Source organism: Methanocalculus chunghsingensis, assembly GCF_018132105.1.
Taxonomy (GTDB): Archaea; Halobacteriota; Methanomicrobia; order Methanomicrobiales; family Methanocorpusculaceae; genus Methanocalculus; species Methanocalculus chunghsingensis.
Window position 1 is genome coordinate 170859 of record NZ_JWHL01000003.1, and the last position, 52265, is coordinate 223123.

Consider the following 52265-nt stretch of genomic DNA (forward strand, 5'->3'; position numbering starts at 1 on the left):
GGAGATTAAGGAATGGATCGATGTCGGTGAAGAGACAGGGGCAATAGAAGAAAATGAACGCGAGATGCTCTTCTCGGTCTTCCGATTCGGGGATACGACTGCACGTGTTGTGATGACCCCACGGTTGGATGTGGTCATGATTGATGACACTAAAAATCTTGAGGAGACGCTGGATATCTTTCATGAGACTGGATTTTCCCGGATTCCTGTCTATCATAAACAGAAAGAGAATATTATCGGTATTCTTAATGTGAAAGATGTATTCAGGGCAGTTCACTCCGGAGAATCCGATACAGAAATCCCTGATATCATTCATGAGGCGTACTTTGTCCCGGAATCCAAAAAGATCGATGATCTGCTCAGGGAGCTTCAGTTTAAACAGACCCATATTGCGATCATCCTTGATGAATATGGGAGCTTTGCAGGCGTTGTCACGATAGAGGATATCCTTGAGGAACTCGTCGGTGATATCCTTGATGAGTTCGATACCGAAGAAGAGGAGATTCAGAATCTTGGCGATGGCATCTATATGATCGATGCCCAGGCCTGGGTTGAGGATGTTAATGAGGTCCTTGAAGCTCCCCTTCCCCTTGAGCCTGACTCCTATGAGACGGTCGGGGGACTTGTCTTCACCCATCTCGGCCATATCCCCCATCTTGGCGAATCCTTTGAGATACCTGAAATATCTGCCCGTCTCATCGTTACACAGATGCGGGGACGGCAGATTCTGAAGGTGAAACTCATCTTTAAAAAGAAACCTGATGATAGCGAATCCTTAACGATATGAGCAACCCATACTACGGTATGAAACGCATCGTCATGCTTGCATCCGGAAGGGGATCCAACTTCCTGGCAGTCGCCTCTGCAATTGCAGAGGGGAAGATTGCCGGACGGTGTGTCGGGCTCATCGTCGATCGAACCGGAACACCTGCCGCTGTGAGGGCAGAGAGCCAGAAGATCCCGGTTACCACAATCAACTATCAGGATTTCCAGTCGAGGGATGAATATGAGGCTGCACTTTCTGCAGCTCTCAGATCAATGAATCCTGATCTGATCGTACTTGCGGGTTACATGAGGATTCTGGGCTTTTCCATCATCAGGGAGAACGCGGGAAGGATCATAAACATCCATCCCTCCCTCCTTCCTTCATTTGCCGGACTGAATGCACATCGTCAGGCAATTGAGTATGGTGTCCGGGTATCCGGCTGCACGGTGCATTTTGTGGATGAGGGTACGGATACCGGTCCGATCATCCTTCAGCGCTGTTGTGCTGTTAATGAAGATGATGACGAATCAACCCTCTCTGATCGAATCCTCGCGCTTGAGCATGAGGCTCTGCCCGAGGCTGTCTCCCTCTTCTGTGAGGGGCGCCTGAAGATCGATGGAAGGCGGGTCTTTATCTCTGAAGAAGCAGAATAAAAACGGCTTTTCCGGTGTGGATGGTATGGCAGAGAAAGTTCGTCCGGGAAATGGGAAACGGATCGCACGAGAACGTATAGATATTCTCTTTGCAGAGGCATCCAGATGGGTGCATGAGGATACTGGCCGTGCAGAACGGTGCATTGCTCTGGCACGACGCATTGCTATGAAACAGAGATTGAGAATGCCGAAACGATACAGGAGGCAGTTCTGTCGCACATGCTATGGATACCTGGTACCGGGCCGGACTGCCCGGATAAGGATTCAGCATGGAAAGGTGATTGTAACCTGCCTCCTCTGTCGTGATCAGAGACGCTATCCGGTGGTGAGGGAGTATAACGGAAAAGTATGATACATCAGCCATCCAGACGTTAAAACCGACAATCTGGGTGGGAAAACAGGGGATCACACCTGAGGTTACTCAGGAGATCCGCTCACAGCTTGAAGTCAGAAAGATCATTAAAGTGAAGTGGCTGAAGAATGCCTCAATCGATCCCGAGGCGATCGTTGAAGGGACTGGTGGGATTATTGTTGCCACCCGTGGCCGGATGATGGTAATTGCAAGGAAGAGAGGATAACTCCTTCTCATCCGGAACCTCGAAATTTATATCAATAGAGCCAGCTTATAAGTAAAGACTGTTAGTGAAACACAGCAGTGAGGAAAAGACCATGACTACAGTATTTGATGTCCCGGCCGATCTCCTCATCAGGAAGGTTGCTCTGGATCTTAAGGAGAAACCCGAGATCCAGGCACCTGAATGGGCGGAGTATGTGAAGACGGGAGTTCATAAAGAGATGCCCCCAGAGAACACCGACTGGTGGTATTTCCGCGCAGCAGCAGTTCTGCGCCGTGTATATGTCGACGGCCCTGTCGGCGTTGAGAGACTTCGGAGTGTCTATGGCGGAGCCCAGAACCGGGGTTCCAGACCCTCCCGCTTCAGAAAAGGGAGCGGATCAATCGCCCGGAAGATCTTCCAGCAGCTTGAGGCTGCAGGTCTTCTCGAGAAGGCAACCGGTGGCCGGAAGGTATCACCCGCAGGCCGCTCATTCCTTGACCGGGCTGCATACAGTCTTAAAACAGAGACTGTCGAGAAGGCCCCTGGCCTTGCAAAGTACTGAGGTGACGATTCCATGGGAGACGATGAGTTAGCCGAACTCCGGCAGCGCAGGCTTGCACAGCTTCAGCAACAACAGCAGAGTGAGGAGCATGAGGCCGAACGCCAGCGTCAGGTCGAACAGCAGGTTCAGATGGTGCTCATGCAGGTTCTTGAACCTGAAGCACGTGAGCGGCTTAATACCATCAAGCTGACAAAACCCGACTTTGCACGTGCTGTAGAGCAGCAGCTTGTCATGCTGGCCCAACAGGGTCGCCTCTCCAGTAAACAGAAGATCACTGATGCACAGCTTAAACAGCTCCTTGCACAACTGGTGCCGCAGAAGAAAGACTTCAAAATCCGAAGGGTAGGATGAAGGTTGGAATGCTCTACAGTGGTGGTAAGGATAGTAGCCTTGCCGCAATCCTGTTATCACGGGATTATTCAGTAGAGCTTGCGACGTTTGTCTTTGATCCGATGCGGGAGGTTTCACAGGTCGCGGCGGCGGCAGAGGCTCTGGGATTACCCTGGAGAAAAATGACCTTTGCGCCAGGTTTCATTGATGAGATCATCGGGATACTGAATCGGTGTGGGTATCCAAACGAGGCTATCAATGAGATCCACCGACGGTCCCTCTGTGTTCTTGCACAGGAATATGAGGTGGTCGCCGATGGTACCCGGTTTCTGGACCGGGTCCCTATGCTGACACCAGCGGAAGTGCAGAGCTTCGAAGACAGGACGGGGGTCTCATATATACGCCCCCTTCTTGGATTTGGCAGGCGTGAGATTGAACGACTGGTGAATCGTATGTTCGCCGTCGTCTATGGTGAGACGTCACAGATACAGAATGGTGATTACGAACGTGAGATCCGCGATGAGATGACCCTGCGTGGCATCGACTGGTCGGGGATCTTTCCGAAGAATCATCAGCAGTCTCTCGTCACCGGGAGAATAGAACTAACAGATCAGGTTGGTGAATACCAATGAGTAAGCTGACAAAAGGCCGAAAGATTCGAATGGCGAAAGCCGCCCAGCAGAACCGGAGAGTTCCGTCATGGGTCATGATCAAGACGAAGCGTGCGGTTGTATCACATCCAAAGCGACGCAACTGGAGACGCAGTACTCTGAAGGTGTAGGCAATGGTTGAGGCAGTAAAGGAACAGATATATAATATTCCGCTCAGGGATGCAAAGCGTGCCCCAAAGTGGAAGCGTTCAAAAGTTGCCATCAAGGATATCAGAACATTCCTTGAGAAGCATATGAAGGCAGAGGACGTCAAACTGGATCGGAATATCAACGAGAAGGTCTGGGAGCGCGGAAGCCAGAAACCCCCACGCATGATTCGCGTTCGTGCAATGAAGTTTTCTGACGGCCAGGTACAGGCAGAACTTGCCGGAGAGTAACATGAAATATACCCTGTCCCTCGATGGCGATCCAAATATCGGGGTCTATGCCCGCGCATTTGAAGAGTTTGTCATCCTCCCTGAGACCGTCCCTGACAGCTTTGCTGAAGCAGTAGCAGAAGCCCTTGATGTTGAGGTTGTCCGGATGTTTCTGCAAGGTACATCCATCATCGGATCTCTCATTACTGGAAACAGCCATGGAATGGTGGTCTCCGGGATGATCAGCCCGGAGGAGCGCAGTCGGCTCGAGGAGTACGGGGAGGTCATGCTTCTGGATGAGACGATGAATGCCGCGGGGAATGTCATCCTTGTCAATGATGAATTTGCCCTCGTTCACCCTGAGATGCCGGTAAAGCTGATGGATCGGATCAGTGAATTCCTCAAGGTTCCTGTTGAGCGAATGCAGATCGCCGGGATACCTACTGTAGGAATGGCATCGGTTGTGACGAACAAAGGTGTTCTCCTCTCTCCACGAGCGACACAACATGAGATTGACCGGGTCGAGGCACTCACCTCGCTTCCGGTCGGATGTGGATCTGTCAATATGGGTTCAATTCTTGTGGGCACCGGGGTGATTGCAAACTCAAAAGGTTTCATCGCCGGTGGTGCAACGACAGGATTTGAGCTTGGACGGATGGAAGATGTCTTAGGATTACTACGGTGAGATGAATGGAGTTAACAGAGTTTGAAGTGAGTGGTGCTGTTAAGATCGGTGATTCCTGGAAACCATATACCAAGGTCATCGGTGCACCAAACGAGGTACAGGCGAGAGAGCGCATTTATACGCTGATCGGTAGCAAACACCGCCTCGAGCGAAGATTAATCAAAATTGAAAGCATAAAGAGTGTCAATGCAGAGTAATACCCGTACTCCGACACCTGAGCAGGAGTTCCAGACACTCCAGATGTATCTCAGTGAGTTTAACCAGCAGATCGAGCTCTTTTCCCAGCAGCTCCAGATGGTTGAACAGGCACGGATGGAATCTGCTGCCGCCATTGAGAGCCTGAAGGGGCTGAAAGGGACGACTGATGCAATCACTCTCCTTCCAATAGGTTCCGGTGCAGCCATTCATGCCCGTGTCATCGATCCTGATGCTGTCATCGTCAGCATCGGGTCGGGGGTTTCCGTGAAAAAATCTAATGATGAAGCGGTCACCTACCTCTCTGATCGGATCAGTGAAATGGAGGCACAGGGGAGACGCCTTGCTGAGACAATAGGGAAACTTCAGAGTCAGGCAGCAGAGGTTGGAAGACGCCTTGACCAGCTGTATCAGGCAGGTCAGGTCCAGTCCCAGGGCCGGAGCTGATCGGGGAGTATGTTTGAAGGTCTCAGGAATAAACTGAGGGATGTCCGAAACAGGCTTGGTGCTTCCATCGAGGAGCATGCCCGGCCTCTTGACGATTCCCCGTCAGTAACCGCATCTGATGAAATAATCGCTCCTGCACCTGCGGAAGATTCTGCACCTGCTGATACCCTGTTGCATGAAGCGATATCTGATGATATTCCTCCTGCACCCGCTCCTGAAAAGGGTGGTGCATCTGCAAAGCAGCGATGGTCTGAAGAGACGGAACAACCCGTACAAAAGGCCGGCTTTTTTCAGAAGTTCAAAACCCTTGTTACCGAACGCGAGTTTATTCTGACCGAGAAGGATGTTGCTGACCCGCTCTTTGATCTTGAGATGGTTCTGCTCGAATCTGATGTTGCACTCCCGGTGACCGATGCGATTATCGCTCATATGAAGGCGTCTCTTGTCGGTACGAACCGGAAAATCCGCCAGGATCCCGGTAAGATTGTCAGCGATGCACTCAGAGACGCTCTCCGTGAGGTTCTCGGTGAAGGCCTTGATATCTCGGCATATATCCGGTCACATGAGCGGCCGGTGAAGATCCTCTTCACGGGTGTTAATGGAACCGGAAAGACGACCTCTATTGCAAAGGTTGCCGATCTCCTTAAAAGAGAGGGCTTTTCCGTCGTCATTGGAGCCGGAGATACCTATCGGGCCGGGGCAATCGAACAGATACAGGTTCATGCTGATCGCATTGGCGTGCGGCTCATCCACCATCAGGAGGGTGCCGATCCATCTGCCGTCCTCTTTGATACGGTTGAGTACGCACGGGCGCATCAGATGGATGTTGTCCTTGCCGATACCGCAGGCAGGTTTCATAACCGGGCAAACCTTATGAGTCAGCTTGAGAAGATCAGGCGGGTTATAAAACCGGATCTCATCCTGTATGTCGATGAGGCGACGGCAGGAAATGACGCTGTTGTGCGAGCGGCCGAATTTGACCGGACCGTCGGAGCTGATGGTGTGATACTGACAAAGGCAGATATGGATCCCAAGGGTGGAGCTGCCATATCCATCGCCTATACTATCGGAAAACCACTCGTCTTCCTCGGGGTTGGCCAGGAATACTCAGATATACAACCATTTACACCTGATCTCATCCTCAATGAGATCCTGGGGGACTGATTAACCGATGCTTGATTCTCTCTCCACATCTCTCAAAGATGCCGTTAAAAAGCTTGCAGGCAAGGCTGTTGTTGACAGGGCAGCTGTCGAAGAGCTGATACGTGATCTCCAGCGGGCGCTCATCCAGTCTGATGTCAATGTCAAACTTGTGATGCAGCTCTCCCAGTCAATCAAGAAGCGTGCCCTTGAAGAGGAGCTTCCAAAAGGGATGGGAGTGAAGGATCATGTCCTTCGAATCGTCTACCAGGAACTCGTCTCCCTGATGGGTCCTGAGACCGAGCTGGAGCTCAAGCCCCAGAAGATCCTGATGGCGGGTCTGCAGGGGTCCGGCAAGACGACAACGACAGGCAAACTATGCCGGTATCTTCAGCGGAAAGGGATGAAGGTTGGAGCAATCTGCTGTGACAACTTCCGGCCTGGTGCCTTTGTTCAGCTTCAGACACTCTGCAAAAAGATTAATGTCCCAATCTATGGTGATCCAAACGAGAAGGATGCCCTGACGATTGTCAGAAATGGTCTCTCAGCACTTCGTGATGTCGAGGTTATCATCGTCGATACTGCCGGCCGCCATGCCCTTGAAGATGATCTCATCGATGAAATCATGCAGATCAACGACGCGGTTAAGCCGACGCATCGGTGGCTTGTCATCGATGCGGCCCTTGGTCAGGGAGCGCGTGATCAGGCGAAGAGGTTCCATGAGGCCATTGGTATTGATGGGGTCATCATCACAAAGATGGATGGAACAGCCAAAGGTGGCGGCGCCCTCTCGGCTGTTGCTGAGACGGGATCGGGTATTGTCTTCATTGGTTCAGGCGAGACGATCGATGATCTCGAACGGTTCGATCCTGATGGATTCATCTCACGGCTGCTCGGGATGGGGGATCTCCGTGCTCTGGTTGAACGGGCTGAAGAAGTGATCGAGAGTGATGATCTCGATGTCAATGCAATGATGAAGGGGAAGTTTACCCTTCGTGATATGTACAAACAGCTTGAAGCCCTCAATAAGATGGGTCCTCTCAAACAGGTCCTCTCAATGCTGCCCCTTGGTAATATGAATCTCCCCGGGGAGGTCTATGATGTCACCTCGGTGAAGATGCAGCGGTACCGGGTGATGATGGACTCCATGACGGATGCAGAGCTTGATGATCCGTCTGTTCTTGGAACATCCCGTATTCACCGGATTGCCTATGGTTCCGGATCGTCAGTTGACCAGGTCCGGGAGCTGATAAAATATTATAAGATGATGCAGAAAGCGTTGAAAGGCTTCAAGGGAGGAGGGCGCTTCTCTATGAACCGGATGATGAAGCAGTTTGGCGGTGACAAGCTTGGATAGCCTCAGCACCGGCACAGTCTTTTAATATCCATAAAGGCTTCATCAGTCAGCCTTCCCTTCTTTGAGAGTATCTTTCGTATTGGTACCCATGTCTGATGTGTGGTGAGGATATAGCTCTCATCGAATAGGTCAAGACCCCCCTCCTTAAAATCATCGAGATCGATCCTGATCGACGGGATCCTGTCTGCAGGCCTGCTTGTACAGGGCACAAGGAGGAGCTGGTTATCGGCGGCCGAGAGGACGATCGCCGGCCTGTTTTTGCTTCCCCTCCCATCATGGAACGGAAATGGTGCTATGACGACATCACGTGGATTATAGGTTCCCATTGTCTCTCCTGTATGGATCTCTGCATCCATACCTCTCCATATCATTAAGCGCCTGTCCATCAATATAATTAGGCTATACATTCCTGTTTTGTGGCACAAACACCCTTCAGGAGTCCAGTGTGGAACAAATTATGCGACGGTTTGCAATTATCGGCCACCGTGCCGTCACGGATCCGGGCTTTTCGCTCAATGATATGCCCGGAAGTGCAGGGAGGATGGATGTCCTCTGCCGCTGTGTGAATGCCTCCTTCTTCCTCTCCCATGATCTGAGACGGGATGTTGAGTGTTACCTCATTCTCAAAGGCGGAGAGGAGATGACTGTCCGTTTCTCCGGAGAGAGGGTCAGATCACTTAATCCTGATGAACGGAGTAGTGGAGCCCTCATCAAAAAGGCCCTTGCAAAGCCTTGTGGCGAAGAGTTTACCGAATCATCTCCCGGTGTATCGATACGGCGTGGCGGCCTTCGAAAGCTCCTTACAGAATACTCCTTTGCCATACTCGATGAAGGGGGTGCCGATATCCGTTCTGCAGGTATGATTCCTGAAAACCTCCTCCTCTCTGATCATCAGAACTTCACCGAAGAGGAGGATATACTGGTTGCGGATCTTCCGCGCATCTCTGTCGGGCCAAAGGTCCTCCATGCCGATCATACGATCACCGTTGTCCTCAATGAAGTGGATCGGAGGGGATTGTAATGGATCTCCTCTCTTTAACCGGCCGTATTCTTGAGTATGGACCGATCTGTGATCACTGTCTCGGCCGCCTCTTTGCAAAGCGATCATTTGGCATCTCAAATGATGAACGGGGGCATGCCCTCAGGTTGAGCCATGCACTTGCAGAGAATCAACGTTTCTCACCCTATGAACGCGGCACCTGTAGCGTCTGTATGGATCTCTTCACTGAGATTGATGTATGGGCTGAGCGTGTTGCGGCTGCTCTTGCGGGTATCGATCATGAGACCTTCGTCATCGGGACGCGTGTCCCTCCCATGATCGCGGAATCCGAGGAGATGCTCTGGAGTGATTTCTCCTTACCTGATCCCGAACCTCTCAAATCGGAGATGAACCGGGAGGTCGGAAAAGCGGTTGCCAGGATAACCGGAAAGCGGGGAGAGACGAAGAATCCTGAGGTGACCATCATCCTCAATATCCCTGAAGAGATTGTTGAGGTTCAGATCGCTCCGGTCTTCTTTTATGGGAGATATAGAAAACTTGAGCGTGGTATCCCACAGACTCACTGGGACTGTCGCGCATGCCGTGGTTCCGGCTGTGATCTCTGCGGGGGCTCGGGGAAGCAGTATCCCGATTCCGTCGAAGAGCTCATCGGGAGGCCGGCTGTAGAACTCTTCAGGGCAGAGGGGGCTCTCCTGCATGGAGCTGGCCGGGAAGATATCGATGCGCTGATGGTCGGATCCGGGCGTCCTTTCATCATGGAGGTACTCTCTCCAACCCATCGCGGCGTTGATCTCAAGGCCCTTGAGTCAGCTATCAATCATTCAGCGAATGGCAGGGTTGAGGTATCGATTGAGCGATGGAGTGCACGGCGGGAGGTGGAAACTCTTAAATCGCACAAAGCGCATAAGACATACAGGATTCTGGTCGATATTGACGGCCATACATCTCTGGATGAGGTCAGAAAAGCCCTGGATGCCCTGAATGGGGCAGTTATCCATCAACGCACCCCCCGCCGTGTTGCACATCGGAGGGCGGACCTTGTCAGGGAGCGCATGGTCGTTCAGATCGAGTGTCTGGGTGTAGAGAATGGCCGGTACCTGATCGAAGTGGTCGGGGAGGCTGGTCTTTACATCAAAGAGCTCATATCAGGAGATGGCGGGAGGACAACCCCCAGCCTCTCAGAGATCCTCGGTATACCTGCACTGGTGGTGACACTTGATGTCACCTCGGTGGAGGGTATGCCTGAGAATGGAGACGAATAATCATGGCACTACATAACGGTCCACGGAAGAAGACGCGATATAAGTTCAAGAAAGCACTCAGAGCACGTGGTCTCCCACCGGTGACCTCTGTCATTCAGCAGTTTGACGAGGGGCAGAAGGTTCACATTGTTGTGGAACCAAGTATCCACAAAGGGATGCCTCACCGAAGGTTCCATGGTAAGACCGGAACGGTTATCGGTCAGCGGGGTCAGGCATGGGTCCTTGAGATCAAAGACGGAAACGCAACGAAGACCGTCATTGCACGACCACAACATCTAAAAGCTCAAAAATATTAATTAGACGTAATCTGGTGATTGTCATGAAAGTTAAGGCACTTATTAGCGAGGAGAGGGTTACCCTTCCGGAGATCCGTGAAGAACTTCTCAGGATTGAGGCTACACGCCTGGAGTCCGGTAAAGAGATGTCCTACGAGCTGAAGAAGAGCATCGAACATGTCAATCACCTCGCAAAAATCTCGTCGGAAGCTTCAAAAGAGCTTGTCTCTGAACTGCTGGGTCTTGAGAAGATGAAACCGGATATTGCATACCGGATCACAAATCTCATGCCCGTCAACAGAGATGAGCTCCGTGCTATTTATGCAAAGGAACGCTTTACGCTGACTACTGAAGAGCTTGATTCGATCCTTGATCTCGTTTCATCAAAACGGTGAGGTGATTTGAGCATGAGGGCAGAGAAGAAAGAGAGTCAAGCGTTAGCGATTGATGTACTGCAACACGGGTATGCTGATGATCCCCGTCCGATTATAAAGCGCGAACCTGTGGTAATTGCAGTTGGTGTTGATCAGTTCAAACTTCTTGAGATCATCCCAAAGACTGTTAATGTGGATATTCATGAGATACTCTACATCGGTGATGGTGAACGTCCGAAGGTTGAACGTGTGAAAAGAAGGCTGAAATATGAGGAGCTGACATCAACCGCACGTCTTGAACTTCCCTTTGCAATAGAGAAGATCGTCTCTCAGAATGAGGCACGTTTTGTTGAATTCTTTAACAAATCCGTTCCAATAAGTCTGAAGCTCCATATGCTCCACCTCCTTCCCGGAATTGGGAAGAAACTTCTCTCTGAGGTTCTCGAGGCACGCCAGAAGGCACCGTTCACAAGCTTTGATGATATCCGGAGCCGGATTAAGGCGATGCAACATCCTGAGAGGATGATCGCTGAGCGCATTCTTGAGGAGATAATGGATCCGAGCGTCAAACACCATCTCTTCACATCACGATGAGAGCCCGACTGGACCAGCACTTTCTTGCAGATCCTTCCGCAGTAGAGCGGATCGCAGGCGCAGTTCCGGTGAACGGTCGCCGGGTACTTGAGATCGGTCCCGGCGGCGGCATTCTGACACGCGCCCTCCTTGAACGGGGGGCGACCGTCATCGCAGTTGAGATCGATAGTTCTCTTGTATCCGATCTGAAGATACTTTTCAGAGAAGAGATTGCTGCCGGCCGCCTTATCCTTGTTCATGGAGATGCGACCCGATGTCCTCTCCCTGCATTTGATATCGTCGTTGCCAACCTTCCTTACTCAGCCTCTTCTCCTATCACATTCCGCCTTCTTTCGATCGGTTTTGAGGTTGCTGTCCTGATGTACCAGTGGGAGTTTGCGAGGCGCATGCTCACCCCGGCAGGTATGCCTGATACGAGCCGCCTTTCGGTGATGGTTCAGACCTATGCGAAGGTAAAACCTCTCCTTGAACTTCCTCCAGAGGCTTTCTCCCCGCCTCCCGAGGTCTGGTCCATGGTCGTCCGCATCACCCCGGCTGATCCCCCGATCCCTATCCAGGATAATACAGTCTATGCGGATCTTGTCCGGATGCTCTTTTCACACCGGAGAAAGACCGTCAGGAACTGCCTAAAATCTGCCCGGGGCATCTTTGGATCTGAGCGGATTGATCATCTCATTGGCAGCCTTGATGATACAACCCTTGCTTTGCGGCCGGAGAGGCTGCCTCTTCTGGCGTTTGCAGAGATGGCCAACATCCTTGCAGATGCAGAGTAATCATCTTCTATGTCTCTCTATCATTCCGAGGTTTATTTCCCTGCAGAGGATACGCATCTCCTCCTTGAAGCGGCACGCCGGGTTCTCCGCCCGGGAGATCAGGTGCTTGAGATAGGGACGGGAAGCGGCGAGATCGCTGCAGGTCTCCTTCAGATGGCTGATCGGATTGTGGCAACAGATATCAATCCTCATGCCGCAGAGATGGCTTTTTCACGTGGGGTACCGGTCATCAGGACTGATCTCTTCTCAGGCCTCTCGGGGCGGTTTGATCTCATTATCTTCAATCCCCCGTATCTCCCGACTGTTGAAGAGGAGCGGATAGATGACTGGCTGGAATATGCACTTGATGGGGGAGAGGATGGAAGAAGGACAATTCAACGCTTCCTTGAGGTCGCTCCTGATCACCTGACCCTGCAGGGCAGGATTCTTCTCCTTGTCTCTTCTCTTACAGGCATTTCAGAAGTCTCATCCCTCTTCAGCAAAGCGGGAATGATCGCCTTTACTGTTGCAGAAGAAGTATGTGAAGGTGAAAATCTCGTAGTTCTCCTTGGTATGCGGGATCTCTGCCGGGTATAAGTTCTTATCCCTGTTCCGCCGGGCAGAACCGGCAAAGTGCGTACACAACCTCGTCCGCCCGATCCCGGACAGGACAATAGATCACCCCCCCCTTCTTTTTCACCTGTAATCCTCCGGGAAAAGGGGTTCCGACCGGATGGACTGATTCATGAAGGACGAAGATTCGAAAGGCCGAGAGGAGGAAGTAGAGGAGTCTCCCCATCGGGGTCATATGTGCACCCCCCGCATGATCAGGTGAGAGGCATGCTTCTTGTATCATATGGCAGTATGTCAGAAAAAGCACCTTATTGTGGAGAGGATCCTGTAAAGCTTTGATCTTCCCTTCCCTCTTCATCAGAAGAATCCTGTGGTATGTCCCAAATATCTGTTCTGATGTATGATCAGAGAGTCTTTCCCGATATTCCGGGGGCAGATTTCTGATCTCCTGCTTCAGGGCAGCTGCAATCTGCATCAGGTCATAGGGTGTGTAATGATGCAGCTCCTCTGCGATCAAATCACCCAGGTCAGATTGCATCTCTGCCTTCATGAGGCGTGCTGTGACTGATTCGATCTCCTCTCTGACTCGCTCTCCTTTCAGTTTGAGTCTGCTACTACGCATGTGCACTATTCTTCACCGCCTGTTCCGGAGAAATCATCTCATCGATCAACACTTCCTGTATCCGGGAATTGATCTCTTATCATCCAAAGCATAGTATAGCTTGAAGGAGGATAAGTACACCGATGGCCAGAGGATTGACTGTTGCTGAGAAGATATTCTCACGAAGATGTCACAGGGAGAAGAAGGCTGGTGATGTCGTTATGGCGCCAATAGATGCCGCAATGATCCATGATATCACCGGACCCCTTGCTATCACCCAGTTTTGGGAGATGGGGGGAGAACGCGTCTTTGATCCCGAGAAGATCATTCTCCTTTTCGATCACCAGATCCCTGCCGATTCCATTCCGGCTGCAAAAAATCATGTGATGATGCGGGCATTTGCCGAGGAGCAGGGGATCGTCAATTATGATCTTCGGGAAGGTGTCTGCCACCAGGTTGCTCTTGAGAAGGGGAGGGTTGCACCTGGTGATATCGTTGTCGGGAGTGACTCACACACCTGCATGTATGGAGCTGTCGGGGCATTCGCAACCGGTATCGGCTCGACCGATATGGGATTTGCCCTGAAGTTCGGTGCCCTGTACTTCCGGGTTCCCGAGAGTATCAGGGTCGGAGCAGAAGGCCGGTTTGCATCCCGGGTCGGTCCCAAGGATCTTATCCTCAGGCTTACCGGTGATATCGGGGCAGATGGTGCCACCTATTGTGCGCTTGAGTTTGGTGGCTCAGCCTTTGAAGAGATGGATATGCCGGGCAGGATGACCTGCTGTAATATGGCAATTGAGATGGGTGGGAAGGCCGGGATAGTCCCCCCTGATGAGGTGACTCGAGCATATCTGAAGGAGCGGAGGTCATTTGATCCTGTCGAGCTCTCCCCTGATTCGGATGCAGTGTATCTTGATCAGCGGTCATATGATGTGTCTGATCTCTCACCACAGGTTGCCGTTCCCCATAATGTAGATAATGTCGTCTCCGTTGAGGAGGTTGCAGGGCGGAAGGTCGATCAGGTCTTCATCGGCTCCTGCACAAACGGAAGGTTTGAGGATATGCAGGAGGCTGCCGAGGTTCTTGGTAATGAGACCTTCTCTGATAAGGTGCGGGTGATCATCATCCCGGCATCCCGTGACGAGTATCTCAAGACCCTCCGTGCAGGGCTCATTGAACGGTTCGTCGAGGCAGGTGCCCTTGTCGAGGCACCCTGCTGTGGTCCGTGCATGGGTGGGGCATTCGGTCTCCTTGCACCGGGGGAGGTGTCCCTCTCGACATCCAACCGGAACTTCCGGGGACGGCAGGGAAGTACGGAGGCAGAAGTCTACCTCTCGTCCCCGGCGACGGCGGCGGCAAGTGCTCTGTATGGGGAGATAACCGATCCAAGGGGGGTGTAATGGCGATGCGTGTCTGGAAATTTGGCAACGATATCGATACGGATGCAATCATACCGGGTCGTTTTCTGACAATCTATGATGAAAAAGAGCTTGCATCATATGCGTTTGAGGGAACCCGCGATGAATTTTCAAAGGAGGCAGATGATGGGGATATCATCGTCGGCGGACGGAACTTTGGCTGCGGATCATCCCGCGAGCATGCCCCGCTTGCTATCCGTGGTGCCGGGGTCCGGGTGATCGTCGCAGAGTCGTTTGCAAGGATATTTTATCGAAACGCTATCAATACCGGACTTCTTCCTCTTGTTTGTGAAGATGCCGGGGCTATTAAAGATGGCGCAGAACTGATTGTACATACGGATGAAGGATACATTGAGTCGGCCGGGAAGCGATACCCGATCGATCCTGTTCCGGAATTCCTTCTTGAAATTATTCAGGCGGGGGGCCTCGTTGCCTATGCACGGGCGCACCCGGAGGTGAAGACATGCACAGAGTAGCACGTATAGATGGAGATGGAATCGGGCCTGAGATCATTGATGCAGGAGTAACAGTACTGGATGCCGCAGGGGAACGGTTCAACTTTGATATCGACTGGGTCAATTTTGATATTGGATCGGAGCGGTATCTCAGGACCGGGGAACTTCTGACTGAGGAAGATATCACCGGTCTTGAAACCTGTGATTCGATCTATTTTGGTGCATTAGGTGATGATCGTGTCAAACCTGGAATTATTGAGAAGGGTATCCTTCTTGCCCTCCGGTTCCATTTTGACCAGTATATCAACCTCCGTCCGATCAAGCTTCTGGATGGCGTCACAACACCTCTTGCCAACAAGAAGCCGGAGGATATTGATTTCCTTGTTGTCAGGGAGAATACTGAGGACTTCTATGTCGGCATCGGATCACGGTTTACGGGATCTGAGAAGACGAGCCTTGAGGTGATCCGCAACCTCTACTCGATCAAGTTCGGCATCGATGTTGAGAGTGATGCGACGGAGGTCGCCTATCAGATTGGCCTTATTACCCGGGAGGGTGCGGAACGGGTCATCAATTATGCCTTTGACCGGGCCCAGGAGAGGGATAAGAGCTGCACGTCGGTGGATAAGGCCAATGTCCTATCCGATATCTACGGTCTCTGGCGTGAGGTCTTCACCTCGGTTGCGGGCAGATATCCTGATGTCAAAACCGATTTCACCTTCGTTGATGCGGTGACGATGTGGTTTGTGAAGAATCCTGAATGGTTCGATGTTGTCGTCACGCCGAATATGTTTGGAGATATCATCACTGACCTTGGAGCGATGATCCAGGGCGGTCTTGGTCTCGCACCCGGTGGAAACATCAATCCTGATGGAATCTCAATGTTTGAACCGATTCATGGCTCTGCTCCGAAGTACAAAGGGATGAATATTGCCAATCCGCTTGCGACGATCTGGGCTGGCGCACTCCTGCTTGAGAATATCGGGGAGAAAGAAGCTGCTGATGCCGTCCTCAAAGGAATCGAATCATCGATTCTTGCCGGCCATGTCACAAAAGATATGGGTGGAAGCCAGTCGACGAGCAGTGTCGGCGACTGGATTGCAAAACAGATCAGAACCGGCGCATAAATCCTGCTGTCAGAGAGGCTGCGATGATCCCTGCGATGATGATCGCAGGGGTCGGCGCACTCTGCTCCGGTGGTGTCGGAAGAGGTGATACCCGCATATCAGGAGTCGGGACTGGTGCGGCAGGTACCGGAGTGGTGAGTGGTGTGAGTTCTATTACCACACCGGTCGTCTGCCCTGAGGTAACGATAGCGTACTCCTGATAACTGTAATATCCCTCTTTTTCTATCGTTATCAGGTGGAGGCCGAGGTCTGTCTGTGCAATAATGAGGCTTCCTTTTTCATCTGCCACTCCGGCATAGTTCTGATTCTGCAACACTACTGCTTCCGGGTGCGTGGTGATGACGATGTTCCCGGTATTTCGGAAAAGAGTTCCCATAGGTACAAGTGTTGGTTCAAGCCGGGCGGTTGAACCCGGTATTATGTAGGCGACCCCGTCCCAGTTCTGGTAATTTGGCTTTTTCAGGGAGATCCTGGTCAATCCAGGCCTGAGATCGCTGATCGTAATGGGTGTATAGCCACGAAACTGGTTCGTGATATAGACCTCGACGTTGTCAGGGTCTGAGATGATCTCAATCGATCCCGTATCTGCTGCATGGGCGGGTGAGATAAAGAGGAGGAGAGAGACCAGAACTGCCGCGATCAGGATGGACGTATTGATGTGCATACGTTCTGTAATGGTATTGATCTAAATAATGCTTCGTTGGGAAGGATAGGTGATGGTGATCCTGTCCTTCGTCTCTCTGATGCTGCCTCCTGTCAGTAAGAATGCCTGGATGAAGTACCGGATCGTCTGTTCATCGAGAACCGGGCGATCCGGTGTACAGGTTATGGTCACCTGGCTGCGATCAGGTGAGGTGATGGCGATCTCCATACCGTCGCACCCGGATGCCGCCGTCTCCTCAATGAGCCTCTGCATCGCCCTTCTGAACCGTCTTTTGTCCATCACGACATCAAGGGATGCTTCCTCCGATTGTATGGTGAGATAGCCCTGTTGTACAACACGGATCGTTCCCATCTCGCGGATCATCGCCGCCAGAAACTCCTCCCCCGATTCGGCTGCAAGGAGGTTTCCGGGATCTCTCTCTCCTGTGAAGGAACGCATCACTTCTGCGTAGATAGCGTTTGGATTGCATGTGGAGAGGGTAGCAACCGGCTGGTATCCACGAAAGACGGTCATGTAATCATTGATGAGGCTTGTCAGATGCTCAAGGAGAATGGGATCGATGATCGTTCCGAGGTTTCCCCGATCGACCATCCGGTTCAGCTTGCCTGCGATCTGAGCTGCTTTCTGGGCAAGCTGGATATCCCTGTGTTCGCCCTTTCTATATGCCTCCGAGAAGTCATGGTACCGGGTGAGGAGATCATCGATTGCTGATATCTCGATGATTCGATCGATCCTGTCTGCTTCATCCTCCTCCTCGAGCTCCTCAAGCATATGGGAGATGAAGGTGATCCGTCCTGAGATGATGGTCAGGGTTTTGTCCATCTCCGCCATCAGATCATTGCCGAAGGTTGCGGTGGTGCGTGCCCATTCAGGGGTGATCGTGGCGATATTATCGATTTTTTCGACATCATCCACGATCCTTGCGATACTGGTCATTGCTGAAGATGCAGGGATGGGATCTCCATGGCCGGAGAGGCAGGAGGTGATCCCTTCATTTTTTATCAGCCTCATCAAACCATGAAGTGACGAAATACAGTCATTTTTTGACCAGCCAACGGAACCTGCCACACCCGGCGCCCCGATGAAGAGCGTATCTCCGATGAAGAGGTTGTTGCCGAGACGGTAGCATATACTGTCAGGGCTATGTCCCGGGGTATGGTAGGCGAGGATCGACATCTCATCGGTAAACGAGATCTCCTCTTCCTTCAGGCCGCATCCTGCCGTATCTCCCTCTTCAAGGAAGAGGGGCATGCCGATGGTGCAGGGATGCATCTCCCGTCCCAGGAGTGCTGCCTGGCTGATGCCCGTGTCGCCGGTCCGGAGGACCTCGGCACCGGATATATGCGTACATACCCTGTCTGCATATCCCCTCAGCTCATCGTTATGGAGGAGGGAGAAGGAGTGATCAATATGGGTGTGTGTCAGAAGAATTCTCTCCAGCATACATCCCTCTTCCTTCTTCCCTCTGATGACGGAGAGGATCTCGTCTGTCTGGGTTGCCAGGCCACCAGGGTCAAGGAGGATACACTCTGTGTCTGATGCGAGTAGAAAAGAATTTGATGAGACTGTATCGATCTTCCGGATAATAGGATAGATGGATATATTGTCACATCCGGGAATCCTGTTCCAGCGGTGTGACTCCATACTATCCCCGGAGATGGGCTACAGCCGCATCGATGGAGGGGTGGATGGAAAAGATGGATGAAAAGCCGGTCAGCCTGAAGATCTTCTCCACATCCGGGCGGAGTGAGCAGAGGATGATATGTCGCCCCTCCTTTGCTATCTCTTTTTCGATTGTGAGCAGGACGCGAAGGCCACCGCTGCTGATGTACTTCAGTTCACTCCCATCGATGATAACCGGCCCCTCCTCACTCTGAGCATATCCCCGGAGTGTCTCTTCAGCATCCGGGGCGGTTGAAGAGTCGATTCTGCCCGATATTTTGATGATTTGGATATTTTCTATCTCTGTTGTAGTAATTTCCATCTCTGCTCTCCTGATAGTATCTCTTGTGCTCTGAAACTAAAAAAAAATATCATCGTCGGTGAGCATCTCCGGCATGCTGAGGCTGCCTGCTTTTCTCTTTCCCTCTCGTTTCTCCTCAAGTACTCTCTGCAAAAGACAGAGGAGATCACGGCCTCTGTATGGTTTTGGAAGGACCGCCGAGAATCCATACTCCTGATATGAGGACATAACAGGATCATCGGAATATCCTGAGGAGACAACTGCACAGATATCCGGAAATTCTTTTTTAAGTATCTCTATGGTCTCTTTCCCTCCCATTCCACCGGGAATCGTGAGATCCATGATCACTGCATCATATACCTGACCATTTCCGGTGGAATCCCGATACAGCTGTACCGCCTCATTACCGTCACGGGCGGTGATGACCGTATAGCCTTGTTTCGTCAGAATTGTTTCTGTAATATCAAGGATCGCTTCATCATCATCCATCACAAGAATCAATCCACCCGATGTATCTTCATCAATATATTCGCATGTATTTGAGGGCACAACTTTTTTAGAGGCAGGAAGGGAGATTGTGAAGGTTGTTCCGACGCCTACTTCAGAATCAACCGTTATTGTTCCTCCATGCCGTTGAATGATTGAGAGGCATGATGCCAGACCAAGACCGTTGCCAACCTTCTTTGTGGTGAAGTAGGGATCAAAGATCTTCGTAAGGTTCTCCTGGCTGATCCCTGTTCCCTGATCTGTTATGGTGATGAGTATGCTGTCACTCCCGTCCGAAGATGAGAAATCTTCAGAAAAGGTTTTATTCATTGCTCGAATGGTTATAACGCCTCCTTTCTCCATTGCCTGATTTGCATTGATAACAAGGTTACTGATCACCTGAGAGATCTGGCCGCAATCAACATCGACGGACCAGAGATCCTGATCGATCTGAATCTCCGGTCTGGCTCCTGTCCCCCTCAGCACAAAATCTGCTGTCTCTCTGATAAGCTCAGAGATATCTGCTGTTTCCTTCACCGGGGCGCCGCCTTTTGCGAATGTGATCAACTGCCGTGTCATATCACGTGCCCGGAGCGTCGCCTCCTCGGCACGCTCAATCCGCTCGGATGCAGGTGCATCATCCGGCAGCCCCATTCGGGCAATCATCAGGTTTCCGGTGATGGCGGTGAGGATATTATTAAAATCATGTGCGATTCCCCCAGCGAGAAGCCCGATCGACTCCAGCTTCTCCATCCGGATCGACTCCTCTTCATACCGCTTTCGATCGGTAATATCACTGATAACAATCACACTTCCGGTTGCTCTGCCATTCTGATTCCGAATTGGTGAAGCAGAGATCTCTATTGGCCTTCCAGGTGTACCGGACTCTTCCAGGTATACCCCTTTGGATACCTTGATTGGTTTATTCTCATCCATTGCTCTTCTGGCAAGGAGATCAGCTGATATAACCGCCGCATCCCCTGATAGAACAAAAACAGTACTGATGAAGGATCCGACAATCTCTTCTTCCGGTCGTCTGATGAGATCGGTAGCTGGCTTATTTACGAGGAGTATTGTTCCATTATTGTCAATTGTGATGACTGCATCGGTAATTGAGGATAATGTGACGGCGAGACGTTCTTTAAGGACTCCTTCAGCTTTCTCAGCTGTTCTGCGGAGATCTATTTCAGTGAGGAGGTGGTCATTCATTTTTGAAAGTTCCGCGGTCCGTTCTGTTACAAGCTCTTCAAGGTGGTTCTTATACCTCTGTAATTCCAGTTCAGCTCTCCTCTTCTCAGTGATATCGCGGGCAATTCCAAAGAGTCCGATTACCTTCCCTTCGATGAATCGAGGCTGGATATGGATGTCGATAACGCATTCCTCTCCATTGAGATTTACAATAGTTGTCTCAAAAGAATGGCTGTACTCCCCTTGCTGCATCCCGTATATTTCCCCGGATGAATGATTATCCCTGAGTGCATTTCCCCCTATGAGAGACTGAAGAGATAGGCCGATGATCTCTTCTTTGGAGTATCCGGTTAATATTTCTGTCATACGATTGGCACTTGTGATGATACCCTTCCTGTCTGTAGTGAAGAAGATATCATGAGCGTCATTAAAGAGTTGACGAAAGCGTTCTTCACTCTGTCGTAACATACTCTGTGACATCTCGAGAGAATCAAGCATTCTGTTGACCGATCCAGCAACCTGAGCAATTTCATCCTCTCCATCAAAGTCTATCCTCGTATTGAGAGAATCTTTCTCGTGTATTGAAGTAATCTTTGCATTCAGAAGGCTCAGGCGGGAGAGTACGGTCTTCTCCATAATTCCCATTGTGACTGCGCCGCAGAGTATCCCAAGGAGGATCAATGAGAGGAGTGAGTACTGGATAGCGGCCTGACCATTCTTGAATATATCCCGTGGCATTTCAGCCTTCAGCAGGAGTGCCGGGTTTCCGTTAATATCCGGAATGAGGGTATATCCGGCTACCACATCCTCACTCAACGGCCTGACCAGTCTCATACCTGTCTCCGAGAGATCCCTTTGGACTTCCCGAATATCCGATGGAATGTAGGGATCATGGTTTTCGTAGGCTGAGATTATGAGTTCTGTCTGTTGCGAGAGGGTATTCATCAGCCCGGTATCGAGGTACCGTCCAACAAGAATATGGCCATTGGCATCTTCTCCGGAATATCGTGTCGCCTTGCGTGATGCGATCAGCATCGGGCCTGATTCGAGGACGATAATGCCATTATATCCATTCAGATCCTGCTCCGTTATCTGGTTAAGGAGACTTCGTGGTGTTGGCATCACATGGCCATAGTCGAGATTGATATATTTATGATTTAATATGTCGCCTTCTGTATTAACAAAAAGGATAATATTAATATTCGATCCCGTAAATTTCTCATCGGGAAATGCTGATTGGAAATAGCCATAATCTCTTGTCTCCATGAATGTATTTGTCTCCTCAGCACTCGCCCAGGAGAAAGCGATAGCCTCCAGTTTCCTTACCTCTCCATGTATGGCGTTCTCTGCACGCTCAATATTTTGAATGGTGGCATCTGATTCAAGGGTGGTGAACCCTTCCATGACGATAATCTGTGAAGAGATGAAGAGGAGGACTGTCATCGCAAGAAAGGAGACTCCCGTGGATAGGAGCGTCCTCATCCGTAGTGAGGATGGCAGGAGTCGATTGAGACCATTCTGCATTTTGCCGAATTCTAAACTGAGGCTCTTTGAGAAAGGAGTTCTTTTACTATTAGCCGTCTGGTGAACCATTATCCATATTTCCGGTTAAAAATGCTTCAATTTTCGTTATAGGATGTATACATGCATACGAGATCTCTCTCCTCTCTATACTGCTCTATCTGCTATAGCTCCCTCTGATATGAGCGTATTCTCATGAGGGAGAAGATATGCTATCTTAATTGAATGGTATCTGTTGACCAGGAATCTGGTTACATGAGGGGGGATGATGTAATGGTCTTTCGGGGTGGCAATGGGGTATGGATAGTCATCATGGTTGCACTGCTGGCCGGTGCTTGTATAATTTTTGCAGGTTTTCTCCTCTGGTTGAATCAGGATGATGATATACCGTCATCATCTCTTCAGGATGGCAGGGGGAGATTGCCAATCGTCATTGCAGGATCGACGACCGTGCAACCTGTCTCCGAAATTCTTGCCTCAGTATACATGAGATCGCACCAGAATCATCAGATTATCGTTGAAGGGGGAGGATCAGGGGCAGGTATTCGAAGGGCAGGAACCGGAGAGATTGAGATCGGTGCGACATCACGCTCTGTTAAGGACGAAGAGTTTCTCCTCTATCCCGATCTCCGTGTTCATCAGATTGGAGGATCCGGCATTGTCGTCATTGCCAGCCTTGACTATCCGGGTTCTATGATCACCTTCGAAGACCTTCTCCTCCTCTATAACGATCAGGATGATCATATCTCGAATATGGGCAATATACGAAATATCAGGGTTGTTGTCCAGAGAAAGGATCATTCAGGAACAGAAGAGGTATTTGCAGAATGGCTCTTTCCAGGGTCCAAGGATGTGGACTCGGCCTTATATGCCCATGACACAAGCGCTTCCGGCCCTGTCATCCAGATGGCTATGGATGGAAACGCCGGGGTTCTGAGGGTTGTGAAAGAGCATATCGGAGCCATAGGTTTTGTTGACTTTGGCTATGCCGAACATGATCCCGGGGTGAAGATTCTCAGGATCGTTGATAAGGGAAGTCAGGAGGCAGTACCCCGTGATCTCTCTCTGGTTCGGAAGGCTATCCTCAATGAATTTCGCTCTGGCGAGATGAGAGATGAAACCCTGAGGTACGTCCCTGGGTTGACACGTCCTCTTGCATATGTGACTGAACAAAATCCTGACGATGAGGTCATGGCATTCATAGATTTTGCCAGATCCTCTGATGCCAGGCGGTATTTTAATGAAATAGGCTACTTCTCCATGAATGAGATTGATGAACTGGTGATGTAAATGACAGGTGACAAAACAAACATACTGGTCGTTGAAGATGATCCGCTGATCACAGAAGTGCTCAGTATCATGCTTGTGAAACATGGCTATTCAATCTGCGGCACTGCCCGAAGCGGAGAGGAGGCGATAATGCAGGTGGTTGAGAAGCATCCGGATCTCGTCCTGATGGATATCGGGCTTGATGGCGAGTGTGATGGTATCGCCGCTGCTATGTATATCTTCCAGTTCTTTTCGATACCTGTTATCTTCAGCACCGGTCATTCAGGGGGTGATTTCATTCAACGGGCCAAACATGCCCAGCCATTTGGGTACCTCACAAAGCCCTTCAGTGACTGTGAGCTTTATAGTACAATTGAGATTGCCCTGAACTCCTTTGAAATGCTCTCAGACCGTATTGGTCTGAAGAAGCGCCGTCTCAGGGAACTTCTTCATCTTGATGAAGGTATCATCTTCCTCGATACGAATGGTCGGTGCCTCTTCATCAATCCTTATACGGAACATTTAATTCATCTCTCTCACAGGGAGGTATTCTATCGGCATATTCATGACGTACTCGATTATGAACCGTCTGTTTCACGCGCCCGGATCCCGCCCCTCTGGGATCTCATCAGGGAGAGTATTGCTATTGGAACAAGCCACGATATTCTCGTATGCAGTTCTGGTGGGCGGAAGCGCCCGGTTCATCTCACCGTTAAGGCACGAAGAAATTCGCGGGGGGTTCATGTGGGGTATATCCTGAGGATGGAGGAGAGGATCAGGACCGGGTACCCGATAGCAAAGAAAGCAGTTACTCACGAATGATAATAAAATATATATGTTTTTATATCCTAACCGGAGGTTAACCACACCCTCTGTGTGGTATTGGAGGTAAACACTATGGTATGGCGTAGGCGAAGATATCCATTTGGCTCACTTGGCCATGAGATAGATGAGATGATGGGAGAGATGGAGACCCGTTTCCAGGATCTCTTCTCCGGAGGCAGGACGCTGCTCCCTGAGGGGGGAGCGGCAGATCGCCTTCTCCCGGCTGTCAAAGGCGAGTTCCGGGTTGATGTCTGCGAGCATGAGGGTGACGTTGTTGTCGTCGCCGATCTCCCGGGGATTGAGAAGGAGAACGTCAACGTCCGGCTGCATGATCCACGGACACTTGAGATCTCAACAGAACGACGTGAAGAGAAGAAGGAAGAAGAGGAGAACTACTTTATGAGGGAGCGTGTGTATGGGTCGATGCGCCGTCTCGTCCGCCTCCCAGGCGATGTTGATGAGGAGAGTGCACAGGCATCCTTTAAAAACGGGGTTCTCGAGATACGGTTACGTTTGACCGAGAAGGAGACAGGAAGGACAATCCCTGTCAACTGACACCTTTTTTGAAGACCGATGCTTTGATGGTGTTTTGTGGGAATATCAATAGTAATGGAGAAGAAGAAGGTCAGTGACTATATGACCTACGACGTCGTGACGGTCGAGGCGGCTGGGACGGTAAAGGATGTCATAGCCCATATCAGATCAACCCATCATGACGGCTTTCCTGTCGTCCGGGGGAAGAAGGTTGTCGGATATATCTCCGCACGGGATATCATCGGGGTCCATCCTTCAACCCGGATCGACCAGATCATGTCTCGCCACCTGATCGTTGCCGATCCCGAGATGTGCATCACCGATGCGGCACGGGTTATCTTCCGCTCAGGGATTCAGAAACTCCCGGTGATCGACGAGAACGACGAACTCGTCGGGATCATCTCAAATGCTGATGTTATCCGCTCCCAGATCGAGCACGTATCCCCGGAGAAGGTCTTCAACTTTATGAAGACCCTCACCAAGCTGTACGGGATCGAACCAACCCTTGATCGCGGGTTGATCCCTGTCGAAAAACTCCGTCCGACCCAGGCGAAGATCTATCAGGATGAGCTTGAGGGAAGGATGTACGAGATCAGAAAAGGTCTTGCCGAACCGGTCATTGTCGTCAGGCAGCCGGGGAAGCTGATTATGGTGGATGGTCACCACCGGGCAGTTGCTGCCAAGCGTCTCGGCATCAGACATCTGGAGGCATATATCATTGATATAACCGAGGATATCGAGCTTGGCCTGGAAAGGACCGCAAACAACATGAAGCTCCACTCACTCGATGATATCGCGGTTCTGGACTATGCCCGGCACCCACTCGTTGCTATCACGCACCGGCTCGTGCCACATAGCTGAACGCAGGGGTTTATGACCCCTCATGCCGGGTGTCATATGCATCATTTAATACGTACTCTTTTACCACTGTCCCTGGTTGAATTGTCACCTCCGGCCAGAGCCGGGTTCGTGAATGAATAACGACACCCTCCCCTATAACGGCACGGGGACCGATAACGGTGTCATTCTCAATCGAACAATCCTCTCCGATGACGACACTATTATCGATGATACTCCCGCTGATGGTTGACCCTGTCCCGATTGTCACTCCTGAGTATATTGATGAAGAGAAGATCTTCGAACCATTCGAGATCTCACAGTGATCCCCGATGGATGTATAGGGGCCGATGATGACATCCTCTCCAATCTTTGCTCCCTCCCCGATAGAGACGGGCCCTATGATGCGTGATCGTGCACCAAGAGAGATGGCATCGCCGAACCGGACCGGTCCTGTGATCTGTGCATCCCTGACAGAGAGGGTCCCCTTGATTGTTGTCACACCCACATCAGCCAGTTTCCAGCGTTCCGCCTGCCTGAGCATGGATGGAGATCCGACATCGGTCCAGTTTCCTCTGGCAAGCCAGCCTTTGATGGTCTTCCCATCATTCATCAGGGCAGGGAAGAGATCCCGTGCAAAATCAAACTTTCTGCCTGTGGGAATGTAATCAAAGACTTCAGAATTGCAGACATACATTCCTGTGCTTGCGAGGTTGGAGAAGATCTCGCCGGGCGCCGGTTTCTCTTTGAACCTGCGGATGGTGAAGGTTGCATCAAGCTCTGCAATCCCATATTCACTCGGATCATCGATGCTTATCAGCCCAATTGAGGTGATAGCTCCGTTTTTTTTGTGCTCACGATAAAACTCAAGGAGGTTAATGTCAGTAACATGATCTCCTCCGACGACAAGAAAGGGCGTTCCTTCAAGGTACTCCTGTGCATTTTTTACCGATCCGGCTGTTCCGAGTTTCGTCTCCTCCTCGACATAGGTGATCTCTGCAGAGTAGAGCGATCCATCACCCAGGGCCTCCCGGATCCGGTCCCCAAGATAACCAAGAGTGATGACGATATCAGTAAACCCAAGGTTGGCGAGATGAATGACCAGATGCTGGATAGAGGGAACGCCTCCGATAGGGATCGTCGGTTTAGGCCTCTCAAAGGTCAATGGGCGGAGACGGGTCCCCTCCCCCCCGCACATGATACAGACTTTCATGATAATGAGATAGTCATCATTTCCAGTTAATAGGTAGTGTTTTGACCTGCCATACTCTTATCTTGCCAGAGCCAGAGAGGAATGGTATGGAGTCGGAGTTTTCCTGCACCCTCTGCGGGCGATGCTGCAACGGATTTGGAAGATATATCAGAATCGATCAACAGACTGGCAATACCTACCGGTGCACGCTGACCCTGACGAAGGAGACATTCCGTGCCATTCCGGATCCCGGGAGATCTGATCTTCTGAAGGATCGGTCATATTTCAGAGATCATCCACATGCATGCCCTTTTTTGAGAAAGGAAGATGAAGAGAGGATTATTTGTACTATCCATGGATCACGCCCCCGGTTCTGCCGCGACTATGTCTGCTGTACCGGAAGAATCGGGCGTGATTCTGTCATATGTGGTGAGATGAAGGGGCGACGGGATATCAGAACTGATGATCCGGATCTGTTGAGACGGTGGTCAGAGCTCGTTGCCTTGTACGGGGGGTCTGATGACGCAGTCTGGAAGCAGCAGGTTCAGGAAGCATTACAAAAAGATGGGTATGAGGTCGTTTATTATGCATGATCTCCATGTGAGGGTTCTGGTCGTTGAGAACGGCCTGGTTGCCTGCCTGCCGGAGAAGTCTGTGACACTTGATCGATGCCGCTTCTGTGTTCACTCAACACATTTCGAGACAGGTGGGAAGAAGGTGGTTTCGCCCGCCCGTGCGTACTGTTCGAGGAGTGAGGCTTCAGATGAGGTTGACCTCAGATCTGTGACAAGGGTCTGGTGTGACGATACACAGGGAGAAGGCTTTCGGAGTATTATGTCGATCATCAGCTGACTGATCAAATACCTTTCCAGAACTCCCACCAGCGGCGGGTTTCCTTCTGAATAGGTCTGCTCTCCTTCTGATGCTTGAGATCAAGGATATGGTGAATAACCCTGATCTCTTTCTTCAGGTCGCTAACCGTCGCTGTCAGGTCATCAATGGAGCCTTTGATCACTTTCACCTCCTGAAAATCTCTCTCCTGCTGTATCGGAATGAATCCCTTCTCTTCGGAATATTTTATGATCCCTGCTTCAATAAGCCTGAGAATCGCTTCATTTCGATCGACCCTCATCTCCTGTGCAAACTGTTCGATCTGATCTGACAGTTTACTCTCCAGTGTAAATGACATCCGTGTTGTCATTGCATACCACCATCCCCGTTGTTCAGTGCGATGATCGCTTCCATATCGAGGTGCTTCTCAAAATGGCGGGCGAGCTGTTCGTAGGGATCGATGTGTATCTCTTCGGAATATGATAATCCCTTTCTCTCATACAGATATGTGAGAAGGGCGAGAACCGCACTCCTGTTCTGGAAGAGACCATGAAGATATGTCCCAAAGACCATTCCGTCATCACTGGATGCCCCTTCTCCAAAAAAGGCTTCATTTCCACCTTTTCGCCTGGTTTCACCCATATGGATCTCATACCCTCTCACTTCTCCGATGCCGGAGAGGATAGGGCCAATGGGTTCTGCCCGCCGGGTAACCTGAATCGTTGTCTTTTTGTATTCAGAAAATCTTGTCTCAACAGGTAGAAGGCCAATTCCATTATAAACTCTTGCATTGTCTGACTCTATTGCATCATCGATGATAAGCTCTCCAAGCATCTGGTATCCTCCACAGATTCCAATCACCGGAATGCCTCGTTCATGTGCTCTCTTTATCTCCTGAATAGTTCCCTTCTCTCTGAGGATCTCCAGATCCTCAACAGAATTTTTTGTACCCGGAATGATGACGCAGTCATATGGCTCAAGTGACTTCCCCGGCCTGACATATTCAACGGATGCGCCTCGCTCAAGTGACTCAAAGTCTGTGAAATTTGAAATTCTCGGAAGGTGGATGATTGCAATCCTTATCGGTGAAGATGACGCGCGTTTATCATTCAATGAGAGGGAATCCTCGCTTGGAAGCTGGAGATCTGTATACGGGACAAGACCAAGGACCGGAACTCCGCATATATCTTCAATCATCCCGATGCCGGATTCGAATATCCCGGGATCACCTCTGAATTTATTTATAATCACGCCAGCGACGAGTCTCCGGATATTCGGTGGCAGGAGTTCCATCGTTCCATAGAGCTGGGCAAAGACCCCTCCCCTCTCGATATCGGCAACGAGGATAATTGGGATTTTCAGACGATCTGCAAGCCGTATATTGGCGATATCCCTGTCATAGAGGTTCAGCTCTGCCGCACCCCCTGCCCCTTCACATATGACAGAGCCTGTCTCGTCATAGAGTCGCTCATACGCAGATACGGCTATCTCAAGGAGCGCATCGGTCTCCCGATAATATTCCCTGATGGGCAGATCCTTAAAGGGCTTTCCAAGGACAATCACCTGTGAAATGCTTTCGCCCTTGGGCTTAAGGAGGATCGGATTCATATCTGCCGAGGGCTCACGCCGTGCTGCGGTCGCCTGCATCGCCTGTGCGATTCCGATCTCTGCCCCATCTCCGGTGACGTATGAGTTTAGGCTCATATTCTGCGCTTTAAAGGGCGTGACTGTATATCCACGGTCAGAGAGCGCACGGCATATACCAGCAACCGTTATACTCTTTCCGACGTGGGAAGCGGTTCCAAGCACGAGAAGCGACATATTTCCATACGTACTCTTTCTATGAAGATAAAAAGAGGAGTCATTATTGAGGCCCGGGATCTCTGATTTACCGGATACACTAAATAGAGATGAACGTCCAGTAATGGTTAATGAACAGTGGCATATGCCCAAAATGTGGACTTCCAAAGGAACTGTGTATCTGTGAAGAGGTTGCGAAGGAACAGCAGAGGATCCTCGTCAAGATCAACCGGCGTCGGTACGGTAAGGAAGTAACCGTCGTTGATGGACTTGATCCATATGAGATTGATCTTGAAGATCTCTCCAAGTTCCTGAAAGGCAAACTTGCCTGTGGAGGAACTGTTAAAGGGAATACCATCGAGTTGCAGGGAAATCACCGTGACAGGGTGAAGGCTCTCCTCTCGCAGAAGGGGTATAAGATTGATAATATAAATTAACCTGCTACCGCTTTTTTTAACCTATTCCGGGTATTAACTCTCTAGATGAGAAACCGGAAGACCATCCAGCCGATAAAGACCATAACTGCGGAGAACTTTAATCCGGCAAGCGCTCTTCCTTCACCCATCTGCCCTGCGACAAGACCGGAGAAGAATCCCTGCAGGATGACGGCATGGGAGAATATACGTTTGTAAAAGTCGATATCAATCGCTGCCATGAAGCCTGCGCCTGCACCTGATGCCTGGGCTGACTCACCCGCTGCCGCCATCGTCTCAAGGAACGTACTTGTCAGGACGCCGATGACGAACATATAGACGAAGAATGAGATGATGATGATGACGATATAGATGAACATATTATTGAGCCGTTCTGTCTTGAGGCTGACAAACTCATAGGTGTCGATAGCCGCGGCACGAAGGACATTTGAGATGTCTCCCCCCGCCTTACTTGCTTTTGCGATGAGATCGACACTACGTGTTGCAAGCGGGGTTCGTATCTGCTCACCAAACCGGAATATTGCCTCGACGAATGGAACATTCCATGACATCTCCTGATCAAGCCTCCGTATATGCCTGGTCAGAGCCCCATATTCTGCCTGAGCGACGAGATTAACGGCACCAGGGAGCGTCATCCCTGATTCGTTCATTCCTGCAAGATCCCGGAAGAAGTTTGGAAGAGCTGCTTCGAGGTTTCTCTGACGTCTGTCTTCAAAGAAGTCAAGGATGGAGAGGGGCGTGATGATGAGGAGAAGTGCGACGATAAGAACGTCATCAATGATTGTGGTTCCAAATACTATCTCTGTTCCATATCGCTGGATACTGATCAGGACCCAGATGAAGGATAATGCCACTGCAACCGGGACAGTAAGGTAGAGACTGTGGAGCGGGTGTTCAATGAGTGAACGGAGAGGATGGCGGATGAATCCCGAAAATCCCTGTTCCCGTGCGCGTCTCTCTTCGATTCTCTTTCTGATCACGATATCGGGCGAATCTTCTGTCTGGTTCCTGTTCCTTCGAAGAAGATCCCTCATCTCAGACCTCCGGTGTCATCGAACTTATCATCACAAGGAACATCACACTGCCAAATGGCATGATCAGGTAGATGATCACATAGAGGAAAAGCGGGTTACTCGTCCCGGAGAGCATCGACATGACGGACTGGAGGATGACAAGGAAGAGCGTTCCGGCAACGAGGGCTGTTACATAGGACTCGGAGATGAGTCCGAGTGTCTCAAGAAATGCTTTCTGTTCATGGCGGTTTTCAATTGCATACTGATTCGCTTTCTGTTTAAAATAATCCGTCAGATTACTTCCGCTGGTTATTGCACCCATTGCACCCTGAAGGAACTCTTTTAACCGTTCACTCGGTGTTGTCGTCGAGACAACTCTGAGCGCATCGATGAGATCGCGGCCAAAGAGATCTATCTCACGTGCGATATGCCTGGCTTCGGTTGAACTCTCTCCATAGACCGGGGATTCTCCAAGGAGACGGAAGATTTCTGCCGGGGTAATTCCCGCCGTTGACATTGCAGTGATATAATTAATAGCATGCGGGAGGGTTGTATCGATCTTTCGCCTCCTCTCTCCTGCAATAATGGATGGATAGAGGAGGAAGAAGAGGTAGGTGAATCCCCCGATGATGATGAGAGAGAGGATCGTGATGATGATCGTGCCTGCGATTAAGCGATATTCTGCATACTCATAGAAGAATCCCGGAAGTGTTCCCTGGTACCTGATCAGGTCGGGCAGTCTGAAGAGATAGGTGCAGATACCTGCAATGATGGCGCCAGCAAGGCCGGCAAGAATAGAGGTGATGGTTGCGGTTGAGAGATACACCTCAAATGGCACCCTGTGCCGTGCTGATATAAGGCTTCCAAGGAGTTCGCCATGGCTTAAACGTTTCTCCTTCATCCTCGCGCCAAGGAGATTGAAACAGAATCTCTCATAGCTGTTCATAGAGATCTCTTCTCACTCGTCTGATAACGTCCTCCGGATTGCGGAAGTAATCCATAAGGATGGCAGAGACATCACGATAATGCCGGATCTTGCGCACCCGCATCCATTCAAGCACTTCCTGCCGCCTTTTCAGCTCCTCCTGCATCCTTTCATCGTTCCATCCACGCTCCTCCATGATATCCTCAAGGATGAAGGATTTTCCAAGATAGGTAATCTCATCGCTTGAGGGTTTCCATCTGAAGACCTCATTTGTAATCAGCTCATTTGTTCGTGGATCAATATCAAGAACTTCAATGATCTGTTTGTTTCTTCTGATCCTCTGACCTCCTACCCGTGCCTGCACCTGGACAGATACAAGGTTGAGTGCGGAGAGCATATTTCGTGGAACATTCATCGGTGGGTTCTCAAGGCGGTGGACGACACTGGCAACAGAATCGGCATGGACAGTTGAGTACGTGATATGCCCTGTACTCATCGCCTGAAAGAGGGTGAGTGCCTCCCGTCCCCGTACCTCTCCGACGAGGAGATACTCGGGCCTCTGCCTCAGTGCTGCTCTGAGAAGCTCATAGAGGTCGATCTCACCCCGTCCTCCGGTATCGAAGGAGTCCCGTGTAATACTTGGGATCCAGTTAGGGTGTGGTAGTTTCAGCTCCCGGGTATCTTCGAGGGTGATGATCTTGGCAAGCGGGGGCATGAAGAGTGATATTGCATTGAGCGAGGTTGTCTTCCCTGATGCAGTACCTCCGGCGAAGAGGCATGACTTCCCGCTCTCGACGGCAAGCCAGAGGAATGCAATGGAAAGAGATGAGAATGTCTTCCACTCGATGAGATCGGTCGGAGTGATCGGCTCTTCCCGGAACTTTCTGATGGTAAATGTGGATCCATGTGCAGTCACTTCTGTTCCAAGGGTCATCTGGATGCGTGATCCGTCGGACATCGTTGCATCCAGGATCGGCTCAGCGATGGAGATATACTTCCCTGCTCTCTGGGCAAGCTTTGTCACAAAAGAGTCGAGCTCTGTTGAATCCTTATATGTGAGGGTCGTCTTCATCGATTCGTAGCGTGTGTGATAGACAAATATCGGTGTCATTAACCCGTCACAGGAGATATCCTCGATGAACGGGTCATGCATGACCGGATCGATGAGGGCATCCCCGAGGAACTCACGATCCATTCTGTAGAGGATCTTCTCCTCCTCTGCAGGATCAAGACGGATCTCATAATCTGCAATGATCCCCCGACAGGCTTGTCGAAGGATATCCCTCGTCTCACTTCTTGAAAGACCCCGGGTACTGATATCAAGCGTCTCAAAGAGCCTGCTTTTTATCTCGTTATAAAAATCCTCTTCACCCTCTGTCAGGATTGGCTCAATAACCTGATAGGTGTACTCATGCGAGACGATATCGTACAGTATCCGTATGTAGGCATAGGGAGGCTGAACCGGGTATAGTTCCACCTCTTCAATTCCAGGAGATGGTTTATAGGATAAATCGACCAGTGGACCATGTTTCTCAGGGGAGTACTCCTCATGCTCAGAGTGGCGGATCGAGAAGAGATCAAGGAACTTTCTCTTTTTTTCATTCGTTTTTATCGCGGTTTCCTCTATCTTTTCTGGCGCCCGCTGCTCCGGAGATGCTGATGGAGTGTGAGGTGATGCATTCTCAATTATCACCTCTTCCAGAGGGAGTGGATGTGCGGTAAGGGTTTTTTTCTTCACCGGGAGATCTTTATTATTTGCAGTATCCTGAAATCCGGCTTCCGGATACCGATCAGAACCCGCTCTTTCGTCTATATTCTTTTCTTTCTCAATGTGGGTGGATGCAACAAGTTCGTCAAGAAGCCCTTCAAGTTCGTCCATTGTATCAAGGGGATCCTTGGAAACGACTGGATCTTTTGTTCTCTTTCTGAAAAGAGATCTCCATCCCCTCCCTTCATCACTCATTGCCCATCTCCCGGAATCAATACTATTGATTTGAGATCTCCACCCGGGAAGTCTATGATGGATCGGGAGATGAGCTTTATACCGTCACGTACCCGGCATTCATATCTTCCAGAAAGGAGTTTGAAGGTTGCTTCTCCTCTTTGATCTGTTGTGTCCGTTGCACAGATCCGGCTATTGTTCCAAAGTTCGATACGAAGATCCTGGGGGAGTGATCCCGTTGTCTTCATCTGTATCGTCAGTCTTCCGATACCGGCATTGGCCTCTGTCTTGATATCTGTCTCTAAATCAGTCTTTGTATGAACGGAGAGGCGTGCAGGGTTAAAGATTCTTGCTCTTCCGGAGCGTTCTTCTGCCTGCTGAAGAGTAAGGGGATTGCAGGTGAAGATGCCATCTGCCGGGAATCGCAGTATCGCAGTATCGCCAAATATTGTACCCGCTGCATCGGTATATTCTGCTCCACCCGGTTCTCCGGAGATGGTGATGACAGAGGCGCTCATCCCGCCCTCCTCACAACGGATATCTGCGGTCAATTTGTTATCGAATGCCTCTTGTAAGCAATACTGGAGGGTTCTTTTCATATTCTCCTGCAATTTCCCGATGGTAATAGCTCTCTCCTCCTCTTTATCCATAGGTTCTCCAAAATTCAATATGCTTTCCCTTTCTTGATCGTCCTTATAATTTAGAAGGGATACAATGCCATGCTATATATAATGTATTAGTCAGATATCATTCTCCATGATCCCTCCCCTGATCATTGCGTTCATCGCAGTTGCAGCAACCTTTGTCTATGGCTCGGTCCTTGATATCCGTGATCGGAGGGTGCCTTTCCGGACATGGTACCCGATGATTCTTGTCTCTGCCCCGTTCGCAGCATGGGTGTACTATCTCCTCCTCATGGGAGATCCGGCCTGGTTTCTGATGCTTTTTATCACAACGCTCATTTTCTGCACCATGATGTATGCAATCGCATACTTCGGACTCTTTGGTGGTGCAGACGCCTGGGGTCTCATCTTCATCGCACTTCTCATCCCGATATTTCCCATCGAACCACTTCTTGGCTATTCCCCGATACCTCTCTTCGTCTTCAGCGTGCTTGCAAACGCTCTGATTCTCAACCTCTGCATTCCGCCCGTCATCTTTCTCTACAATACGCTCCGGGGCAATCGGGCGCCCCTGCTGCACCGTTTCATCGGATACCCGGTTCCCGCAGAGAAGCTCACGACTGTTTTTGGCTTTGTGATTGAGGATTTTGAGGAGACTGAGGATGGGATCAGGCGACGATTCATGCCGTTTTCAGAAGCAGTCCGTCGCATGGCAGGCGATGATCGGGTGTACACGCGTGATCTCAGAGAGCATCCCGAGGCGTTCTTACGTGAACGAAAGCTCTATGCGAAGGCAGGATCTGTCTGGATATCATATGGTGTCCCTTTCTTCATCCCGATCACCGCAGGACTCTTTGTCTCGTTCTTCATCGGGGATATCCTCTTTACTTTGATCACCCTTCTTATTGGAGTGTAGGGTGATGATCGATTTACACTATGAAAATGGCCTCATTCCGGTGATTGTCCAGGATAAGGAGACGCAGGTAGTTCTGATGGTTGCATGGGCGAATGAGGAGGCTGTAGAGCTGACTCGTAGCACCGGATCTGCCCACTATTACAGCCGGAGCAGGCGGAAGATCTGGAAAAAAGGTGAGGAGAGTGGCCATCTTCAGCAGGTTCATGAGATCCGGGTTGATTGTGATGCTGATACCCTCCTCTATATTGTCACACAGTCCGGTGCTGCGTGCCATATGGGATATCGGTCATGTTTTTATCGATCTATTAATGGGGATCTCCTCCTCGAGAGGATCGTTGACCCTGAAAAAGTGTACAAATAATAACGATGAATGACACGTACCTTATGGTAGATTTTTTATGAAACTGGTACCCGATACAAGCGTCGTCATCGATGGACGCATAACTACAATGATACACAACGGAGAATGCAAAAACCCTACAATAATCATCCCTGAAGCGGTATTTGCAGAACTTGAGGCGCAGGCAAATCATGGCCGTGAAATTGGCTTTTCAGGTCTCACAGAGATTCAGGAACTCTGTAGGATGCGCGATGAAGGACTCCTTGAGTTAAAATTTGTCGGAGAACGCCCCCGTCTCGATCAGGTGAAGCTCTCCAGTGGTGGTGAGATTGATGCAATGATACGAAACGCCGCAATAGAATATGATGCCACCTTTGTCACCTCCGATGTTGTTCAGGCCGAAGTCGCACGGGCACGAGGACTTGAGGTCATTTATCTCAAACCACAGCAGGAGAACTTCACCCCTCTTCTGATTGATAACTTCTTTGATGAGAATACCATCGCAGTCTATCTCAAAGAGCGGGTCTCTCCATATGCCAAGAAAGGCCGTCTCAAGGAGATGCGTCTGGTGCCAATACGCGATGCCCCGATGAGCGAATATGAGTTGCGCCGACTTGCACAGGAGATTCTGGAACGCGCAAAACGCGATCCGGATGGTTTTATCGAGATAGAGAAGCGTGGCGTTACCGTGGTTCAGATCGGCTCCCTCAGAATCTCCATCACACGCCGCCCCTTCTCAGATGGAATGGAGATATCGGCGGTCAGACCCATCGCCCATGTCTCTCTCGACGATTATGACCGCGCAGAAGAGATCAAGCAGGGCCTGGTGAGTGATCGATGCGGCACACTCATCATCGGTCCACCGGGTTCAGGGAAGTCAACCCTCGCGCAAAGTATTGCAATCTTCCTTGCGGATCGTGATTTTGTCGTCAAGACGATGGAAGCTCCCCGTGATCTCCAGGTTCCTGATCATATCACCCAGTATACCTCCCTGGAAGGGAGTATGGAGGCAACAGCAGACCTTCTGATGCTCGTCCGTCCGGACTTCGTGGTTTTTGATGAGATCAGGAAGGCTGAGGACTTCTCTATCTTTGCCGATCTTCAGCTCTCCGGGATTGGTATGGTCGGTGTGATACATGCGCAGAGGGTACAGGATGCCGTCCAGCGTCTCATCGGAAGGATAGACTACTGCCTCCTCCCCCAGGTCATCTCATCGATCATCTTTGTCTCAGATGGAGAGATTGAACAGGTATTTACCATTGATTTTTCAATCGATCGCCCAACAGGCCTTACCGATCTCGGTGTTGAGATGCCTCCATCGCCTCTCGTGACGATCAGCAATAGTGCAGACGGAACCCCGGTCGTTGAGATCTTCCGCTTTTCCGGGGAGACGATCGTCATCTCTGCAGGACCAACGAATTCTGAGGAACCAGCACTGGAAGAACCGGAGAATAATATAGCACCATCACAACCGCAGATCCCTCCTCACTGGAAAGTGATTGAAAAAGAGATTCAGAAAGAGATCGGCAGGTTCACCGAAGGATTCGTCGATGTCCGGATGATCTCGGATACCAAAGCGACCGTCTTCATCGATGATCAGGATATTCCTGCTGCGATCGGCAAAGGTGGCAAGAACATCTCCGGGATTGTCAATAAAGTCGGTGTTGGCATCGACATCAGATCCCGATCAGAACTTGGCCATGCTGATGAAGATATTGTTGAAGAGATGCCGTTGAAAAGTGCATCATCTGAACGGAGTATTCAGATCCGGACGGATAAAAAACAGCTTGCCCTGCTCTGTCCCGAACATGGAGGCAAAATTGTCGATGTCTTCTCCGGGAAGGAGTATCTCTTTACCGGAACTGTTGAGGAGAGTGGAGAGATCCTCCTTGCACGAAATAACTCAATCGCCCAGGAGATGATCAGGCGGTTTGAGGAGGGAGAAGATATCAAGGTTCGTCCTGTTGATTAATTGTGAAGGGGAGCTTATCGTGACTGAAGATACAATACAAATGGCCGAGGCAGAAGTGGCCGGAGCATGGAAGAGGGCGTTTGAATCCGATCCATCTGAGAAGGAGAAGTACTATATCACCGTTGCATACCCGTATCCAAGTGGCGCGATGCATGTCGGCCATGGAAGGACGTATATTGTCCCAGACGTTATCGCACGCTTCTGGAGGATGCGGGGGAAACAGGTCCTTTATCCGATGGCGTTTCATGTTACGGGATCTCCGGTCATCGGGATCTCAAAACGGATTGCACGGGGGGATGAGAAGACAATAACCCTGTATCGTGATCTCTATAAAGTTCCGGAGGATGTTCTTGCCAGATTCTCAGATCCGCTTGCGATTGTTGAGCATTTCTCTGATGAATATGAACGGGTGATGCGGCGTCTTGGCCTCTCGATCGACTGGCGACGACGGTTTACGACAATCATTCCCCAATATTCTAAATTTATCGAATGGCAGTATAGCCATCTCTATGCTCAGGAGCGTGTCGTCAGGGGCGCTCATCCTGTCAAATATTGTCCACAGTGTGAAAACCCCGTCGGGGACCATGACCTTCTCGAAGGTGATCGGGCGGAAGTTGTGAAATTTATCTTTGTCAACTTCCAAGCTGACGGTTTTTTGATCCCATGCGCCACACTCCGTCCGGAGACGATCTTTGGTGTGACAAACCTCTGGATTAACCCGGATGTCCGGTACGTGAAGGCTGAGATCGATGGTGTTGTCTGGCTCGTCTCCCGTGAGGCTGCTGAAAAACTCTCGATGCAGAAGCATACCGTCTCAATTATTGATGAGATCAATGGGGCGGATCTTGTTGGATCGATGGTCTCCCACCCGCTCTCAGGGAAGGTACAAATCCTCCCTGCGCCCTTCGTTGATCCCGATATGGGGTCCGGGGTTGTGATGAGTGTTCCTGCGCATGCACCCTACGATTACATCGCTCTTCGTGATCTCCAGCAGAAAGGGGAGTATACGGATATTGTTCCGATCCCTCTTATTTCGGTGGATGGATATGGTGCAGTTCCTGCACAGGAAGCGGTTGAACGAGCAGGAATCCATGATCAGCTTGATCCGAAGATGGATGAAGTGACGCAGGAGGTGTATGGGGCAGAGTTTACACGCGGCAAACTCCTCCCCCTCTGCGGAGAGCATGAAGGTAAGCCGGTTCGTGTTGCCCGTGATGATCTTGGGGACGTTATGGAACGGGACTATGGATCGATCCGGTTCTTTGACTTTGATACCCAACCGGTTATCTGCCGTTGCGGAAGCAGGGCATATGTCAGAATCCTTGATGATCAATGGTTCCTGACCTACAGCGATCCAATATGGAAGCAACAGGTTCATGATCAGATCAGTTCGCTCTCCCTTGTTCCCCCGGAGGTGCGTGCCGAATTTGACCGTACCGTCGACTGGCTGAAGGACTGGGCATGCACCCGTCGTGTCGGGCTGGGAACGCGAGTTCCCTGGGACTCAAACTGGCTCTTTGAGCCCCTTTCGGACTCGACGGTCTATATGGCATACTACACCATCGCACACCGTATCAGTGATATTCCTCCGGAGTCTCTCACCCCCGATGTCTTTGATTATATCTTCCTTGGCAAGGGTGATCCGAAGGGGGTTGATCGTCAGCTCCTTGACTCGCTCAGATCCGAGTTCCTGTACTGGTACCCCTACAACTACCGTTTCTCGGCAAAGGATCTCATCTCAAATCACCTCACTTTCCAGCTCTTCCATCACCGTGCCATCTTCCCTGATGATCTTCAACCAGAGGGGATGGTTGTCTTTGGAATGGGGCTCCTCAATGGAGCAAAGATGTCCTCCAGCAAAGGCAATGTCTTCCTCCTTGAGGATGCGGCCGATGAGTTTGGGGCAGATACCGTCCGTATGTTCCTCGTCGGCTCAGCAGAACCATGGCAGGACTTCGACTGGAGAAATGAACTCGTCTCATCGACCCGGAAACAGATTGAGCGGCTCACCTCCTATGTACAGGATGGTGTACTATCAGCAGGAGAGACAGGGGTTGACTCCTGGCTTGCATCACGTCTTCAGCGGCGAATTGTACAGACGACCACGGCTCTTGAACTCTTCCAGACCCGTCAGGCTCTCCAGGAAGCGTACTTCGGGATCGAGTCTGACTTAAAGTGGTATCGGAGGAGGCTGCCTGCCGGATCCGATGGAGGTGCGGTGATGCGGCAGGTGGCTGATGCATGGGTAAGGCTCCTTGCTCCAATCATTCCTTTCACCTGTGAGAAATTATGGGGTGATCTCGGTCATGAAGGACTTGTATCGTATGCAGAATGGCCTCTGCCTGATGCAGCTCTTCTGAACCCGGCCGTTGAGCAGGCGGAGGATCTGATCATGCGGACGGTCGAGGATATTGAATCGATCATCCGGATCATCCCGATGACGCCATCAAAGGTGACTCTCTGTCTCGCCCCTTCATGGAAGTATGATGTCTTCAATGTGGTTGCGACTGCTGAAGACCGCCGTGTGGTGACAAAAGAGCTGATGAAGGATGAATCGATGCGAAGCCTTGGAAAAGAGGCGGTCAATGCCGTCAATCAGGTGACGAAGCTGATCCACAGCCTTCCACCCCAGCTCGTTACAGAGATTGTATCAAATCCCCCGGATGAGCTGGCTATCTTTACTCAGGCCCTTTCGTTCCTTGAGGAAGAGTTTAAGGTTGCATTTGAGATTGTTCCGGCAGAAGAGAGCACGCATGCAAAAGCAGGAATGGCGCTTCCCTTCAAACCGGCTATTATAATTGAATAAATTTTTTCATTCTTTTGGCTTTGCCCTCTTCACCCGCTCCTTTGTTGAAAAGCCTGTGATGAGGTCCAGGTACACTCTGAATTTCTTATTTGAATCGAGGATCAGATCATCTGATGCGTTAATGTCCGATTCTGTATCGACAAATACCGTCTTCCCCTTTTCACCAGGCCATACCTCGAGCCGCTTGATTGCGCCATAGGCGATAGAATAGTGTCCGTCCTTCTCTTCTGCCTCAACTCCGAAGATATCAACAAAGCCTTTGATCAGTCGCTCTTCGAGGTCTTTCGTCTGGCCTCTTTTGACCGGGTATTCTTGCATAGTATTATTATAGGGTGGGGTTGTATGTAATTTTAATGTCCAGAGATACGAGTGATTTGAAGATCATATCACAGGATCTCAGTGAGAAGGGATCTGTTGTGATGATGGGCTTTCCAGGATCTGGTCTTGTCGGGAGTATTGCCCTTCAATACCTCGTCGAGCAGATGGATTTTACCCATATCGGTGATATAACAAGTCGTTTCTTTCCCCCGATGTCGATGATGCATAAAGGGGTCGTCAATGCCGCGGTTCGGATCTATGAGAAAGATACCTTTGTTGCCTTTGTTGCAGATATTCCGATCCATCCGATGATCTGTTATGAGGTCGCAAACGGCATCCTTGACTGGCTTGGAGACTATGATGTCAAAGAGATCGTTACTGTAGCTGGTATTATCACAAACGAACCGGAGAAGAGGGTATTTGGCGTGGCGAGTGATCAGGATTCGGTTGATCGTCTTGAAGACCATACGATTATTCTTCCGATGGGAAGCATCTCAGGGATTGCATCTAGCCTTCTGACAGAGTGTAAACTTCGAAAGATCCCCTGCATGGGTCTTCTTGGTGAGACGGTGAACAACCCTGATCCCCGGGCCGCCATCTCAGCAATTGAAGTTCTTAACCAACTCTATTCATTTGGAATCGATACGTCACCTCTCCTTGAACAGGCAGAAGAGATTGAAGCGACGATGCAACGGCTTGCAGAGGAGGTTCAGAGTGCTGAGGCTGGACCGCAGAAGAAAGAAAATCTTCCAATGTATGGGTGAATCATCATGATGGTAGCAGCATTAACAGGGATATCCCCTCAGGTAATCGCGGATCTCAAACTTGGCAAACCACGTACCATAGAACTTCAGAGTGCCCATAATATTATTACCCTCTCGGAAGTGAATCCGGGTGATCATATCTTTCTGACAAGTATCGCCGCAGAAGACCTCTCTCCCGGAGACTCAGGGCTCATTCTTACGGTCCAGGCAGTTTCGATTTCGATGAAACGGGTGATAGAGTACTCTCATGGTCATCACTTTGAGGAACGTGAACGGACATCAGCGCGTGTTCAGCTGAAATATTGTGGAACCTCAATTGTAAAAGAGAGTGGGGCACTCTCCTGTTGCAAGGCCTACTATGCGGATGTGGTGAAATGCACCTGTTTCCATGCGGTCTGAAAACTTCTCACTTTTTTACTTGATTGATACAATACGCGACATTCTCTCCAAATCGCCGGATAGTATCGAGACCTTCTGTATCCTGCTGCACTTCACCAGGCTCCTTTCCAAAGACAATATTCCAGTAGGTTGAGCCACAGACGATCATATCGTTGATGAGATAGAACATCAGTAGTTCCTGGATGGTGGCGGTGTGTCCCCCTCTCCGTGCCACCGCGACTGGTCCGCCGACCATCCGCGAGAGGAACTGATCGGATCCCCGTGATACCATCCCTATCCTCTGGATTGCCGACATCAGATCTCCGCGTGCGGTTCCGAAGTAGACGGGGGATCCGATGATCAGTCCGTCAGCCTGCCGGATCTCATCGATCATCTCATTCACTCCGTCATCGATAGCACATTTGCCGGTCTTCTTACAGGTATAGCAGGCGATGCAGGACTGTATCTGCTTTCCACGGAGGCTGATCACCCGGGTGCTGCATCCTCCGGCATGGAGAGCTTTGCTGCATTCTTCGAGTACCTGTTCAGTATTCCCCCCTGAACGGGGGCTTGCATTGATCAGAATAACATCTGCCATGGTCTATCGCTTCATGGTTGATCGCAGAATCAAAAAGGATGTTGGTTCGGAAAAAAAGGGATTATTCAGAGGTCAGCCAGTCGTAGAGGAAGACTGCGACCAGTGCCCCCACGATTGGACCTATGATATAGATCGGGAAGAACTCCCAGAGATTCCCTCCACCAAAGAGGGTATTACCAATATATGGACCGAATGTACGGGCCGGATTGAGGGATGAACCAGCGATATTACCGGTGGTGGTGATGATACCGGCGACCGTCAGCCCGATGATAAGACCGGCAAATCCTTCGGGTGCCAGTTTGTCAACGGCAACCCCCATGATGGCGAGCATCAGGAGGAATGTTCCAATCGCCTCAACGAGAATAGCCTGGCCATAGGAGATACCAGGGAATGGAGCGGTTGCGCCGAGCCCTCCAACGAGGACGGCATCAGGGCCGGCACATGCGAAGAAGAGGGTACTTGCAAGGGCTGCTCCGATCAACTGGGCGATAATATAGGGCACAACTTCAGCAGTCGGGAACCGTTTTGATGCCCAGAGTGCGATCGTCACCGCCGGATTGATATGGGCTCCGGATACCCTCCCAAGCGCATAGATGGCAGCGGCGATGGCAAGACCGAAGGCAAGACCGATGGCGAGCCAGTCTCCCAGACCTCCGAGGTATCCTATCCCGATATTGAAATCGTTGAGGGGTGCCTCCCCTTTTGCGAGCATCAGGGTTATGGCAGCTGCTCCCGCTCCAAAAAAGACAAGGAGGAAGGTCCCGACGATCTCAGCGACACATCGTTTGGCTAATGAGATCATAGCATCATCTCCTCAGGATGTGAGTGCGTTATGGCAGGGTGGGCAGAGAATTCTCGGGATGTTTGTCTTCACCTTCTTTGCGGGGAAGGGATATCCCCCTTCCCACTTCTCAATCTCCTCCCTGATAGCATGGTGTTTGCAGACCCCCATCCCGCAGACGATGCAGATTGCTACTGCATCACTATCTTTCCCCTCTTCTGCGCAGATATAGCATTTCATATCCGTTCACCTCCTTTATACTGCATCCTTGTACTCACAGTACTGGTGCCTGAAGTCGACGAGGCATGCGGCTGCACAGTCCTTGCATGCACGAACCGGAGCTGCCGCCGTCTCCTTGTGAAGAGCGATAATGTTTGTCATCATCGTCGCTGTGACCGGCTCGCTCGTCAGGAGGCATGGATAGTCGGAGAGGCGCATCAGGGCAGATGCCCTGACGGTGATGGCACATGCCGGGTATGCATACCATTGCGGATTCATCAGCACCTCATTCTCATGGATTGGAGAGAGATCGATTGTACATCCTGCGACCTTCGGGGCGAGCTGTCCACTCGATCCTGCTTTTGCCCTCCGTGCCCTGTCGATGATCTTCCATCCGCGGTAGATCATATCCATGAAGTCACAGTTGTGCAGCTCTGCAGCTGCCCCCCGTGTGGGGTTGAGCTGAACCAGGTTGTGGAACCGCTTCGTCAGAAGATCCACGATCATCGGGGCGTTGAATCCGTCAAGCTCAAGGATATATTCTGTTGCAGAGGCTGATGCCCCGGTCACAACAGAGAGGATATCATACTCGCTCTTCATTTTATCGACATTTGCATCCAGAGTCTTCTGCATCACCTCGGTGACCGCCTCAATCGTCGCCATGATGACATCGTCCTTACACATGTTGAAGGTCGACTGGGCGATGTGATGGGCGATATCTCCGACACAATAGGCAGGGATGGTTGCTATGTTTCCGTAATGAACACCATCATCGATAGCTGCTTTTACCGCAGGCTCAATCATGCGGCGATAATCCTCCATGTACTTCCTGACATCAAATGAGGTGTGGCCTGCCCCGTCCATCAGCTCAGCCTGGGCTTTGACCGGGCTCTCATAGATCGCCTGAAGTTGTTTCACCTCTTTCTCGGCGGCTTCAGTCAGGGTGTCGCCTGCTTCAATCCTTGTTGCAAAGACCTCACCAACACCATAGCTGGTGTTCATTCCCCAGGATTTCGCAGCAAGGATCGTCTGTTTGTGATCTGTTGGAATATCTGTTGTTTTCAGAATCTGGTTGACAACATTGCTTGTACTGCCCGGGATAAGGGCGAAGTCGACGACACAGGTTGGTCCATAGAAGCCTGCATACCTTCGGGCAGACTCCCGTCCGATAAGTGCCTCGGACTTTCCGATCTGTTTGACGAATGTATCAAGGCTCTTTTCGAACTTCTTGTCCTGATCACAGAGGATCTCAAGGACGACCGGTGTCTGATAATGTTCAACGAAGGGATCATCCTCAGGCCGGATCGTCTTTGTGAGTTTGTTCAGTGCATCGAAATGTGATGTGACTGAGGTCTTGTGCAGGTCAATGACTGCCGCACTCTGGCCGGATGCGACCGTCATCTTTTTTACTGCATCCACATATGGCTGTGCATCGGTCAGGGTGAACTGCGTCCCCCTCTTCTTTTTTATCGTCTCGACATCTGCACGCTGGGCGCCCATCGCCTCATTTATCATTTTTTTATATATTTCAGACATTTTTTTCACCTCTCATCGTCGGGGTACTCCCGATACCCGCAATTATATTTTCAAGGCTATATACCTTTCTCCTGTTGGATAATCGGGCTGGCATTATCATCGAAGGGATTTTTCCGCATTGCCAGTGAGAAGAGGTAGGGATAATGGGTTTTCTGATATCGCATGTACTCGACCCATTCCGGGGTGAGAAGATCGTATACCCGACGGAGATCGGTAGCAAGATGGGCGAGGTCAGAATCCGGGAGAGCACTCAGATCTCCCCGGCTCTCCAGTTCCTCGGAGAGATGAAATACCGCCCTGAGGCTCTCGGTGAACGTGGCATGTTCGAGAAGAACCGGGTTTTCCAAAAGACGGAGGAGGAAATCCCGGTGTCCTGCTAACATGGTATGCAGTTCGATGAGGTTGATCCTCCCAATCTGAATGGTCTGCCGGAATCCTTTCAGGGTTGCGATGATCGTATCAAACTCCCGGTCTGTCCATGAGTCACGAATAAGAAGATCTCCCCGGATAGTATCAAGGTCGGGATCAGCATCTGAGAGGATCTTCAGGAGATGTGATCCGATCTCAGAGAAAAAGACTCCGATAACCATATTCATCTTCTGGAGGCGTTCTCTTCGTGATCGAACTGCAAGGAGCTGGTTGAGTATTATCGTAACCAGAAGGACATTAATTGGAAGAAATCCAAGTGCATTGAAGATGTAGGTGAGGGTATTACTCTCCCCTGCATCACCGATTATGAGGAACTTGGTTCCATAGATGATGATGGTGATGGATATGAGCACGATACCAAGTTTTGTCTCCCATTTGAGTTTCATTATTTCTCTCCGATAACAATTGAAGGATCTTTTCCGTGAAAAGGCTTGGGTTAGGCGATAAGAGCGAACCATCCGATGAATACAGCGCCTTGCAGGATTGTCACCGGTACTCCGAACCTGAGAAATTCGACGAAGCTGATCGTTGCTCCACGCCGCTCAGCGTTCTGGATGATGATGATGTTGCTTGCCGCACCGAGTAGTGTCAGGTTGCCTCCGATGGTGCTTCCGGCGGCGAGGGCAAGAAAGACCGTTTCGGAAGAGCCCGCTTCTATCAGGGAGGGGATAAGGAGTGCAACAAAAGGCACATTTGAGATGATCTGGCTGAGGAGGATGCCACCACCGATCAGCCATGGGATCGATAAAATCAGCTGGGAAGGGATGAGTCCGGGGAATGTGCCCCCAATCCATACCGCCTCCATCAGGATGAAGAGGCCCACGAAGAAGAGGAGTGTCCGGTAATCAACACTCCTGATGATGGCGAAGCGGTTCGGAGAGGGGAGAATCGGGGCCGCTGAAATTGCCGCAATCGTCGAGAGGGTGAGCATTGGCGGGTAGCCTGTTGCCATGCATATGATCCGGAGTATGATCAATCCGATAAGAATGCCCAGGGATGCTCTGCAGAGAAGAGCAAGTCTCTGATCCCTGATCCCTGCCTCAGGAAGAACCGGTGGCAGTACAGAGGGAAGAGGTGGGGTCATTCTTCTTATTATCGCGTAAAGGATGATTCCTGAGAGTACTGTCGGAACAAGGAGTACTTCTATAAAGGTCAGAAAGGGGTTCTCCATTCCTGATCCAATCGCGATAAGAAGATTCTGTGGGTTGCCGATCGGGCTTATAATACTCCCTGTTGTTATAGCTCCTGCAAGTGCGAGGAGGAATATCCTATCCGGTATTTCACAGGTTCGTGCAAGGGCAAGAGCGATGGGGGTGCCGATGATAGCAAGTGTGTCATTCATCAGGAGAGCAGAGAAGCCCCCCATCGTCAGGATAAAGAGGGAGATGAGCTGGCCTGGTGTTCCTGCCCTGGAGAAGATGATTCGTGCGAGATACCCAAGATATCCGCTCCCTTCCATGGCTGATCCGATGAGGAAGACAGAGAAGAGAAAGATGATGATCTCGATATTGACTGCATGGATTGCTTCGGTGAGAGTGATACTCCCGGTGATAAGTACCGCTCCCGCTCCGGCTAGCATCATACCCCAGATAGGAAGCCGCATCCCCCCGATCTGGCGACATGCAATCCCCCCCAGCACGAGAATAAGGATGATAACCGAGATGTCCGTGCTTTGTTATTGGATCATTTTGGTAATGAAGGAGACGGGATTGATCTGTATTGCTGTGTAGTATACTTTCAAAAATATATTGATAAAGCGAAAGGATAATATAGGCGATCTTCCAATGATGGCATATGAAGCAGATACTCTCCCTGATGATCATCGCGATCATCACCGCCACACTCCTGACCGCAGGTTGTGTGGAATCTCCGGATTCAAACGGAGGCATCACTCCGACTCCTGATACAACACCTGTTTCAACTGAGCCCGATCCCTCTGAAGATATGCTGACTCCGGGTCCTCTTGGAACGATGCCACCAGGCCAGGAGGTGGAGGCCACGGTATCCCGGGACCCCCTCAAGACTGATATCTATGTAACATTCAATGGAGGGAGGGGGATGAGCGCTATTGTTCGTATTGATGCAACAATGTACGCCTCAGATGGCCGGATTGAGGAAAAATCGATGTCTCGGCCAAGAATGGGCGATTCTGTCACATTTACCGGGACACGGGGTACAGATCGGGTCAAAGTGACCGCTCTCTATAATACAGGGGAGGTTGTTGTCATCAACGACGGTCTCTTTGAGTATAGAAGCCGGTTGTGATCCTCCCTTTTATGAGGTGGTGGACAATCATTCCTCCATCTTTCTCTTCCAACGGATAAGAAGTCCGTCATCGATTCTCTGAACCTCCTGAAGAAGAAGTCTTGGAAATTGTGACTCATCAATGAACCCCTCGCCATCTGCAAGGGTCGGCGCCATAGCCCCACCAATGACGCATGAACCGATATAGGTGTTCAGCTCATCAAAGAGCCCTTCACTGAGAAACGACCATATCACGGTCCCACCGCCTTCGATCATCAGTCTCTCTATTCCCGACTCTGATAGTTTCTGCAGCAGGCATGGCAGATCAACCCGGCCCTTTCCGCAGCTGATGATCATTGCATGCTCTCCAAGAGCCCTGATCTTCCTCAGGTCAGCATCTTCTGCAACAACAATGATCCTCTCTCCCTCTCCTTTCACCAGAATATCGGCGCTGAGGGGTGTCTCCGCATGCGAATCAAGGACGATGCGAATCGGGTTCTCCGGTCTCCCTTCTCTTCGCCGGGCAGATCTCAGTTCGGGTGACTTGACGGTCAGAGACGGGTCATCGGCATGTACTGTTCCGATACCGACGAGGATTGCATCACTCTCTGCACGCATCCGGTCCACGCGGGCGAAGTCATCGGATCCTGAGATGCGGACCTGCCGCCGCTCCCGTGTAGAGAGCTTTCCGTCTGCGCTCATTGCGGCGTTAATGATGATGTATGGTCGCATGATAGAACCGTCTGGAGGTTTGTAGTCTTATATCCTCTCGTTTTGATCCCAGTCGAGCAGGGTTTTTAGTGCCTTGCGGTTGATATATGAGGGTATGGGTAATCTGACCGTTGCTGCAATCGCCCCCCCTGATATCCTGCGTGAAATCGGGAAGCCGGGTACTTCCTCGGATATAACATTTTATAATCTTAAACGCGGTTCTGATACGGTCACGTTTATTGAACCGACGCGATACCCTGAACGTCTTGCATCACTCTACTTCTCTGTCTCAATGGCGGGTGCTGCTCTTGTTGTTATTGATGAGATAACTCCTGCCCTTGGGGAGTGTATTCTGATGCTCGATTCAGCCGGTATCCGGGATGGTTATATTATTCTGAGAAATTATCTCGGTCAGGATCAGGTGATGCCCCTTCTCAAAGGGACTGTTCTTGAAAACTATCGTTTTATGGAGGAGAACTGGATTGATCTCAAAGAGGCTCTTCTTGAGCAGGCTGCCCGGGTTGTATCAGAGGAGCCTCCGGCAGGGTCTATGCCTTATGGAACGATGACGATTGATCATCACTTCAATGTAAAAGGTATCGGGACCGTTGTTCTTGGTGCTGTTGTTGAAGGCTGTATCCGGAAACATGATCAGCTGAAGGTTCTGCCTGAAGAGAAGACTGCCCTCCTCCGTTCAATCCAGAAGCATGATGATGATTATACATATGCTGTACGTGGGGATCGTGTCGGGCTTGCATTGAAAAACATCGATTCTGATGATCTGGATCGGGGTTTTGTTCTGACAACAGATCCCGGTATCCAGGTTACTGATGAGATCGAGAGTGATGCCGAGCTTGTGAAGTACTGGCCATCTGCTCTCCGAGAAGGTATGGTCGTCTATTCAGGGCACTGGATGCAGTTCGTCTCCGGTAAGGTGACATCGGTCATAAATGGAGATGACTTCCGGCGTCCACATCTCCGTATCAGTCTGGATAAACAACTCGTGTATCTTCCAGGCGATCGTCTGGTTCTCCATTATCTTGAAGGGGGGAAACTCCGTATCATCGGTTCTCTCATTCTTCATCAAATTTCAAAAGAGCGATAAATCTTCTGAAATTGCAAAAGATAATTTATTTATTGCAGGAGGAAGTATTAATTAATGATGGCAGAGCAGAGACTCCTTTCCTTCTATGGAAAGGGTGAACGTTCAACCCTTTTTATAAGGATCTGGGTCTTTTCTGCACTTACCATAACTGCATATCTCATTACCTATCATGGGGTGCAGCATGGGATCACTGATGTCTATCCTGCTCTTTTCTTTATCCCCATCCTCTATGCGACCCTGTTCTTTCCAAGGCGGGAGACAATTGTTGCTGTTGCTCTTGCCCTTGGATACTTTGGACTCGTCTATTCGCTTGCCCGGGATGATGTTGCGATCATCTATGCATCAACAGTAAATTTTATTCTCTTTGTTGCTTTCGGCCTTGTAGCAGCCACAGTTTCAGAACAGGTCCGGAAGAGGGCCGGTCTGTATGCAGGGGTCATCGAACATGCCGAATCCTGCAACTGGATCGTGGACAGACGTTCGAGAAAGATTGTTGATATCAATCCCCTCTGTGTCTCTCTTTTGGATTACATCCCCCACTCTCTCAATGGGCGGCCGATGCGCTCCCTCTGGCAGGATCAGTTGGCCGCGGATGCTCTCATCGACGAGATCGAGGCAACGCGGAAAGTCTCGGATCGCGAAGAGATTCTGATTCACAGGGATGGTACAAAGCGACATGTTCGCCTCTCCGGGTCTGTTCTGGATGATGAGTCTATCGTTATCTCATCAGTTGACATCACGCCGCTCAAACAGGCTGAAGCGATGAGAAAGCATGCAGAAGTGGCATATAAGGAGACACTTAATGCGATGGATGATCCGGTGCTTGTCATCGATCGTGAACACCATCTCCTCCTTGCCAACTCTGTTGCAGAGCAGAAACTCAGGATAGATGGTGTTTCTTTTGATGTAATCGGTAAGAAGATCGAGGTGATCTATCCCTTTATCTCATTCCTCTCTGATCTTCATAATCATCAGGAAATCTTCGTTGAGAAGAAAGCAATACGAAAAGAGATCTCGTATGAAATCTCCGGTCTTACGTACTGGTACGATATTTCGATAAATCCGATTAAGACAGTACAGAATTCAGGGACTGCAACAGTCATCATACATGATATCACTGAGAGGAGACATGCAGAGCAGATCTGGAGGGAATCAGAGGCATTTCACCGGGTTGTCTTTGAGAATGCCGGATCAGGCATCCTCATCCTTGATGAAGACAGCATCATCACGTCAGTGAATGATGAATTCTGCGTACTAACGGGATATCAGAAGGAGGATCTTTTGGGAGGATCAATCTTTGAGATGATCTTTCCAGAGAGGGATCGGACAATTATGATGGATTGTCTTTGTAAGAGAGATTCAGATTCTTCACATGAAGAGTATGAGGTGAAGATCCTTGATTCGATGGGAGAGGAACGCGATTGTATCCTTCTGACGTCGGTTCTTCCTGGTAATAGCCATCGTCTCCTCTCAGTACTTGACATTACCGATGAGAGGAGGATGATAGAATTGATACAAGAGCAGGAGACGAACTATCGTCAGCTCGTCAGCCAGATGCCCGTTGGTATCTTTACCTGCAAAGATGGTCTTTTCGGTTATGTTAACCCCTCATTCTGCCGAATGACCGGACATTCCGAAGAGGAGCTGGTTGGAAGAGAGGTAACTGATATCTTCTCTCTCTCTTCAGGCCTGCACTCTGCCCAATCTCCGGAAGAAATTGTATATACAAACAAAGATGGTTCAGATCGCCTGGGAGAGATGTATTTCCGGGGGTTACTCTGTGGGGAAGGCCATGAGGAACTTGGGATACTGATTGATATTTCACAGCATAAAATCCTTGAAGATGCTCTCAGAAGTGAAATCGAACGGAGATCTGACTTTGTAACTGTTGCTTCCCATGAACTCCGAACCCCGCTTCAGCCGGTTGTGGGATATATCGGTCTTCTCCTCTCCGATCCGGATGGATTTGGTCTCACTGAAGAGGTGATCCATCTCCTTGGGCTCATTCAGAAGAATGTTGATCAGGAACGGCGGATAATCGATCGTATGATAGAATTATCTGTTGTCGATTCCGGAAAGATAACACCGGTGTGTGAGGAGATACTATTACATTCCCTTCTGGAGGATTTGATTGAGGGTTTTGGATATCGAACGAAAGGAGATATTATTAATGCGGTTTCATCATCGGTTATCATCCATGCTGATGCAAATCTGCTCTATCAGGTTTTTCACAGTCTTATCTCAAATGCAATTCAATATAATGAATCTCCAAGGATCGTCAGGGTGGTATATGAGACCGAAGCGAATAACCATCTTATCCGAATAATTGATAATGGAGTGGGTATAGATGGATCTGTACTGGATCAGATCTTCAGGCCCTTCAACATTGCTGATCTCGATAAAAACAACAGGAAATATGACAGGCTGGGTCTCGGCCTTCCGATAGCCCAACGGTATGTTCATCTTCACGGCGGTGAGATCATAGTTGAAAGTACCCCTGGAGAGGGAAGTATATTTACAGTTCGGATACCTATGGAGATAGAGATATGACGAAGACGGTGATGGTGGTTGATGACGATATCCCAAACCTTACGGTAATGGGACTCCTTTTAAAAAAAATTGGGTATAGTGCAATTACTATACATAATGGCTGGGATGCGCTCGCCGCCATCAAAGAGAAGAAACCTGATCTCATTCTTCTCGATCTTATGATGACACCAATTGACGGGTGGCAGTTTCTTGATGAACTGAAGAAAGAAGGATTATCGAAACTTCCTGTGATGCTCTTTACTGCAAAATATATTCGTGATGAAGAGATAGCTCCATATAAGAAAGATATCATTCAGATTCTCCAGAAACCGGTCTCACTTCGGGAACTTGAAGTGGCACTTCATGATTTCTTCAAAAAGACTTCTGAAATGTGATATTGTTCCTTTTCTATTCTCTTTCAT

62 protein-coding genes (1 of these 62 only partly in view) are annotated in these 52265 nt (G+C 50.2%); 41 read left to right on the plus strand and 21 right to left on the minus strand.

All coding sequences use genetic code 11. The features are described from left to right. From RJ53_RS03675 to RJ53_RS03740, 14 genes are all read left to right on the plus strand, one after another. Positions 1-787: the 3' portion of a hemolysin family protein gene (locus tag RJ53_RS03675; protein ID WP_211530264.1), read on the plus strand. Its footprint begins 494 nt before the window's first position; only the last 787 of its 1281 coding nucleotides appear in the window; its start codon lies beyond the left edge, outside the window; the stop codon is at positions 785-787. Between the two features lie 17 nt (positions 788-804). Beyond that, positions 805-1419, plus strand: coding sequence for a phosphoribosylglycinamide formyltransferase (gene purN / locus RJ53_RS03680; RefSeq protein WP_211530265.1), 615 nt, complete (start codon positions 805-807; stop codon positions 1417-1419). 25 nt (positions 1420-1444) lie between these two features. After that, positions 1445-1771: a ribonuclease P protein component 4 gene (locus RJ53_RS03685; RefSeq protein WP_211530266.1), complete on the plus strand. Its 327-nt coding sequence runs from the start codon at positions 1445-1447 to the stop codon at positions 1769-1771. A gap of 10 nt (positions 1772-1781) precedes the next feature. Continuing rightward, entirely contained in the window at positions 1782-1997 is a 216-nt protein-coding gene (locus tag RJ53_RS11605) for a YhbY family RNA-binding protein (RefSeq protein WP_343221821.1), read from the plus strand. Between the two features lie 91 nt (positions 1998-2088). Continuing rightward, entirely contained in the window at positions 2089-2538 is a 450-nt protein-coding gene (locus RJ53_RS03695; RefSeq protein WP_211530267.1) for a 30S ribosomal protein S19e, read from the plus strand. A gap of 12 nt (positions 2539-2550) precedes the next feature. Then, positions 2551-2889, plus strand: coding sequence for a DNA-binding protein (locus RJ53_RS03700; protein WP_211530268.1), 339 nt, complete (start codon positions 2551-2553; stop codon positions 2887-2889). Continuing rightward, positions 2886-3500: a DUF7411 family protein gene (locus tag RJ53_RS03705; RefSeq protein WP_211530269.1), complete on the plus strand. Its 615-nt coding sequence runs from the start codon at positions 2886-2888 to the stop codon at positions 3498-3500. The genes RJ53_RS03700 and RJ53_RS03705 overlap by 4 nt, the downstream gene beginning before the upstream one ends. Next, positions 3497-3649, plus strand: a complete 153-nt coding sequence (locus tag RJ53_RS03710) for a 50S ribosomal protein L39e (RefSeq protein WP_211530270.1) — start codon at positions 3497-3499, stop codon at positions 3647-3649. Before RJ53_RS03705 ends, RJ53_RS03710 begins: the two co-directional genes overlap by 4 nt. A gap of 3 nt (positions 3650-3652) precedes the next feature. Continuing rightward, complete coding sequence (locus RJ53_RS03715) at positions 3653-3916, plus strand: 50S ribosomal protein L31e (RefSeq protein ID WP_211530271.1); 264 nt, start codon at positions 3653-3655, stop codon at positions 3914-3916. A gap of 1 nt (position 3917) precedes the next feature. Further along, on the plus strand, positions 3918-4580 hold the full coding sequence (locus RJ53_RS03720) for a translation initiation factor IF-6 (protein WP_211530272.1): 663 nt from the start codon (positions 3918-3920) through the stop codon (positions 4578-4580). Positions 4581-4585: 5 nt separating this feature from the next. Beyond that, on the plus strand, positions 4586-4777 hold the full coding sequence (gene rpl18a, locus RJ53_RS03725) for a 50S ribosomal protein L18Ae (protein WP_211530273.1): 192 nt from the start codon (positions 4586-4588) through the stop codon (positions 4775-4777). Beyond that, positions 4767-5222 (plus strand): prefoldin subunit alpha, encoded by a 456-nt coding sequence (gene pfdA, locus RJ53_RS03730; protein WP_211530274.1) that lies wholly within the window; start codon positions 4767-4769, stop codon positions 5220-5222. Before rpl18a ends, pfdA begins: the two co-directional genes overlap by 11 nt. 9 nt (positions 5223-5231) lie before the next feature. Beyond that, on the plus strand, positions 5232-6386 hold the full coding sequence (gene ftsY, locus RJ53_RS03735) for a signal recognition particle-docking protein FtsY (protein WP_211530275.1): 1155 nt from the start codon (positions 5232-5234) through the stop codon (positions 6384-6386). 7 nt (positions 6387-6393) lie between these two features. Then, positions 6394-7719, plus strand: coding sequence for a signal recognition particle protein Srp54 (locus tag RJ53_RS03740; RefSeq protein ID WP_211530276.1), 1326 nt, complete (start codon positions 6394-6396; stop codon positions 7717-7719). A 2-nt stretch (positions 7720-7721) separates the two neighbouring features. Here the strand turns inward: RJ53_RS03740 and RJ53_RS03745 are convergent, their stop codons facing one another. Then, the gene (locus tag RJ53_RS03745) at positions 7722-8075 is read right to left on the minus strand and encodes a type II toxin-antitoxin system PemK/MazF family toxin (RefSeq protein ID WP_211530277.1); all 354 of its coding nucleotides are present in this window, start codon (positions 8073-8075) and stop codon (positions 7722-7724) included. Between the two features lie 101 nt (positions 8076-8176). Between RJ53_RS03745 and trmY the strand changes: the two genes are divergently transcribed. The 7 genes from trmY to RJ53_RS03780 are packed head-to-tail and all read left to right on the plus strand — an operon-like array spanning position 8177 to position 12573. After that, positions 8177-8740 (plus strand): tRNA (pseudouridine(54)-N(1))-methyltransferase TrmY, encoded by a 564-nt coding sequence (trmY, locus tag RJ53_RS03750; RefSeq protein ID WP_211530278.1) that lies wholly within the window; start codon positions 8177-8179, stop codon positions 8738-8740. Further along, positions 8740-9981, plus strand: coding sequence for a tRNA pseudouridine(54/55) synthase Pus10 (locus tag RJ53_RS03755; RefSeq protein ID WP_211530279.1), 1242 nt, complete (start codon positions 8740-8742; stop codon positions 9979-9981). Before trmY ends, RJ53_RS03755 begins: the two co-directional genes overlap by 1 nt. 2 nt (positions 9982-9983) lie before the next feature. Next, positions 9984-10277: a 50S ribosomal protein L21e gene (locus RJ53_RS03760; RefSeq protein WP_211530280.1), complete on the plus strand. Its 294-nt coding sequence runs from the start codon at positions 9984-9986 to the stop codon at positions 10275-10277. A 23-nt stretch (positions 10278-10300) separates the two neighbouring features. After that, complete coding sequence (locus tag RJ53_RS03765) at positions 10301-10651, plus strand: RNA polymerase Rpb4 family protein (RefSeq protein ID WP_211530281.1); 351 nt, start codon at positions 10301-10303, stop codon at positions 10649-10651. Between the two features lie 12 nt (positions 10652-10663). Next, a complete protein-coding gene (locus RJ53_RS03770; RefSeq protein ID WP_211530282.1) occupies positions 10664-11224 on the plus strand; it encodes a DUF655 domain-containing protein in 561 nt (186 codons plus the stop codon). Then, positions 11221-11997: a 16S rRNA (adenine(1518)-N(6)/adenine(1519)-N(6))-dimethyltransferase RsmA gene (rsmA, locus tag RJ53_RS03775; protein ID WP_211530283.1), complete on the plus strand. Its 777-nt coding sequence runs from the start codon at positions 11221-11223 to the stop codon at positions 11995-11997. The genes RJ53_RS03770 and rsmA overlap by 4 nt, the downstream gene beginning before the upstream one ends. A gap of 9 nt (positions 11998-12006) precedes the next feature. Beyond that, complete coding sequence (locus RJ53_RS03780; RefSeq protein WP_211530284.1) at positions 12007-12573, plus strand: HemK2/MTQ2 family protein methyltransferase; 567 nt, start codon at positions 12007-12009, stop codon at positions 12571-12573. Between the two features lie 4 nt (positions 12574-12577). Here RJ53_RS03780 and RJ53_RS03785 read toward each other — a convergent pair whose 3' ends face one another. Further along, positions 12578-13171: a DUF2115 domain-containing protein gene (locus tag RJ53_RS03785; protein WP_211530285.1), complete on the minus strand. Its 594-nt coding sequence runs from the start codon at positions 13169-13171 to the stop codon at positions 12578-12580. 122 nt (positions 13172-13293) lie between these two features. Between RJ53_RS03785 and RJ53_RS03790 the strand changes: the two genes are divergently transcribed. Genes RJ53_RS03790 through RJ53_RS03800 form a run of 3 tightly spaced genes read left to right on the plus strand, consistent with a single transcriptional unit; the run spans position 13294 to position 16150 of the window. Then, positions 13294-14550, plus strand: coding sequence for a 3-isopropylmalate dehydratase large subunit (locus tag RJ53_RS03790; RefSeq protein WP_211530286.1), 1257 nt, complete (start codon positions 13294-13296; stop codon positions 14548-14550). A 5-nt stretch (positions 14551-14555) separates the two neighbouring features. After that, positions 14556-15044 carry a 3-isopropylmalate dehydratase small subunit gene (locus RJ53_RS03795; RefSeq protein ID WP_211530287.1) on the plus strand — a complete coding sequence of 163 codons (489 nt, stop codon included), beginning with the start codon at positions 14556-14558 and terminating at the stop codon, positions 15042-15044. Beyond that, on the plus strand, positions 15032-16150 hold the full coding sequence (locus tag RJ53_RS03800; protein ID WP_211530288.1) for a 3-isopropylmalate dehydrogenase: 1119 nt from the start codon (positions 15032-15034) through the stop codon (positions 16148-16150). Before RJ53_RS03795 ends, RJ53_RS03800 begins: the two co-directional genes overlap by 13 nt. On the opposite strand, the gene RJ53_RS03805 is transcribed toward RJ53_RS03800, so the two are convergent. From RJ53_RS03805 to RJ53_RS03820, 4 genes are read right to left on the minus strand one after another with little or no spacing between them, the layout of a single operon-like run. Then, the gene (locus tag RJ53_RS03805; protein ID WP_211530289.1) at positions 16134-16814 is read right to left on the minus strand and encodes a PEGA domain-containing protein; all 681 of its coding nucleotides are present in this window, start codon (positions 16812-16814) and stop codon (positions 16134-16136) included. The two genes, RJ53_RS03800 and RJ53_RS03805, sit on opposite strands and share 17 nt — an antisense overlap. A gap of 21 nt (positions 16815-16835) precedes the next feature. Then, positions 16836-18458 (minus strand): MBL fold metallo-hydrolase, encoded by a 1623-nt coding sequence (locus RJ53_RS03810; RefSeq protein ID WP_211530290.1) that lies wholly within the window; start codon positions 18456-18458, stop codon positions 16836-16838. Position 18459: 1 nt separating this feature from the next. Next, positions 18460-18798 carry an STAS domain-containing protein gene (locus RJ53_RS03815; protein WP_211530291.1) on the minus strand — a complete coding sequence of 113 codons (339 nt, stop codon included), beginning with the start codon at positions 18796-18798 and terminating at the stop codon, positions 18460-18462. A gap of 36 nt (positions 18799-18834) precedes the next feature. Continuing rightward, positions 18835-21933, minus strand: coding sequence for a PAS domain S-box protein (locus RJ53_RS03820; protein WP_211530292.1), 3099 nt, complete (start codon positions 21931-21933; stop codon positions 18835-18837). 351 nt (positions 21934-22284) lie between these two features. Between RJ53_RS03820 and RJ53_RS03825 the strand changes: the two genes are divergently transcribed. From RJ53_RS03825 to RJ53_RS03840, 4 genes are all read left to right on the plus strand, one after another. Continuing rightward, positions 22285-23262 (plus strand): PstS family phosphate ABC transporter substrate-binding protein, encoded by a 978-nt coding sequence (locus tag RJ53_RS03825; protein ID WP_246495980.1) that lies wholly within the window; start codon positions 22285-22287, stop codon positions 23260-23262. Then, the gene (locus tag RJ53_RS03830) at positions 23263-24063 is read left to right on the plus strand and encodes an ATP-binding response regulator (RefSeq protein ID WP_211530294.1); all 801 of its coding nucleotides are present in this window, start codon (positions 23263-23265) and stop codon (positions 24061-24063) included. 75 nt (positions 24064-24138) lie between these two features. Beyond that, positions 24139-24621, plus strand: coding sequence for an Hsp20/alpha crystallin family protein (locus tag RJ53_RS03835; RefSeq protein ID WP_211530295.1), 483 nt, complete (start codon positions 24139-24141; stop codon positions 24619-24621). A gap of 54 nt (positions 24622-24675) precedes the next feature. Next, positions 24676-25461, plus strand: coding sequence for a CBS pair associated ParBc domain-containing protein (locus tag RJ53_RS03840; protein WP_211530296.1), 786 nt, complete (start codon positions 24676-24678; stop codon positions 25459-25461). Between the two features lie 10 nt (positions 25462-25471). Here RJ53_RS03840 and RJ53_RS03845 read toward each other — a convergent pair whose 3' ends face one another. Continuing rightward, entirely contained in the window at positions 25472-26650 is a 1179-nt protein-coding gene (locus tag RJ53_RS03845) for a sugar phosphate nucleotidyltransferase (RefSeq protein WP_211530297.1), read from the minus strand. Positions 26651-26736: 86 nt separating this feature from the next. Here RJ53_RS03845 and RJ53_RS03850 point away from each other — a divergent pair, with 86 nt between their 5' ends. Both RJ53_RS03850 and RJ53_RS03855 read left to right on the plus strand, forming a co-directional pair. Further along, entirely contained in the window at positions 26737-27222 is a 486-nt protein-coding gene (locus RJ53_RS03850; RefSeq protein ID WP_211530298.1) for a YkgJ family cysteine cluster protein, read from the plus strand. Then, positions 27215-27481 carry a hypothetical protein gene (locus tag RJ53_RS03855; RefSeq protein ID WP_211530299.1) on the plus strand — a complete coding sequence of 89 codons (267 nt, stop codon included), beginning with the start codon at positions 27215-27217 and terminating at the stop codon, positions 27479-27481. Before RJ53_RS03850 ends, RJ53_RS03855 begins: the two co-directional genes overlap by 8 nt. 4 nt (positions 27482-27485) lie before the next feature. Here RJ53_RS03855 and RJ53_RS03860 read toward each other — a convergent pair whose 3' ends face one another. Together RJ53_RS03860 and RJ53_RS03865 are read right to left on the minus strand one after the other, a co-directional pair. Next, complete coding sequence (locus tag RJ53_RS03860; RefSeq protein WP_211530300.1) at positions 27486-27830, minus strand: type II secretion system protein E; 345 nt, start codon at positions 27828-27830, stop codon at positions 27486-27488. Then, positions 27827-29281, minus strand: coding sequence for a cobyric acid synthase (locus RJ53_RS03865; protein WP_211530301.1), 1455 nt, complete (start codon positions 29279-29281; stop codon positions 27827-27829). Before RJ53_RS03865 ends, RJ53_RS03860 begins: the two co-directional genes overlap by 4 nt. A 110-nt stretch (positions 29282-29391) precedes the next feature. Between RJ53_RS03865 and yciH the strand changes: the two genes are divergently transcribed. Further along, positions 29392-29697 carry a stress response translation initiation inhibitor YciH gene (yciH, locus tag RJ53_RS03870; protein WP_211530302.1) on the plus strand — a complete coding sequence of 102 codons (306 nt, stop codon included), beginning with the start codon at positions 29392-29394 and terminating at the stop codon, positions 29695-29697. A 41-nt stretch (positions 29698-29738) separates the two neighbouring features. On the opposite strand, the gene RJ53_RS03875 is transcribed toward yciH, so the two are convergent. Genes RJ53_RS03875 through RJ53_RS03890 form a run of 4 tightly spaced genes read right to left on the minus strand, consistent with a single transcriptional unit; the run spans position 29739 to position 34224 of the window. After that, positions 29739-30728 (minus strand): type II secretion system F family protein, encoded by a 990-nt coding sequence (locus RJ53_RS03875; protein WP_211530303.1) that lies wholly within the window; start codon positions 30726-30728, stop codon positions 29739-29741. Between the two features lies 1 nt (position 30729). After that, entirely contained in the window at positions 30730-31653 is a 924-nt protein-coding gene (locus RJ53_RS03880) for a type II secretion system F family protein (RefSeq protein WP_211530304.1), read from the minus strand. Further along, complete coding sequence (locus RJ53_RS03885; RefSeq protein ID WP_211530305.1) at positions 31640-33595, minus strand: type II/IV secretion system ATPase subunit; 1956 nt, start codon at positions 33593-33595, stop codon at positions 31640-31642. The genes RJ53_RS03880 and RJ53_RS03885 overlap by 14 nt, the downstream gene beginning before the upstream one ends. Then, positions 33592-34224 carry a hypothetical protein gene (locus RJ53_RS03890; RefSeq protein WP_211530306.1) on the minus strand — a complete coding sequence of 211 codons (633 nt, stop codon included), beginning with the start codon at positions 34222-34224 and terminating at the stop codon, positions 33592-33594. Before RJ53_RS03890 ends, RJ53_RS03885 begins: the two co-directional genes overlap by 4 nt. A 106-nt stretch (positions 34225-34330) precedes the next feature. On the opposite strand from RJ53_RS03890, the gene RJ53_RS03895 reads away from it, so the two are divergent. From RJ53_RS03895 to leuS, 4 genes are read left to right on the plus strand one after another with little or no spacing between them, the layout of a single operon-like run. After that, a complete protein-coding gene (locus RJ53_RS03895; RefSeq protein WP_211530307.1) occupies positions 34331-35113 on the plus strand; it encodes an A24 family peptidase C-terminal domain-containing protein in 783 nt (260 codons plus the stop codon). Between the two features lie 7 nt (positions 35114-35120). Beyond that, positions 35121-35474: a phosphoribosyl-AMP cyclohydrolase gene (gene hisI, locus RJ53_RS03900; RefSeq protein WP_211530333.1), complete on the plus strand. Its 354-nt coding sequence runs from the start codon at positions 35121-35123 to the stop codon at positions 35472-35474. Between the two features lie 37 nt (positions 35475-35511). Further along, positions 35512-37425 carry a PINc/VapC family ATPase gene (locus tag RJ53_RS03905; RefSeq protein WP_211530308.1) on the plus strand — a complete coding sequence of 638 codons (1914 nt, stop codon included), beginning with the start codon at positions 35512-35514 and terminating at the stop codon, positions 37423-37425. A 40-nt stretch (positions 37426-37465) separates the two neighbouring features. Beyond that, complete coding sequence (gene leuS, locus RJ53_RS03910; RefSeq protein ID WP_211530334.1) at positions 37466-40231, plus strand: leucine--tRNA ligase; 2766 nt, start codon at positions 37466-37468, stop codon at positions 40229-40231. A gap of 6 nt (positions 40232-40237) precedes the next feature. Here the strand turns inward: leuS and RJ53_RS03915 are convergent, their stop codons facing one another. Then, positions 40238-40549 carry a DUF5611 family protein gene (locus RJ53_RS03915; protein WP_211530309.1) on the minus strand — a complete coding sequence of 104 codons (312 nt, stop codon included), beginning with the start codon at positions 40547-40549 and terminating at the stop codon, positions 40238-40240. Positions 40550-40584: 35 nt separating this feature from the next. Between RJ53_RS03915 and RJ53_RS03920 the strand changes: the two genes are divergently transcribed. Together RJ53_RS03920 and RJ53_RS03925 are read left to right on the plus strand one after the other, a co-directional pair. Beyond that, a complete protein-coding gene (locus tag RJ53_RS03920) occupies positions 40585-41313 on the plus strand; it encodes a proteasome assembly chaperone family protein (RefSeq protein ID WP_211530310.1) in 729 nt (242 codons plus the stop codon). A 6-nt stretch (positions 41314-41319) separates the two neighbouring features. After that, positions 41320-41712, plus strand: coding sequence for a DUF473 domain-containing protein (locus tag RJ53_RS03925; RefSeq protein WP_211530311.1), 393 nt, complete (start codon positions 41320-41322; stop codon positions 41710-41712). A 7-nt stretch (positions 41713-41719) separates the two neighbouring features. On the opposite strand, the gene RJ53_RS03930 is transcribed toward RJ53_RS03925, so the two are convergent. The 6 genes from RJ53_RS03930 to RJ53_RS03955 form a co-directional block, all read right to left on the minus strand. After that, complete coding sequence (locus RJ53_RS03930; RefSeq protein ID WP_211530312.1) at positions 41720-42289, minus strand: flavodoxin family protein; 570 nt, start codon at positions 42287-42289, stop codon at positions 41720-41722. Between the two features lie 61 nt (positions 42290-42350). Continuing rightward, positions 42351-43091: an MIP/aquaporin family protein gene (locus tag RJ53_RS03935; protein ID WP_211530313.1), complete on the minus strand. Its 741-nt coding sequence runs from the start codon at positions 43089-43091 to the stop codon at positions 42351-42353. 12 nt (positions 43092-43103) lie between these two features. Next, positions 43104-43310 (minus strand): DUF2180 family protein, encoded by a 207-nt coding sequence (locus tag RJ53_RS03940; RefSeq protein ID WP_211530314.1) that lies wholly within the window; start codon positions 43308-43310, stop codon positions 43104-43106. A gap of 15 nt (positions 43311-43325) precedes the next feature. Further along, on the minus strand, positions 43326-44825 hold the full coding sequence (locus tag RJ53_RS03945; RefSeq protein ID WP_211530315.1) for a DUF2193 domain-containing protein: 1500 nt from the start codon (positions 44823-44825) through the stop codon (positions 43326-43328). A gap of 56 nt (positions 44826-44881) precedes the next feature. Then, the gene (locus tag RJ53_RS03950) at positions 44882-45640 is read right to left on the minus strand and encodes a hypothetical protein (protein ID WP_211530316.1); all 759 of its coding nucleotides are present in this window, start codon (positions 45638-45640) and stop codon (positions 44882-44884) included. Between the two features lie 50 nt (positions 45641-45690). Beyond that, positions 45691-46857 (minus strand): SLC13 family permease, encoded by a 1167-nt coding sequence (locus RJ53_RS03955; RefSeq protein ID WP_281412419.1) that lies wholly within the window; start codon positions 46855-46857, stop codon positions 45691-45693. 191 nt (positions 46858-47048) lie between these two features. Between RJ53_RS03955 and RJ53_RS03960 the strand changes: the two genes are divergently transcribed. Then, complete coding sequence (locus RJ53_RS03960) at positions 47049-47519, plus strand: hypothetical protein (RefSeq protein WP_211530318.1); 471 nt, start codon at positions 47049-47051, stop codon at positions 47517-47519. A gap of 27 nt (positions 47520-47546) precedes the next feature. On the opposite strand, the gene RJ53_RS03965 is transcribed toward RJ53_RS03960, so the two are convergent. Then, entirely contained in the window at positions 47547-48230 is a 684-nt protein-coding gene (locus tag RJ53_RS03965) for a 2,5-diamino-6-(ribosylamino)-4(3H)-pyrimidinone 5'-phosphate reductase (protein ID WP_211530319.1), read from the minus strand. Between the two features lie 94 nt (positions 48231-48324). On the opposite strand from RJ53_RS03965, the gene RJ53_RS03970 reads away from it, so the two are divergent. The 3 genes from RJ53_RS03970 to RJ53_RS03980 are packed head-to-tail and all read left to right on the plus strand — an operon-like array spanning position 48325 to position 52238. Then, the gene (locus RJ53_RS03970) at positions 48325-49314 is read left to right on the plus strand and encodes an EF-Tu/IF-2/RF-3 family GTPase (RefSeq protein WP_211530320.1); all 990 of its coding nucleotides are present in this window, start codon (positions 48325-48327) and stop codon (positions 49312-49314) included. 54 nt (positions 49315-49368) lie between these two features. Next, a complete protein-coding gene (locus tag RJ53_RS03975; protein ID WP_211530321.1) occupies positions 49369-51864 on the plus strand; it encodes a PAS domain-containing sensor histidine kinase in 2496 nt (831 codons plus the stop codon). After that, on the plus strand, positions 51861-52238 hold the full coding sequence (locus RJ53_RS03980; protein WP_246495967.1) for a response regulator: 378 nt from the start codon (positions 51861-51863) through the stop codon (positions 52236-52238). Before RJ53_RS03975 ends, RJ53_RS03980 begins: the two co-directional genes overlap by 4 nt. Positions 52239-52265: the final 27 nt, after the last annotated feature.

Bases quoted from the DNA above. Each gene is read 5' to 3' on its own strand.
- RJ53_RS03710 (WP_211530270.1), top strand. From the start codon at position 3,497: ATGAGTAAGCTGACAAAAGGCCGAAAGATTCGAATGGCGAAAGCCGCC.
- RJ53_RS03705 (WP_211530269.1), top strand. From the start codon at position 2,886: ATGAAGGTTGGAATGCTCTACAGTGGTGGTAAGGATAGTAGCCTTGCC.
- RJ53_RS03975 (WP_211530321.1), top strand. From the start codon at position 49,369: ATGATGGCAGAGCAGAGACTCCTTTCCTTCTATGGAAAGGGTGAACGT.
- RJ53_RS03905 (WP_211530308.1), top strand. From the start codon at position 35,512: ATGAAACTGGTACCCGATACAAGCGTCGTCATCGATGGACGCATAACT.
- RJ53_RS03765 (WP_211530281.1), top strand. From the start codon at position 10,301: ATGAAAGTTAAGGCACTTATTAGCGAGGAGAGGGTTACCCTTCCGGAG.
- ftsY (WP_211530275.1), top strand. From the start codon at position 5,232: ATGTTTGAAGGTCTCAGGAATAAACTGAGGGATGTCCGAAACAGGCTT.
- RJ53_RS03715 (WP_211530271.1), top strand. From the start codon at position 3,653: ATGGTTGAGGCAGTAAAGGAACAGATATATAATATTCCGCTCAGGGAT.
- pfdA (WP_211530274.1), top strand. From the start codon at position 4,767: ATGCAGAGTAATACCCGTACTCCGACACCTGAGCAGGAGTTCCAGACA.
- RJ53_RS03940 (WP_211530314.1), bottom strand. From the start codon at position 43,310: ATGAAATGCTATATCTGCGCAGAAGAGGGGAAAGATAGTGATGCAGTA.
- RJ53_RS03755 (WP_211530279.1), top strand. From the start codon at position 8,740: ATGGATCTCCTCTCTTTAACCGGCCGTATTCTTGAGTATGGACCGATC.
- trmY (WP_211530278.1), top strand. From the start codon at position 8,177: ATGCGACGGTTTGCAATTATCGGCCACCGTGCCGTCACGGATCCGGGC.
- RJ53_RS03930 (WP_211530312.1), bottom strand. From the start codon at position 42,289: ATGGCAGATGTTATTCTGATCAATGCAAGCCCCCGTTCAGGGGGGAAT.
- RJ53_RS03970 (WP_211530320.1), top strand. From the start codon at position 48,325: ATGGGTAATCTGACCGTTGCTGCAATCGCCCCCCCTGATATCCTGCGT.
- RJ53_RS03935 (WP_211530313.1), bottom strand. From the start codon at position 43,091: ATGATCTCATTAGCCAAACGATGTGTCGCTGAGATCGTCGGGACCTTC.
- RJ53_RS03855 (WP_211530299.1), top strand. From the start codon at position 27,215: ATGCATGATCTCCATGTGAGGGTTCTGGTCGTTGAGAACGGCCTGGTT.
- RJ53_RS03810 (WP_211530290.1), bottom strand. From the start codon at position 18,458: ATGGAGTCACACCGCTGGAACAGGATTCCCGGATGTGACAATATATCC.
- RJ53_RS03740 (WP_211530276.1), top strand. From the start codon at position 6,394: ATGCTTGATTCTCTCTCCACATCTCTCAAAGATGCCGTTAAAAAGCTT.
- RJ53_RS03830 (WP_211530294.1), top strand. From the start codon at position 23,263: ATGACAGGTGACAAAACAAACATACTGGTCGTTGAAGATGATCCGCTG.
- RJ53_RS03815 (WP_211530291.1), bottom strand. From the start codon at position 18,798: ATGGAAATTACTACAACAGAGATAGAAAATATCCAAATCATCAAAATA.
- RJ53_RS03770 (WP_211530282.1), top strand. From the start codon at position 10,664: ATGAGGGCAGAGAAGAAAGAGAGTCAAGCGTTAGCGATTGATGTACTG.
- RJ53_RS03850 (WP_211530298.1), top strand. From the start codon at position 26,737: ATGGAGTCGGAGTTTTCCTGCACCCTCTGCGGGCGATGCTGCAACGGA.
- leuS (WP_211530334.1), top strand. From the start codon at position 37,466: ATGGCCGAGGCAGAAGTGGCCGGAGCATGGAAGAGGGCGTTTGAATCC.
- RJ53_RS03825 (WP_246495980.1), top strand. From the start codon at position 22,285: ATGGTTGCACTGCTGGCCGGTGCTTGTATAATTTTTGCAGGTTTTCTC.
- RJ53_RS03720 (WP_211530272.1), top strand. From the start codon at position 3,918: ATGAAATATACCCTGTCCCTCGATGGCGATCCAAATATCGGGGTCTAT.
- rpl18a (WP_211530273.1), top strand. From the start codon at position 4,586: ATGGAGTTAACAGAGTTTGAAGTGAGTGGTGCTGTTAAGATCGGTGAT.
- RJ53_RS03795 (WP_211530287.1), top strand. From the start codon at position 14,556: ATGCGTGTCTGGAAATTTGGCAACGATATCGATACGGATGCAATCATA.
- RJ53_RS03880 (WP_211530304.1), bottom strand. From the start codon at position 31,653: ATGAACAGCTATGAGAGATTCTGTTTCAATCTCCTTGGCGCGAGGATG.
- RJ53_RS03950 (WP_211530316.1), bottom strand. From the start codon at position 45,640: ATGAAACTCAAATGGGAGACAAAACTTGGTATCGTGCTCATATCCATC.
- RJ53_RS03760 (WP_211530280.1), top strand. From the start codon at position 9,984: ATGGCACTACATAACGGTCCACGGAAGAAGACGCGATATAAGTTCAAG.
- purN (WP_211530265.1), top strand. From the start codon at position 805: ATGAAACGCATCGTCATGCTTGCATCCGGAAGGGGATCCAACTTCCTG.
- RJ53_RS03790 (WP_211530286.1), top strand. From the start codon at position 13,294: ATGGCCAGAGGATTGACTGTTGCTGAGAAGATATTCTCACGAAGATGT.
- RJ53_RS03780 (WP_211530284.1), top strand. From the start codon at position 12,007: ATGTCTCTCTATCATTCCGAGGTTTATTTCCCTGCAGAGGATACGCAT.
- RJ53_RS03960 (WP_211530318.1), top strand. From the start codon at position 47,049: ATGAAGCAGATACTCTCCCTGATGATCATCGCGATCATCACCGCCACA.
- yciH (WP_211530302.1), top strand. From the start codon at position 29,392: ATGAACAGTGGCATATGCCCAAAATGTGGACTTCCAAAGGAACTGTGT.
- RJ53_RS03955 (WP_281412419.1), bottom strand. From the start codon at position 46,857: ATGCGGCTTCCTATCTGGGGTATGATGCTAGCCGGAGCGGGAGCGGTA.
- RJ53_RS03860 (WP_211530300.1), bottom strand. From the start codon at position 27,830: ATGACAACACGGATGTCATTTACACTGGAGAGTAAACTGTCAGATCAG.
- RJ53_RS03820 (WP_211530292.1), bottom strand. From the start codon at position 21,933: ATGAGGACGCTCCTATCCACGGGAGTCTCCTTTCTTGCGATGACAGTC.
- RJ53_RS03890 (WP_211530306.1), bottom strand. From the start codon at position 34,224: ATGGATAAAGAGGAGGAGAGAGCTATTACCATCGGGAAATTGCAGGAG.
- RJ53_RS03915 (WP_211530309.1), bottom strand. From the start codon at position 40,549: ATGCAAGAATACCCGGTCAAAAGAGGCCAGACGAAAGACCTCGAAGAG.
- RJ53_RS03895 (WP_211530307.1), top strand. From the start codon at position 34,331: ATGATCCCTCCCCTGATCATTGCGTTCATCGCAGTTGCAGCAACCTTT.
- RJ53_RS03685 (WP_211530266.1), top strand. From the start codon at position 1,445: ATGGCAGAGAAAGTTCGTCCGGGAAATGGGAAACGGATCGCACGAGAA.
- RJ53_RS03805 (WP_211530289.1), bottom strand. From the start codon at position 16,814: ATGCACATCAATACGTCCATCCTGATCGCGGCAGTTCTGGTCTCTCTC.
- RJ53_RS03925 (WP_211530311.1), top strand. From the start codon at position 41,320: ATGATGGTAGCAGCATTAACAGGGATATCCCCTCAGGTAATCGCGGAT.
- RJ53_RS03920 (WP_211530310.1), top strand. From the start codon at position 40,585: ATGTCCAGAGATACGAGTGATTTGAAGATCATATCACAGGATCTCAGT.
- RJ53_RS03840 (WP_211530296.1), top strand. From the start codon at position 24,676: ATGGAGAAGAAGAAGGTCAGTGACTATATGACCTACGACGTCGTGACG.
- RJ53_RS03980 (WP_246495967.1), top strand. From the start codon at position 51,861: ATGACGAAGACGGTGATGGTGGTTGATGACGATATCCCAAACCTTACG.
- RJ53_RS03885 (WP_211530305.1), bottom strand. From the start codon at position 33,595: ATGAGTGATGAAGGGAGGGGATGGAGATCTCTTTTCAGAAAGAGAACA.
- RJ53_RS03875 (WP_211530303.1), bottom strand. From the start codon at position 30,728: ATGAGGGATCTTCTTCGAAGGAACAGGAACCAGACAGAAGATTCGCCC.
- RJ53_RS03800 (WP_211530288.1), top strand. From the start codon at position 15,032: ATGCACAGAGTAGCACGTATAGATGGAGATGGAATCGGGCCTGAGATC.
- RJ53_RS03700 (WP_211530268.1), top strand. From the start codon at position 2,551: ATGGGAGACGATGAGTTAGCCGAACTCCGGCAGCGCAGGCTTGCACAG.
- RJ53_RS03865 (WP_211530301.1), bottom strand. From the start codon at position 29,281: ATGTCGCTTCTCGTGCTTGGAACCGCTTCCCACGTCGGAAAGAGTATA.
- RJ53_RS03965 (WP_211530319.1), bottom strand. From the start codon at position 48,230: ATGCGACCATACATCATCATTAACGCCGCAATGAGCGCAGACGGAAAG.
- RJ53_RS03835 (WP_211530295.1), top strand. From the start codon at position 24,139: ATGGTATGGCGTAGGCGAAGATATCCATTTGGCTCACTTGGCCATGAG.
- RJ53_RS03695 (WP_211530267.1), top strand. From the start codon at position 2,089: ATGACTACAGTATTTGATGTCCCGGCCGATCTCCTCATCAGGAAGGTT.
- RJ53_RS03845 (WP_211530297.1), bottom strand. From the start codon at position 26,650: ATGAAAGTCTGTATCATGTGCGGGGGGGAGGGGACCCGTCTCCGCCCA.
- RJ53_RS03745 (WP_211530277.1), bottom strand. From the start codon at position 8,075: ATGGATGCAGAGATCCATACAGGAGAGACAATGGGAACCTATAATCCA.
- RJ53_RS03945 (WP_211530315.1), bottom strand. From the start codon at position 44,825: ATGTCTGAAATATATAAAAAAATGATAAATGAGGCGATGGGCGCCCAG.
- rsmA (WP_211530283.1), top strand. From the start codon at position 11,221: ATGAGAGCCCGACTGGACCAGCACTTTCTTGCAGATCCTTCCGCAGTA.
- RJ53_RS03785 (WP_211530285.1), bottom strand. From the start codon at position 13,171: ATGCGTAGTAGCAGACTCAAACTGAAAGGAGAGCGAGTCAGAGAGGAG.